Annotated in this window: 47 protein-coding genes and 2 pseudogenes (1 of these 49 only partly in view); 8 read left to right on the top strand and 41 right to left on the bottom strand. The window is 64.6% G+C overall.

The window, feature by feature from the left end:
- The 7 genes from AC1RQC_RS34980 to cyoA form a co-directional block, all read right to left on the bottom strand.
- A protein-coding gene (locus AC1RQC_RS34980) for a PDR/VanB family oxidoreductase (RefSeq protein WP_492886080.1) crosses the window boundary here: on the bottom strand, positions 1-740 show its 5' portion. The gene continues 205 nt to the left of window position 1, outside the view; only the first 740 of its 945 coding nucleotides appear in the window; it begins with the start codon at positions 738-740; its stop codon lies beyond the left edge, outside the window.
- On the bottom strand, positions 740-1,786 hold the full coding sequence (locus AC1RQC_RS34975) for a Rieske 2Fe-2S domain-containing protein (protein ID WP_492886078.1): 1,047 nt from the start codon (positions 1,784-1,786) through the stop codon (positions 740-742). The genes AC1RQC_RS34980 and AC1RQC_RS34975 overlap by 1 nt, the downstream gene beginning before the upstream one ends.
- A gap of 62 nt (positions 1,787-1,848) precedes the next feature.
- Positions 1,849-2,631, bottom strand: coding sequence for a GntR family transcriptional regulator (locus AC1RQC_RS34970; RefSeq protein WP_492886076.1), 783 nt, complete (start codon positions 2,629-2,631; stop codon positions 1,849-1,851).
- Between the two features lie 390 nt (positions 2,632-3,021).
- Positions 3,022-3,396, bottom strand: coding sequence for a cytochrome o ubiquinol oxidase subunit IV (locus AC1RQC_RS34965; protein ID WP_150987177.1), 375 nt, complete (start codon positions 3,394-3,396; stop codon positions 3,022-3,024).
- On the bottom strand, positions 3,396-4,046 hold the full coding sequence (cyoC, locus tag AC1RQC_RS34960; RefSeq protein WP_477133450.1) for a cytochrome o ubiquinol oxidase subunit III: 651 nt from the start codon (positions 4,044-4,046) through the stop codon (positions 3,396-3,398). The genes AC1RQC_RS34965 and cyoC overlap by 1 nt, the downstream gene beginning before the upstream one ends.
- Positions 4,047-4,049: 3 nt before the next feature.
- On the bottom strand, positions 4,050-6,026 hold the full coding sequence (gene cyoB / locus AC1RQC_RS34955; RefSeq protein WP_492375119.1) for a cytochrome o ubiquinol oxidase subunit I: 1,977 nt from the start codon (positions 6,024-6,026) through the stop codon (positions 4,050-4,052).
- Positions 6,027-6,034: 8 nt separating this feature from the next.
- The gene (gene cyoA / locus AC1RQC_RS34950; RefSeq protein ID WP_492886074.1) at positions 6,035-7,003 is read right to left on the bottom strand and encodes a ubiquinol oxidase subunit II; all 969 of its coding nucleotides are present in this window, start codon (positions 7,001-7,003) and stop codon (positions 6,035-6,037) included.
- A gap of 691 nt (positions 7,004-7,694) precedes the next feature.
- On the opposite strand from cyoA, the gene AC1RQC_RS34945 reads away from it, so the two are divergent.
- The 5 genes from AC1RQC_RS34945 to AC1RQC_RS34925 all read left to right on the top strand — a co-directional run bounded on the left by AC1RQC_RS34945 (position 7,695) and on the right by AC1RQC_RS34925 (position 14,746).
- Positions 7,695-8,663, top strand: a complete 969-nt coding sequence (locus AC1RQC_RS34945) for an aliphatic sulfonate ABC transporter substrate-binding protein (RefSeq protein WP_492375117.1) — start codon at positions 7,695-7,697, stop codon at positions 8,661-8,663.
- Between the two features lie 121 nt (positions 8,664-8,784).
- Entirely contained in the window at positions 8,785-10,059 is a 1,275-nt protein-coding gene (locus tag AC1RQC_RS34940) for an O-acetylhomoserine aminocarboxypropyltransferase/cysteine synthase family protein (protein ID WP_492812483.1), read from the top strand.
- A gap of 474 nt (positions 10,060-10,533) precedes the next feature.
- On the top strand, positions 10,534-11,346 hold the full coding sequence (locus AC1RQC_RS34935) for a MetQ/NlpA family ABC transporter substrate-binding protein (RefSeq protein WP_492375115.1): 813 nt from the start codon (positions 10,534-10,536) through the stop codon (positions 11,344-11,346).
- 210 nt (positions 11,347-11,556) lie between these two features.
- Entirely contained in the window at positions 11,557-12,540 is a 984-nt protein-coding gene (locus AC1RQC_RS34930) for an aliphatic sulfonate ABC transporter substrate-binding protein (RefSeq protein ID WP_492886072.1), read from the top strand.
- 397 nt (positions 12,541-12,937) lie between these two features.
- Entirely contained in the window at positions 12,938-14,746 is a 1,809-nt protein-coding gene (locus tag AC1RQC_RS34925; RefSeq protein ID WP_492828092.1) for a methyl-accepting chemotaxis protein, read from the top strand.
- Positions 14,747-14,810: 64 nt separating this feature from the next.
- Here the strand turns inward: AC1RQC_RS34925 and AC1RQC_RS34920 are convergent, their stop codons facing one another.
- The 7 genes from AC1RQC_RS34920 to AC1RQC_RS34890 all read right to left on the bottom strand — a co-directional run bounded on the left by AC1RQC_RS34920 (position 14,811) and on the right by AC1RQC_RS34890 (position 24,974).
- Positions 14,811-16,514, bottom strand: coding sequence for a putative bifunctional diguanylate cyclase/phosphodiesterase (locus tag AC1RQC_RS34920; protein WP_492886070.1), 1,704 nt, complete (start codon positions 16,512-16,514; stop codon positions 14,811-14,813).
- Positions 16,515-16,677: 163 nt separating this feature from the next.
- On the bottom strand, positions 16,678-18,027 hold the full coding sequence (locus AC1RQC_RS34915; RefSeq protein ID WP_492886068.1) for an MFS transporter: 1,350 nt from the start codon (positions 18,025-18,027) through the stop codon (positions 16,678-16,680).
- A 90-nt stretch (positions 18,028-18,117) separates the two neighbouring features.
- Positions 18,118-18,933, bottom strand: a complete 816-nt coding sequence (locus tag AC1RQC_RS34910; protein WP_316157643.1) for an enoyl-CoA hydratase/isomerase family protein — start codon at positions 18,931-18,933, stop codon at positions 18,118-18,120.
- A gap of 3 nt (positions 18,934-18,936) precedes the next feature.
- On the bottom strand, positions 18,937-20,547 hold the full coding sequence (locus AC1RQC_RS34905) for an AMP-binding protein (RefSeq protein ID WP_492886066.1): 1,611 nt from the start codon (positions 20,545-20,547) through the stop codon (positions 18,937-18,939).
- Positions 20,540-21,118 carry a (2Fe-2S)-binding protein gene (locus AC1RQC_RS34900; protein ID WP_492886064.1) on the bottom strand — a complete coding sequence of 193 codons (579 nt, stop codon included), beginning with the start codon at positions 21,116-21,118 and terminating at the stop codon, positions 20,540-20,542. Before AC1RQC_RS34900 ends, AC1RQC_RS34905 begins: the two co-directional genes overlap by 8 nt.
- A complete protein-coding gene (locus AC1RQC_RS34895; RefSeq protein ID WP_492886062.1) occupies positions 21,115-21,930 on the bottom strand; it encodes an FAD binding domain-containing protein in 816 nt (271 codons plus the stop codon). The genes AC1RQC_RS34900 and AC1RQC_RS34895 overlap by 4 nt, the downstream gene beginning before the upstream one ends.
- Positions 21,927-24,974, bottom strand: a complete 3,048-nt coding sequence (locus AC1RQC_RS34890) for a xanthine dehydrogenase family protein molybdopterin-binding subunit (RefSeq protein ID WP_492886060.1) — start codon at positions 24,972-24,974, stop codon at positions 21,927-21,929. Before AC1RQC_RS34890 ends, AC1RQC_RS34895 begins: the two co-directional genes overlap by 4 nt.
- Before the next feature lie 460 nt (positions 24,975-25,434).
- Here AC1RQC_RS34890 and AC1RQC_RS34885 point away from each other — a divergent pair, with 460 nt between their 5' ends.
- A complete protein-coding gene (locus AC1RQC_RS34885; protein ID WP_492375365.1) occupies positions 25,435-26,340 on the top strand; it encodes a LysR family transcriptional regulator in 906 nt (301 codons plus the stop codon).
- Positions 26,341-26,462: 122 nt separating this feature from the next.
- On the opposite strand, the gene AC1RQC_RS34880 is transcribed toward AC1RQC_RS34885, so the two are convergent.
- The 8 genes from AC1RQC_RS34880 to AC1RQC_RS34845 form a co-directional block, all read right to left on the bottom strand.
- Entirely contained in the window at positions 26,463-27,440 is a 978-nt protein-coding gene (locus AC1RQC_RS34880; protein ID WP_492886058.1) for a Bug family tripartite tricarboxylate transporter substrate binding protein, read from the bottom strand.
- Between the two features lie 40 nt (positions 27,441-27,480).
- Positions 27,481-28,320 carry an amidohydrolase family protein gene (locus AC1RQC_RS34875; protein ID WP_492886056.1) on the bottom strand — a complete coding sequence of 280 codons (840 nt, stop codon included), beginning with the start codon at positions 28,318-28,320 and terminating at the stop codon, positions 27,481-27,483.
- Between the two features lie 89 nt (positions 28,321-28,409).
- Positions 28,410-29,354, bottom strand: coding sequence for an SMP-30/gluconolactonase/LRE family protein (locus AC1RQC_RS34870; protein WP_492886054.1), 945 nt, complete (start codon positions 29,352-29,354; stop codon positions 28,410-28,412).
- A gap of 80 nt (positions 29,355-29,434) precedes the next feature.
- Positions 29,435-29,683 carry a hypothetical protein gene (locus tag AC1RQC_RS34865; RefSeq protein WP_492812509.1) on the bottom strand — a complete coding sequence of 83 codons (249 nt, stop codon included), beginning with the start codon at positions 29,681-29,683 and terminating at the stop codon, positions 29,435-29,437.
- Entirely contained in the window at positions 29,680-30,594 is a 915-nt protein-coding gene (locus tag AC1RQC_RS34860) for a Bug family tripartite tricarboxylate transporter substrate binding protein (RefSeq protein ID WP_253931491.1), read from the bottom strand. Before AC1RQC_RS34860 ends, AC1RQC_RS34865 begins: the two co-directional genes overlap by 4 nt.
- 256 nt (positions 30,595-30,850) lie before the next feature.
- Entirely contained in the window at positions 30,851-31,801 is a 951-nt protein-coding gene (locus AC1RQC_RS34855; RefSeq protein ID WP_492812511.1) for an NAD(P)-dependent oxidoreductase, read from the bottom strand.
- Positions 31,798-32,481 carry an RraA family protein gene (locus AC1RQC_RS34850; RefSeq protein WP_416053202.1) on the bottom strand — a complete coding sequence of 228 codons (684 nt, stop codon included), beginning with the start codon at positions 32,479-32,481 and terminating at the stop codon, positions 31,798-31,800. Before AC1RQC_RS34850 ends, AC1RQC_RS34855 begins: the two co-directional genes overlap by 4 nt.
- Before the next feature lie 79 nt (positions 32,482-32,560).
- Entirely contained in the window at positions 32,561-33,529 is a 969-nt protein-coding gene (locus AC1RQC_RS34845) for a Bug family tripartite tricarboxylate transporter substrate binding protein (RefSeq protein WP_492886052.1), read from the bottom strand.
- Positions 33,530-33,629: 100 nt separating this feature from the next.
- Between AC1RQC_RS34845 and AC1RQC_RS34840 the strand changes: the two genes are divergently transcribed.
- A complete protein-coding gene (locus tag AC1RQC_RS34840) occupies positions 33,630-34,403 on the top strand; it encodes an IclR family transcriptional regulator (protein ID WP_492886050.1) in 774 nt (257 codons plus the stop codon).
- 58 nt (positions 34,404-34,461) lie between these two features.
- Here the strand turns inward: AC1RQC_RS34840 and AC1RQC_RS34835 are convergent, their stop codons facing one another.
- The 5 genes and pseudogenes from AC1RQC_RS34835 to AC1RQC_RS34815 form a co-directional block, all read right to left on the bottom strand.
- Positions 34,462-37,164, bottom strand: a complete 2,703-nt coding sequence (locus AC1RQC_RS34835; RefSeq protein ID WP_492886048.1) for an excinuclease ABC subunit UvrA — start codon at positions 37,162-37,164, stop codon at positions 34,462-34,464.
- Positions 37,165-37,408: 244 nt separating this feature from the next.
- Positions 37,409-39,265 carry a diguanylate cyclase domain-containing protein gene (locus AC1RQC_RS34830; RefSeq protein WP_492375374.1) on the bottom strand — a complete coding sequence of 619 codons (1,857 nt, stop codon included), beginning with the start codon at positions 39,263-39,265 and terminating at the stop codon, positions 37,409-37,411.
- A 144-nt stretch (positions 39,266-39,409) separates the two neighbouring features.
- Positions 39,410-41,458, bottom strand: a complete 2,049-nt coding sequence (locus tag AC1RQC_RS34825; RefSeq protein ID WP_492886046.1) for an ATP-binding protein — start codon at positions 41,456-41,458, stop codon at positions 39,410-39,412.
- 98 nt (positions 41,459-41,556) lie between these two features.
- Positions 41,557-41,799 (bottom strand): annotated as a pseudogene (locus tag AC1RQC_RS34820) (hypothetical protein); the annotation flags it as partial.
- A gap of 1,183 nt (positions 41,800-42,982) precedes the next feature.
- On the bottom strand, positions 42,983-43,834 hold the full coding sequence (locus AC1RQC_RS34815; RefSeq protein WP_492828118.1) for an SDR family NAD(P)-dependent oxidoreductase: 852 nt from the start codon (positions 43,832-43,834) through the stop codon (positions 42,983-42,985).
- Between the two features lie 124 nt (positions 43,835-43,958).
- Between AC1RQC_RS34815 and AC1RQC_RS34810 the strand changes: the two genes are divergently transcribed.
- Positions 43,959-44,912 (top strand): GlxA family transcriptional regulator, encoded by a 954-nt coding sequence (locus AC1RQC_RS34810; RefSeq protein ID WP_492375377.1) that lies wholly within the window; start codon positions 43,959-43,961, stop codon positions 44,910-44,912.
- Between the two features lie 45 nt (positions 44,913-44,957).
- Here AC1RQC_RS34810 and dmpG read toward each other — a convergent pair whose 3' ends face one another.
- From dmpG to AC1RQC_RS34740, 14 genes and pseudogenes are all read right to left on the bottom strand, one after another.
- Positions 44,958-46,010, bottom strand: a complete 1,053-nt coding sequence (gene dmpG, locus AC1RQC_RS34805) for a 4-hydroxy-2-oxovalerate aldolase (protein ID WP_492375378.1) — start codon at positions 46,008-46,010, stop codon at positions 44,958-44,960.
- A 24-nt stretch (positions 46,011-46,034) separates the two neighbouring features.
- Positions 46,035-47,000 carry an acetaldehyde dehydrogenase (acetylating) gene (locus AC1RQC_RS34800; RefSeq protein ID WP_492828120.1) on the bottom strand — a complete coding sequence of 322 codons (966 nt, stop codon included), beginning with the start codon at positions 46,998-47,000 and terminating at the stop codon, positions 46,035-46,037.
- A 61-nt stretch (positions 47,001-47,061) separates the two neighbouring features.
- Positions 47,062-47,259, bottom strand: a pseudogene (thmT, locus tag AC1RQC_RS34795) (2-hydroxymuconate tautomerase); the annotation flags it as partial.
- A gap of 78 nt (positions 47,260-47,337) precedes the next feature.
- Positions 47,338-48,126, bottom strand: a complete 789-nt coding sequence (gene dmpH, locus AC1RQC_RS34790; RefSeq protein WP_416053213.1) for a 2-oxo-3-hexenedioate decarboxylase — start codon at positions 48,124-48,126, stop codon at positions 47,338-47,340.
- A 32-nt stretch (positions 48,127-48,158) separates the two neighbouring features.
- Positions 48,159-48,941, bottom strand: a complete 783-nt coding sequence (gene dmpE, locus AC1RQC_RS34785) for a 2-oxopent-4-enoate hydratase (RefSeq protein WP_492812521.1) — start codon at positions 48,939-48,941, stop codon at positions 48,159-48,161.
- Between the two features lie 8 nt (positions 48,942-48,949).
- Positions 48,950-50,404 carry a 2-hydroxymuconic semialdehyde dehydrogenase gene (locus AC1RQC_RS34780; RefSeq protein ID WP_492828124.1) on the bottom strand — a complete coding sequence of 485 codons (1,455 nt, stop codon included), beginning with the start codon at positions 50,402-50,404 and terminating at the stop codon, positions 48,950-48,952.
- A gap of 308 nt (positions 50,405-50,712) precedes the next feature.
- Positions 50,713-51,645, bottom strand: a complete 933-nt coding sequence (locus AC1RQC_RS34775) for a catechol 2,3-dioxygenase (RefSeq protein WP_174423991.1) — start codon at positions 51,643-51,645, stop codon at positions 50,713-50,715.
- 61 nt (positions 51,646-51,706) lie between these two features.
- Positions 51,707-52,054: a 2Fe-2S iron-sulfur cluster binding domain-containing protein gene (locus tag AC1RQC_RS34770; RefSeq protein WP_492375383.1), complete on the bottom strand. Its 348-nt coding sequence runs from the start codon at positions 52,052-52,054 to the stop codon at positions 51,707-51,709.
- Between the two features lie 13 nt (positions 52,055-52,067).
- Entirely contained in the window at positions 52,068-53,135 is a 1,068-nt protein-coding gene (locus AC1RQC_RS34765; protein ID WP_492886044.1) for an NADH:ubiquinone reductase (Na(+)-transporting) subunit F, read from the bottom strand.
- Positions 53,136-53,163: 28 nt separating this feature from the next.
- Positions 53,164-53,523, bottom strand: coding sequence for a phenol hydroxylase subunit P4 (locus tag AC1RQC_RS34760; protein ID WP_492886042.1), 360 nt, complete (start codon positions 53,521-53,523; stop codon positions 53,164-53,166).
- A 32-nt stretch (positions 53,524-53,555) separates the two neighbouring features.
- Entirely contained in the window at positions 53,556-55,070 is a 1,515-nt protein-coding gene (locus tag AC1RQC_RS34755; protein WP_492828128.1) for an aromatic/alkene/methane monooxygenase hydroxylase/oxygenase subunit alpha, read from the bottom strand.
- 39 nt (positions 55,071-55,109) lie between these two features.
- Positions 55,110-55,382 carry an MmoB/DmpM family protein gene (locus AC1RQC_RS34750; protein WP_492375385.1) on the bottom strand — a complete coding sequence of 91 codons (273 nt, stop codon included), beginning with the start codon at positions 55,380-55,382 and terminating at the stop codon, positions 55,110-55,112.
- 10 nt (positions 55,383-55,392) lie between these two features.
- Positions 55,393-56,388, bottom strand: coding sequence for an aromatic/alkene monooxygenase hydroxylase subunit beta (locus tag AC1RQC_RS34745; RefSeq protein ID WP_492828130.1), 996 nt, complete (start codon positions 56,386-56,388; stop codon positions 55,393-55,395).
- Positions 56,389-56,488: 100 nt separating this feature from the next.
- The gene (locus tag AC1RQC_RS34740; RefSeq protein ID WP_150987093.1) at positions 56,489-56,707 is read right to left on the bottom strand and encodes a phenol hydroxylase subunit; all 219 of its coding nucleotides are present in this window, start codon (positions 56,705-56,707) and stop codon (positions 56,489-56,491) included.
- Positions 56,708-57,150: the final 443 nt, after the last annotated feature.

The raw sequence follows: 57,150 nt of genomic DNA, 5'->3' as shown, positions 1-57,150 counted from the left end.
GTCTGGTCCGGCTCAACATCGATCACCAGCCCGCTGCTCTGGACCTTCACCTGGAACGCCCCGGCGACGGCGCCCGGCACCTCGGGCGCGGCAAAATACTCGCGGTGGAGATTCGCCTCCGGCCAGCCGGCCTCCTTCGCCTGGCGCAGCACCGCGTCCATGAAGCCGGCGGGGCCGCACACATAGAGATGCGTCCGTGCGCCGGGGGCGACGAGCAAGCGTGGCAGGTCAGCCCGATGGCCCGGCGGCTCGTCGAAATAGAAATGCGTGCGGTCCCGGAGATCCTCGTGCGCAAGGCGTTCGCGGAACGCCGTATGCGCCGCCGTGCGGGTGCAGTAGTGCAACTCGAACGAGGCGCCGGATTGCGCAAGGCGCTGCGCCATGGCGAGGATCGGCGTGACGCCGATGCCGCCGGCGAGCAGGATCGAATGCGCGGCGCCGGCGGCCAGGGGAAAGTGGTTCTTCGGCTCGCTGATTTCCAGCGTGGCGCCGACTGCCAGCGCGTGCATGGCCACCGACCCGCCCCGGGAGGCGGGGTCGCGCAGCACGCCGATCTGGTAGCGGTGGGTCTCGGCGGGGTCGTTGCACAGGGAGTACTGACGCACCAGTCCCGGCGCGATCCGTACGTCGATATGCGCGCCCGCGGTGAATGCCGGCAGGGTGCCGCCGTGCGGCGCGACCAGTTCGAACACGGCGATGCCCGACGCCGCGTCGGCCTTGCTTGCGATCCTGACCTGCATCACGCGCCCTCCGCCTGCCCGGCCTGTTCTTGCTGCAGCAGGCGATCGAGAATCCGCCGCGCCTGGACGCCGCCGGCGTCGATATTCAGCTTGAGCAGCTTGCGCTCGGGATTGGCCAGGATATTGCGCTGCTGCGCCTCCAGCATTTCCAGGTCTTCGGCGAAGATCTTGCCCTGCCCGTCGCGGATGGTTTCGGTCAGCTGCGCGTCGTCTGCCTTGAAGTTGCGCGCCATGCCCCAGAAGTACCAGATCGAGGTCTCGGTCTCCGGCGTGATGAAGTCCACCACGATGCTCGACGCCTTGTGCTGCGGCTCGGCGTGATAGCCGCCCTTGCCCGCGTGCGCCACGCCCACCTCGATCATGACGTGGCTTGGCGGCGTGAAGCGGCAGATCTGCCAGCGGTCGCAAGGCACATCGTGCGCAAGGCCATTGCCGCGCAACGCCGCGGCCCAGAACGGCGGCGGCATGATGCCCTCCATATGCCGGCCGGTCACGACCATGTCGCCTTCGACCTTGGTGGCCGGTGCCGACTCTTCGATCTCGGCCTGCCCGATGCTGGAGGCATGGACGTAGGTCTCATGGGTCAGGTCCATGAGGTTGTCGATCATCAGCCGGTAGTCGCAATGGATGTGATACAGCCCGCCGCCGTGGGCCCAGTCCGCGCTCACTGCCCACTCCAGATGCGGGATCGCACCCGCATCGGCCAGCGCGGCGTCGCCAGGCCAGACCCAGACAAAACCGTAACGCTCGACGGCCGGATAACTGCGGATCGACGGAAACCCGCCGACGCGCTGCCCGGCCATCCTGGCGCATTTGCCGTCGCGGCCCATGGTCATGCCATGGTAGCCACAGACCAGTTGCCCGTCGCGGACAAAGCCCAGCGAAAGCGGCGCGCCACGGTGCGGGCAAAAGTCCTCCAGCGCGGCGACGTTGCCGTCCTCGCCCCGGAACAGCACCATTTTTTCATTGCAGATCGTGCGGCCAAGCGGTTTTCCCGTGAGTTCGTCCGGCGTGCAGGCCACATACCAAGTGTTTTTCAGAAACATAGCGATCCCCTCCCTGGCGCCCGATCGCGCCAAGGTTCAGTGACTTACGAAAGTGGGTTAGGTCAGGCCGGGCGGCCCGCGCGGCGAATCAGGCTGCCGCCGAGCACCTGCGACATCGCCTGCTGGTTCTGCATGGCGATCTTGAGGTTACGGTTGGCGATGCGGCTGTGTTCGCGCATCAGCGCTTCGGCACGGGTGCCCTCGCGCAGCTCGATCGCCTCGACCACCGAGCGGTGCTGCGCCTGCGCGAGCAGCAGCATTTCGCGCGCGCTTTCATCGATGGACTGGACCATCACGAAGGCGCTGGCGGAGGCGAACGGGATATTCATCACTTTCTCGATCTGCCGTGCAACCAGGGGGCTGCCGGCCGCCTCAGCCAACAACTGGTGGAAGCGCGCGTTGAGATCGACGTAAGCAGAGAACTTGACCGCGGTCAGCTCGCCGGTGAGCGCCGTGTCGATTTGCGTGATGCAGTCGCGCAAGCCGCTCAGGATGGTCTGGCCGACGCCACGCTCCGCGGCAAGCCGTGCCGCCATGCCTTCCATCGTGCCCCGCAGTTCGATCGCATCGCTGATTTCACTTTCGGCGAAGGAACGGACCGCAAAGCCGCCGGATGGGATGGGCTCGACCAGGCCTTCTTCCTGCAACCGGATCAACGCGGCCCGGATCGGGGTGCGGGAGACGCCGAGGCGCTCAACCACCCACAGTTCGGAGATGCGAGCACCCGGCGCGAGGTCGCCGCCGAGGATCAGCTCCCGCAATCCGAGCAGGGCCCGGACCGCCTGGGAAGCGCTGGCGCCGGCTTTGCTGTCGCTGAGATTGTCGTTGTCGTTGTCGGTCTGCATGATGCGCTGTCTCTCATTGTGGGGGCGAGCGTGTCCGGTGATGCAAGATGGCCGCTGTTGAATACAGAGTGTATCCACAATAAACTGACCAGGCAATGTGAAAGCTGAAAACCGAGGGTAAACGTCGATAAAACGCGAAGAACCAGAGAGTAACGAGAAGACAGGCAGCGTATTTCGGGGGAATACTCGACCACATAGAACATGTTGTATACAACGAAGAATCAAGGCCTGGCGGGGCAAAAACCCACTGCCCGCGATGCCAGAAACACATGTTCCGCTGCCGCACAAACAAAAACGACCCGGGCGCTCACGCGACCGGGTCGTCTTGTCACATCGTTTGCGTGACGCGGTTCGACAGAAAGCCGAACCGCGCTTAGCCACCCTTCACGCTCAATGCACCATCATATTGGCGTTCATGTTGTGCATGATCCACAGCGAGCCCGCCACCACGATCAGCAGGATCAGCGCGGTGAAGGCCAGGGCCATCACGTTCCAGCGCTGCTCCGACGAGCTGTCCAGGTGCAGGAAATAGATCAGGTGCACGACGATCTGCACGACCGCCAGGCCCAGGATCACGGCCAGCGTGGTCGAGGCTTCCAGCGTGCCGCCCATCACCAGCTTGAACGGGATGACGGTCAGGATCACCGCCAGCACGAAGCCGATCACATACGACTTGACGCTGCCATGGCTGGCGCCTGCGGACGTGGTGCCGTGCCCGTCGTGGGCGCGGTGAGCGCCGGCGGCAGAGACGTTGCTATGTTCCATTACATCGCTCCCATCAGGTAGACCACGGTGAACACGCCGATCCAGACGATGTCCAGAAAGTGCCAGAACAAGGCGAAGCAGGCCAGGCGCTTGGTCATGGTCGGGGTCAGGCCCTTGCGGGAGATCTGCCACATCAGCACAGCCATCCACAGCAGGCCGCTCGCCACGTGCAGGCCGTGGGTGCCGACCAGCGTGAAGAACGACGACAGGAAGGCGCTGCGCTCGGGGCCGGCGCCCTCGGCGATCATGTGATGGAACTCGTTGATTTCCATGCCGATGAACGCCACGCCCAGCAAGAACGTGATGCCAAGCCAGAACTGCAGGCGGGCACGCTGGCCGTTATGCAGGGAGATCATTGCCATGCCCGAGGTCAAGCTGCTGAACAACAGCAGGAAGGTCTCGACCAGGACGTAGTTCAGCTCGAACAACTCCTTGCCCGACGGGCCGCCTGCCACTTCGCCACGCAGCACCGCGAACGCGGCGAACAACCCGGCGAAGATGATGCAGTCGCTCATCAGGTACACCCAGAAACCAAACACCGTGTTGGCGCTGGTGTCGTGATGGGCGTGATCGTGCGAATGATCGTGCGAGTGGGCATGCGCCTGGGCGGCGCCATGCGCGGGATAACGCTGTAGGACTTCAGTCGTCATGGTTCAGGCCTGTGACGCAATGCGCTGGAAATGGCTCGTTTCGACCGCCTTGACTTCGTGCGCGGGCACGTAGTAGTCGATGTGGTCGTCGTTGCTGCGGAAGATAAAGCTGACGATCATGCCAACCAGGCCTACCGCCGCCAGCCACCAGATATGCCAGGTCAGGGCAAAGCCCAGCGCCAGGCTGAAGGCACCGATGTAGAAGCCGGCGCCGGTGTTCTTCGGCATGTGGATCTGCTCGTAGTGCGCTTGTTGCTGCGGCACTTCACCACGCGCCTTCATGTCGGCGAACGCGTCCAGGTCACGCACCACCGGGGTATGCGCGAAGTTGTAGAACGGCGGCGGCGACGAAGTTGCCCACTCCAGCGTACGGCCACCCCAGGGGTCGCCCGTCACGTCGAGGAGTTCCTTGCGGCGGCGCACGCTGACCACGATCTGCAGGATCTGGAACAGGATGCCCAGGCCAACAAACGCGGCGCCGAGCACGGCCACGTACAGGTACGGGTTCCACGCCGGATTGTCGGTGTGGTTCAGGCGACGGGTCATGCCCATGAAGCCCAGCGCGTACAGCGGCATGAAGGCCAGGTAGAAACCGATGATCCAGCACCAGAACGCGTACTTGCCCAGGCGCTCGTCGAGCTTGAAGCCGAAGGCCTTCGGGAACCAGTAGGTAATGCCGGCGATGTAGCCGAACAGCACGCCACCGATGATCACGTTGTGGAAGTGGGCGATCAGGAACAGGCTGTTGTGCAGCACGAAGTCAGCCGCCGGCACTGCCATCAGCACGCCGGTCATGCCGCCGATCACGAAGGTGACCATGAAGCCCAGCGTCCACAGCACGGGCGTGGTCATCTGCACACGGCCGCGGTACATGGTGAACAGCCAGTTGAAGATCTTCACCCCGGTCGGGATGGAGATGATCATGGTGGTGATGCCGAAGAACGCATTCACGTTGGCGCCGGAGCCCATCGTGAAGAAGTGGTGCAGCCAGACCAGGAACGACAGCACCATGATGGCGCAGGTCGCGTAGACCATGCCCTTGTAGCCGAACAGCTTCTTGCCGGAGAACGTCGAGATGATTTCCGAGAAGATGCCGAATGCCGGCAGGATCAGGATGTACACCTCGGGGTGGCCCCAGATCCAGATCAGGTTCACGTACATCATGGCGTTGCCGCCCATTTCGTTCGTGAAGAAGTGCATGCCCAGGTAGCGGTCAAGGCCCAGCAGGCCCAGCGTGACGGTCAGCACCGGGAAAGCGGCGATGATCAGCACGTTGGTGCACAGCGCGGTCCAGGTGAACACCGGCATGCGCATCAGGGTCATGCCCGGGGCGCGCATCTTGAGGATGGTCACCAGGAAGTTGACGCCGGTCAGCAAGGTGCCCAGGCCCGAGATCTGCAAGCTCCAGAGGTAGTAGTCCACCCCCACGCCAGGGCTGTACGCAATGCCGGACAACGGCGGATAGGCCAGCCAGCCGGTGCGCGCGAACTCGCCAACGCCCAGCGAGACGTTGACCAGCATCGCGCCGGCAACGAACAGCCAGAAGCTCAGCGTGTTGAGGAACGGGAAGGCCACGTCGCGCGCGCCGATCTGCAGCGGCACGACCAGGTTCATCAGGCCCGTCATCAGCGGCATCGCCACGAAGAAGATCATGATCACGCCGTGGGCGGTGAAGATCTGGTCGTAGTGCTCAGGCGGCAGGATGCCCGGCGAGCCGTTGGTGGACAACGCCAGCTGGGTACGCATCATGATGGCGTCGGCAAAGCCGCGCAGCAGCATGATCAGCGCAACCACGGAATACATGATGCCGATCTTCTTGTGGTCGACCGAGGTGAACCAGTCGTTCCACAGCCATTTCCACTTGCCGAAATAGGTGATCAGCGCGCATAGCGCCACGCCACCCAGCGCCACCATCGTCAACGTGCCCATGATGATGGGCTCGTGGAACGGGATGGCATCCAAACTCAATTTGCCAAACATCTCTACTCCTAGGAATTCGAGCCCGGCGCCGGCGTAGCGGGCGCGGCCATGGACACCTGGCTCACGCCAAGGGTGTTGCGCGAGGTGCAGACGGGACCAAACGAGGTGCCGTTGCCGGCGATAGCGCCACCGGCGCCGTCCATGTACTTGTGCAGGATGCCGTGGTACAGCTGCGGATCGACCTTGGCGTACAGCGCCACGGGATTCGCCTCGCTGGGCTTGGCCAGCGCGCTGTAGTCAGCCAGGGTCAGCTGGCTCGACGAGGCGCGGACCTGCTTGACCCACGCCTCGAAGTCGAAGTTCGACACCGACTTGGCCTTGAACTTCATGCCCGAGAAGCCGCCGCCGCTGTAGTTGGCCGACATGCCGTCGAACGCGCCGGTCTCGCTGGCGATCAGGTGCAGCTTGGTCTCCATGCCCGCCATGGCGTACACCTGGCTGCCCAGTTGCGGAATGAAGAAGGAATTCATGATCGAATCCGACGTGATCTTGAAGTTCACGGGAGTGTTCACCGGGAACGCGATCTCGTTGACCGTGGCAATGCCCAGGTCCGGATAGATGAACAGCCATTTCCAGTTCAGCGCAACCGCCTCGATGGTGATCGGCTTGACGTTGGATTCGATGGGCTTATAGGGGTCCAGGTCGTGCGAGGACTTCCACGTGATGATGCCCAGCACCAGGATGATCAGGCAGGGAATCAGCCAGACCACGACTTCGATCCCGGTCGAGTGGGACCAGTCCGGCTCGTAGCGGGCCGACTTGTTGCTGGCGCGGTACTTCCAGGCGAAGGTGAAGACCAGCACGATCACCGGCACCACGACAAGCAGCATCAACCAGGTCGCGATCAGGATGATGTTTTTGACGTCGGCGCCAATCTGGCCCTTCGGATCTAGCACGGCCATGTTGCATCCGGCCAGCAAGAGCACGGCGGCGCTAGGCATTAGCCGCGTCCAACGCGGAAGTTTGGGTATCTTCATGTCACGACTGGTTGAGTTGGCCACGGCAGCGACGGCGCGGCGTGATTCTGCTGCCAGATGCGCGAGCAAGAGGCAGGCTTAAGGCTTGGGGGAAACTGGGTCAGATCCGGGTCAAGCGACCGGTGTGCCGGGGGACGCGCCGATCAGCGGCAGCCTGGCTTGGTCCTTGTGGGACGGATCAAAGTGGGACTGCGGCGGTCCACACAGGAGGACGTCGGCGTGGCGCGGCCCGGCGAGCTTGCCTGGTGGGCAAGCAGGGTGTTCGGGTGAGGTTCGCGGTACGTCAGACATCGTGGCCGCGAATCTACCGCATCGCAGCATTGAGGGTAAACCCGTGATCTAGAACACACTGTTCGGAAAATCGGACAATGCAGCTTCTTCTGCCATCTCACAGGCAACACCCAACTAAGCCGAGACATTTTTGACTGCGGCAAGGTGTCGCAGGGGTGCGCACCCTTGAAAGCAGCTGCACAAACCGCAACGCGCGTGCGGCGAGCATTTCGGTGGGCAATGCGGTGGAAAGCAGGATGCCATGGACCGCCAAAACCTGCTTGCCGGCGCGTTGCGCCCGCCGTGGTTCTATGCAAATGCAATAACCTTCGTTCCCCTCCTCGCGCGATTTCGCAACCATAGGGCCGCATCCCAACCTCAGACCCTTGCTACCGCATCGTCGACTTCGGAGAACATCGCAATGCATCCTTTCCGCCAATGGCTACCCGTTGTCGGCCGCGCCCTGGCCATCGCCGCGCTGTCCTGGTCCGCCGCCGGCCATGCCGCCGACGCGTCGGTCCGCGTGGGCTACCAGAAGGCCGGCCTGCTGGCCGTGCTCAAAGCGCAGGGCTCGCTGGAGAAAAAGCTCGCCCCGCTCGGCTTCAAGGTGGAGTGGAAGGAATTCCCCGCCGGCCCGCAGTTGCTGGAGGCGCTCAATGCCGGCGGCATCGACTTTGGCTACACGGGCGCGCCGCCGGCAGTGTTCGCCCAGGCGGCGCGTGCCAACTTTGTCTACGTGGGCGCAGAGCCAGGCGGCAAGACCAACGAGGCGCTGTTCGTGCTGGAGAAGTCGCCGATCCGCTCGGTGGCCGACCTGCGCGGCAAGCGCATCGCCTTGCAAAAAGGCTCCAGCTCCAACTACCTGCTGGTGCAGTTGCTGAACAAGCATGGGCTGGCCCTGCAGGACATCCAGCCGATCTACCTGCCGCCCGCCGATGCGCGCGCCGCCTTCGAGAGCGGCAACGTGGACGCCTGGGTGGTCTGGGACCCGTACTACGCGCTGGCGCAGAAGGCGCTGAAGGTGCGCACCATCGCCGACTATGAAGGCGTGCCCTCCCCCTTCAACTTCTATGAAGCGGCCAACGGCTTCGTCAAAGCGCAGCCGCAAGTGGTCAATGCCATCCTGGAGCAACTGCGCACGACCGGCCTGTGGGTGGTGAAGAACCCCGGCGAGACTGCCGCCCTGCTCGCGCCTGCCGTGGGCCTGGACACGCAGGTCGTGGAGACCTGGCTCAAGCGCGTGCCGTACGGCGCCACCCCGGTGACGCCGGAGGTGATCGCCGCCCAGCAGCGGGTGGCCGACCTGTTCCATGAGCAGAAACTGATCCCCACCGCCGTCAAGGTCAAGGACAACGTCTGGCAGGCGAGCTTCCCCCTGGCCAGCCAGTAAGGGGCCAAGGCCCGAATCCGGGGCGGGCCCGCGCGGTCCGCCCCGGATGGCACACGCGAACCACGGCTGCTACCATGCCCGTTCCTGAGCGTATTCATTCCAACAAAAAGACAACGACATCATGAAAATCGAGACAATTGCCGTTCACGGCGGCTACTCCCCGGACCCCACCACGCGTGCCGTGGCCGTGCCGATCTACCAGACCGTTGCGTATGCGTTCGACAACGCGCAGCACGGCGCCGACCTGTTCGACCTCAAGGTGCCCGGCAATATCTACAGCCGCATCATGAACCCCACCAACGACGTGCTGGAGCAGCGGCTGGCCGCGCTCGAGGGCGGCGTGGGCGCGCTGGCGCTGGCGTCCGGCATGGCGGCCATCACCTATGCCATCCAGACCATCGCCGAGGCCGGCGACAACATCATCTCGGCCAGCCAGCTCTACGGCGGCACCTACAACCTGTTCGCGCACACGCTACCCCTGTCCGGCATCGAGACCCGCTTTGCCGATGGCCGCAACCCGGCCGCCTTCGGCGACCTGGTGGATGCGCGCACCAAGGCGATCTTCGTGGAGTCGGTGGGCAACCCGCTGGGCAACATCGTCGATATCGCAGCCATTGCCAAGGTGGCGCATAGCCACGGCATCCCGCTGATCGTGGACAACACCGTGCCCTCGCCCTACCTGTGCCGTCCGTTCGAGCATGGCGCGGACATCGTCGTGCACTCGCTCACCAAATACCTGGGCGGCCACGGCAACAGCGTGGGCGGCGCCATCGTCGATAGCGGCAAGTTCCCGTGGGCCGAGCACAAGGCGCGCTTCAAGCGCCTGAACGAGCCGGATGTGTCGTACCACGGCGTGGTCTACACCGAAGCGCTCGGCGCGGCGGCCTATATCGGCCGCGCCCGCGTGGTGCCGCTGCGCAATACCGGCGCGGCGCTGTCGCCGTTCAATGCCTTCCTGATCCTGCAAGGCATCGAGACCCTGGCGCTGCGGCTGGACCGCATCACCGAGAACGCGCTGGCTGTCGCGCGCCACCTGAAGGCCAGCTCCAAGGTGGAGTGGGTCAACTTTGCCGGCCTGCCGGAGCACCCGGACCACGCGCTGGTGCAGCGCTACCTGGGCGGGCGCGGCCCCGGCATCCTGTCGTTCGGCCTGAAGAGCGGCGGCCGCGAAGCCGGCGCGCGCTTCCTGGACGCGCTGCAACTGTTCACCCGCCTGGTCAACATCGGCGACGCCAAGTCGCTGGCGACCCATCCGGCCTCCACCACGCACCGCCAGCTCGACGCAGCCGAGCTGAAGGCCGCTGGTGTCAGCGAAGACATGGTGCGCCTGTCGATCGGCATCGAGCATATCGACGACCTGCTGGAAGACCTGGAGCGCGCGCTGGCCGCGGCCTGAGGGGTGGCGGGGTAGCGCAGTAGCTGGCGTCGCAACGCGGCGCTCGCAACAAGAAGGGCCGGTGGCACATGGATGCCACCGGCCCTTCTTGTTTTCCGCCGCGCTGGCGATCGCTTAAGCCCGCCGCTTAAGCCCGCTTGGAAGCCCAAAAATGGGAAGCACAAACAAAAACGCCCACCAATGAGGCGGGCGCGAATCCAATTCCTTGGTGGGATTGGAGGAGACAGTTCAATCATAACCGCAATACGGGTTATCCCGCAACTACTACCCGATTGCGTATGCATATTCCGCAGCGCAACAGCCGTTGGCGTCACACGAACGCCTGCAAACCCACATACAGGCATATGCAAGTGCGTTATAAGACCATGCATTTTTACTCGTTCCTTGAACGTATGCACTTCCCTACAATGGGCATCCTTGCTTGCCGCCATCCCGGTAAGCCACGATGCACACAAACAATACGGGGAGCTTTAGATGAAACTGGGTTTCGGAATTCGACTGATTGCCGCGGTGCTCGCGCTCGGCGCGATCCAGACGGCCGGCGCGGCTGATCCGGACAAAAAGGAAATCCGCTTCGGCGCCACCGCTGGTCCCTACTCCGACCAGATCCGCTACGGCATCAAGCCCCTGCTGGAAAAAAAAGGCTACAAGGTCACTATCGTTGAGTTCAGCGACTACGTGCAGCCCAACCTGGCGCTGGCCGATGGCGCCATCGACGCCAATGCCTTCCAGCACGTGGCCTACCTGAAGAAGTTCTCCGGCGACCGCAAGCTGCAATTGTCGGAAGTCATCCAGGTCCCCACCGCCCCGATCGGCATCTACAGCCGCAAGCACAAGTCGCTGACGGAAGTGAAGCCGGGCGCGTCGGTGTCGCTGCCTAACGATCCGTCCAACCTGGCACGCGCCATCGCCATGCTCCAGCAGATCGGCTGGATCACGCTCAAGGCCGGCACCGACCCGATCCGCGCCAGTGAGCGCGACATCGAAGGCAACCCGAACAAGCTCAAGCTGATCCAGCTCGAAGCCGCGCAACTGCCGCGCTCGCTCGACGACGTGGACTTCGCCTTCGTCAACGGCAACTTCGCGCTGTCCTCCGGCCTCAAGCTAACCGAAGCGCTCAGCCTGGAAAAGATTCCCGACTACTACATGAACCTGGTTGCCGTGCGCACCGCCGACACCGGCAAGCCGTTCGTCAAGGACATCCGCGAGGCTTACCAGTCGCCGGAATTCAAGGCGACCACGCAGCAACGCTTTGCCGGCTTCCTGCCGCCGGCCTACCAGCGCTAAGCCAGGCCGCGCACCGATGGCGCGGCGCTGTCAGGAAGCCCCCATGCGGGGCTCTTTTTCTTTGACGCGCCATCATGCACATCGGCACGCACCGGCGCCGGCTTCTTCACACCTCCCCGCATAAGCAACTGCGGCATTCTTCGTTCCTTGCGGCATGGCTTTCGCCTACCCTCTTCCCCTTACAACTTGAAAGACACGCGGGGAGCGGCAATGACAAACGAACTCAACCAGCGGCGGCGGAGAATCGTTGTCAGCGGCATGCTGGCCGCCGGCACGGCCGGCGCGCTTGGCACGGCCTTGCCAGCACGCGCGCAGGCGCCAAAGCACACACTGCGCATCGGCTTCCAGAAATCGTCCACGCTGATGATCCTGCTGAAATCACGCGAGACGCTGGAGAAGGCGCTCGCGCCGCAGGGCGCATCGGTGCAATGGTATGAATTCACCTCGGGCCTGCCGCTGCTGGAATCCCTCAATATCGGCAACCTCGACCTGAGCGCGGACGTGGCCGACGCGGTGCCGCCCTTCGCGCTCGCGGCCGGCGCCAACCTGACCTACTATGCCATCGAGACGCCCTCGCCCGAAGCGCAGGCCATTGTGGTGCGGCAGGATTCGCCGATCAAGGAAATCGCCCACCTCAAAGGCCAGCGCATTGCCTTTGCCAAGGGCGCGGGCGCGCACTACCTGCTGCTCGAAGCGCTGGCCAGCGCCGGGCTGTCGATCCGCGATATCGAGCCCGCCTACCTGAGCCCGGCCGACGCGCGCGCCGCCTTCGAGCGCGGCAGCGTGGCCGCCTGGGTGATCTGGGACCCGTTCCTGGCGGCAGTGCAACGCCAGGCCAACGCGCGCATCCTGCGCGATGGCAAGGGGCTTTCGAGCTACCGGCGCTTCTACCTCGCCGCCACGCCGTACGCGCGAAAGCATGCGGACGTGCTGGCCGTGGTCTATGAAGAACTGCGCCGCGCCGGCGAATGGATCAAGCAAAACCCCGCGGCCGCCGCGCAGTGGCATGCGCCGCTGATCGGCCTGGACGCGCCCACGGTGGAAGCCGCCAACCGCCGCCGGACGTACCAGGTGCAGACGGTAGATGCGGCCTCGCTCGATGAGCAGCAGCGCATCGCCGATGCGTTCACCAGCCAGAAGATCCTGCCGCGCAAGGTCGTGGTGGCGGAGTCGCCGGTATGGCGGCGCGCTTGACCCTCGGGACCCTTCGCTTGCCGCCACGTTAGCAGTTGAAGGTCCGTGCGCACTGGCAGCGGAAAAGACACAGCGCTCTCACGCGCAGAACACGACCTCACAAAGACGAGAGGCCTCCACTTCGGAGGCCATTTTTTTTGCGCGAGGCAGGCTCCGTCCATGCCAACAGACGCACCACTTCGGTGCCAAACACCCGAAAAAACCGAGCATCCGGATATCCGAACAGCCAGATCGCGCTTCATCCGGATATCCGAATGGCGCTCTTCGCACTTTAAAAATAGGCTGCCCGATGGTCCTAAATTCGCCGGCAACAATGCCGTAAGAGCGAGCCAGGACCCTTCGCCCCCACCGCTCCAAAGGCTATCCGCCAGATGAGCCAAACATAAAAGATCCAACTATGCTGTCCTCCCTCCGCGCGCGCATCGTGGCCCTATCCGTGGCCATCGTCGTGGTGGCGCTCATCGCCAATGCCGTTATCAATCACGTGGTGGCCAGTTCGTACAACGACGACGCCATCGACAGCAACCTGGCCGCCGTGCAGAACGGCCACGTCGGCGCCATCGCCGACTGGGTGGCGAGCCACATGCAGATGATCGACTCGCTGCAGGACGCGGCAACGCAGCCCGACACCAACGCCGCCATCGCCGCGCTCAAGCAGGTAGGCAGCGCCGGCGGCTTCGTCATGACCTACATCGGTTTTCCCGACAAGTCCCACCGGTTTTCTGATACCGAAGGCCTGCGGCCCAATTACGATCCCACGTCCCGCCCCTGGTACAAGCAGGCCGTGGCCGCGGGCAAGCCGGTGGTCACGCCGCCCTACGTGGCCGCCAGCAGCGGCAAGCTGGTCGTGACCTTCGCCGTGCCCATCCTGCGCGACGGCGCGCTCAAGGGCGTGGTGGCCGGCGACGTGTCCATGGACAGCGTCATCGCCACCATCAAGGCCATCCACCCCACGCCTGCCAGCTTCGGCGTGCTGGTAACAAAGGACGGCAAGATCGTGGCCCACCAGGACGATAAGCTCACGCTCAAGCCCCTGACGGATCTGATGCCCGCGCTTGCCATCGACAAGCTCGCAGCGCTCGAAGGCGCCAAGGCCCCGTTGCAGGTCGATGTGGACAATGCGCCCAAGCTGCTGCGGGCGCGCGGCGTGCCCGGCACGGACTGGATTGCCGTGATCGCGCTGGACCAGGGCGAGGCGACCGCAGGCATGCGCTCCATGCTGATGGCATCGGTGTTCGTGCTGATCGTGATCGCTTGCGTGGCGGCCGCCATCGTCGCCGGGGTGACAGCGGTTTCATTCCGAAGGCTGTCGGTGATTCGCGACGCCATGCGGGATATCGGTAGCGGGGATGGCGACCTGACGCGCCGCCTGCCAGCCAATGGCTCCGATGAGGTGGCGCAGATTGCGCAGGCGTTCAACGCCTTCGCCGAGAAGCTGGTCAGCGTGATGCGCCAGATTCGGGATGCCAGTGCATCTGTACATGCGGCCGCTGACGAGATCGCGGCCGGAAACATCGACCTTTCGCGGCGAACTGAATCGGCTGCGGCGAGCCTGGAAGAGACGGCGGCGTCGATGGAACAGATCACCGCGACCGTGAGCCAGTCCGCCATGTCGGCCAAGCAGGCCGATGCGTCTGCGATCGCAGCCTCCCAGGTCGCTGGCAATGGTGGCGCCGCCATTGGCGAGGCCATTCAGACCATGAGCGAGATCGAGCGGGCTTCGGTCAAGGTGTCCGACATCATCGGCGTGATCGAAGGCATTGCATTCCAGACCAACATCCTTGCGCTGAATGCTGCGGTGGAAGCGGCGCGCGCCGGCGAGCAGGGCCGTGGATTTGCCGTGGTTGCCGGTGAGGTGCGCGGGCTGGCGCAGCGCAGTTCGCAGGCTGCGAAGGAGATCAAGACGCTGATCGAGACCACCGTCGACAGCGTGGTGTCCGGCTCCGGGCAGGTACGCCGCGCCGGAGACACGATGAATGCGATCGTCGGGAACGTGGACAAGGTGACCAGCATCATTTCCGAGATCACCAATGCGGCGCAGGAGCAGACCCGGGGCATCCAGGAGGTGAACCGGGCGGTCAGCCAGCTGGATCAGATGGTGCAGCAGAACGCGGCTCTGGTGGAGGAATCCACCGCGGCGGCCGAGGCGTTGCAGGGGCAGGCCGGCGCGTTGGCGGGGGTCGTGGGGCAGTTCAGGCTGGGGTGAGGTACTGGGAGCCCATGGCGGGCTCCCGCATCTCGGTGTTCTCCCCTCTGCCTGAATGGCGCAATCACACACGCAGCATGAATTCCGCAAAGGCCTCCGAGTCAAGCGGGCGGCTGACTAGATAGCCCTGAATGGCATCGCATCCGGCATCCTTCAGCTCCGCAGCCTGGCGTTGGCACTCGACGCCTTCCGCGATTGTTTTCATTCCCAGCGAACGAGCGAGAGAGACAATGCTGCGGATGATCGCAGACGCCTTCTCCGAATCGGCCAGCGCCCGAACGAACGATTTGTCGATCTTCAGGGTGTCGATGGGCAGTCGGACCAGATAGCCGAGACTGGAGTATCCAGAGCCGAAGTCGTCCAGCGATGTGGATATGCCGGCTAGCTTCAGCGCCGCGAGCACGGACGTTGCCTTCTCGATATCGCTCACCAGACTGTCCTCCGTGACTTCAATGTCGAGCATTGCGGGGGAGACGTCGTATGCCCTCGCGATACGGAGAATCATATCGGTAAGTTCCACACAGAGAAGTTGCCGAGCCGACAGATTGAGGCTGATCCGCGGTATGGATACACCCAGCCGTCGCCAGGCACCGATATGGCGGCAAACTGCATTGAGCAGCCATTCGACGAGGGCTGCTTCATATGGGGACTCAAGTAACACATCCAGGAATGCGTGCGGCATCAGCAATCCTCGTTCAGGATGACGCCAGCGAAGCAGCGCCTCAGCACCGATTGGTAAAGCATCCGCGAGTGCTATCTGAGGCTGGAAATGAAGCTCGAACTGGTTCGCGGCAAACGCCTCACGAAGATCCATGCGCAAGGCAAGGCGGTCACGCATGCCCCGATCGAGTGCGCCATCGTACGCGCGCACCTGAAATCGGCCAGATGACTTCGCTGCGTACATGGCCGTGTCGGCACGACTCAGCAATGCCTCGGCCGATTCCGGTGCTTCTCTCAGTAGCGCGATGCCAATGCTAGCCGACAGGCAGACGGATCTTCCGCATGCCTCGAATGGCATCGCGAGCTCACGGAGCACCGCATGCGCGAACGCTTCTGCCGCGTTCTCGGTCGTATTGCGTAACAGCAGGACAAACTCGTCGCCCCCTACGCGCGCGGCGAAACATTCAGGTTCGAGAATTGCGACTAGCCTTTTCGCAAAGCCGCGCAGCAGATCATCGCCGACAGCATGACCGAACGCATCGTTGACTTCCTTGAATTGGTCCAGGTCAATAAACAGCACAGCCAGGGAAGCACCCTGCGTAAAGCCTGGTGAAGCGGCCTCGGCGACCGCGCCTGATAGCGTTTCCATGCACTTGCGCCGGTTGGGCAAACCAGTCAGATAGTCGTGACTAGCTTCAAACTCCAACAGCGCCGCGTGCTCGTGTTCGCGCGTGACGTCGCGGAAGAGTACCGTAATGCCATCGTCGTGGGCAAATGAGCGAGCCTCAAACCAGGTGTCGAGCGGTGCGTAATAGTCAGTATGCCGACCGGGGAGTCCAGTTGCCGCCGTCTGCTGATAGACGCGGTAGTAGCCGGAGTCCACCAAGTCCGGGTAACACTGCCAGATGTCGCGCCCCAGCAGGTTTTGCCGCTCCTGCTGCAAGTATCGTTCGGCTGTATGGTTGAGATAGGTGAAGCGCCACGATCTGTCTATCGACATGAATCCGTCGCTCAGGCTATCAAGCAGGTCACCAAGGTGAGGCGGTGCGGGCTGTCGGGCGCCGGCATCTTTCGGGCGGGGAGGACAAAAGTCAGGCTGTCGTTCCATTTTGTTTGGGGCCATCTGTTCGCGTCGGACCCAAAGGCATCGCACGTGCGCAAACCGCGGGGTCATTGCATTCTAGCCGCGTTTGCCACCGCTACGAACATCGGGATGCGCTCGCGCCCCCCCGCCTTTCATGGGGAAGATGCAGCCCCCGCATGCTGGATCTCTACGCTCCATTGTCGCCAAGGCGCCCTGCCGTCTCCGGAACGATGAACGCACCCACCAGGTAGATGATGGTGACAACCGCCAGGAAGATGCCCAGCACCATGGGCAGTTCGGCCGGGGTGCTGGCGCACAGCGAAGCAAACGTCGGCATCATGCCACCGACGGCAAATCCGATATTCCATGACAGGCCGGTCCCCGTGGCACGGATGCTGGTGGGGAACCGTTCGTTCAGGAAAATGAGGATCGGGGCGAAGCCGCTGCAGCCCAGCATGGACAGCACCACGGCATACAGGCCGAGCGTGGTGGTGTCCGGCGCCGCCGGCATCCACTGGTAGAGCAACGGCAGCACCACCACGTTCAGCGCGCCGATCAACAGGAAGGCTCGCTTGCGGCCGATCATCGTACTGAGGTGGCCGGCAAGAATCGATGCCACGATCACACCCAAACTGCTGGCCATCAGGATGGCGGCAGACTCGCCAGCCGATGCCTTCACCACCACCTTGAGGAAGGTCGGCAGATAGCCGGAGGTCAGGTAGTAGGCGCTGCCACCGCCCACGGTGAGCAGGATGTTGACGAAGAGGACGCCACGGTACTGGCGGGAGAAGATCACGCGCAGCGGGTTCTCAACCGGCGCGGCATGCCCCTTGGCCGCCTGCAACTGCTTCCACAGCGGAGACTCCTCCAGCGAGTTGAAGATGAACAGGCCGAGCAACGAGCTGATGACGCCGGAGAAGAACATGCAGCGCCAACCCCAGGCATCGAACGCTTCCCCCGGAAACAGCGCGGTCATCGCCATGTAAGTAATGGAAGCCAGCAGTGCCCCGAGACCCGCGCCACCGCCACCGACCAGCCCGGAGACGGCGCCGCGCCAGGATGGGGGCACCGATTCGGTACCGATGGTGTGGGTGGATGCCACCACGCCACCAACGAAGATACCCTGCACCAGCCGCAGCAGGATAAACAAGGCTGGCGCAAGCAGCCCCACCTGACCCACCGTAGGCAGCAGGCCGAACGCCGCCGTGGACAAGCCAACACCAGTGACGGCAACAACCATCGCCCCCTTGCGGCCGTGGCGGTCGGCATAGGAGCCGAAGATCGCCGAGCCGAGCGGCCGCATCAGCAGCGTCACGGCAAACGACGCATACACCGCCGCCAGCGACAGCATCGCGTGCTCCGACGGGAAAAACAGCCTGCCGATCACGGGCGCCACGAACAGCAGGATGAACAGGTCGAACAGGTCCAGCGCCCATCCCATGCAGGACGCCGCCACGGCACCAAACACCTGGCGATTGCTCGCCGCTGGCAGCGCCTCGCTGATCGTCGCTGCACTCTTCTTTGCTACGGCTTCCATTGTTGTCTCCTTTGATTTGGATCTCTGCTTGGATCATTACGGCAGCTATGACGCGCGGGCGGTGCCTTGCCGGCGCGCCCGCGATTTCCATCAGCTGCCGCGGAACGCCGGCTTGCGCTTGCCGTGGAAGGCTTCCACGCCTTCGCGGAAATCGTCCGAGCTGCGCAGGCGGCTATAGCAATGCCCTTCCAGCTCGATGGCGATCGACAGCGGCGCGTCCTCGGTGTCGTTGAGCAGCTTCTTGGCGGTGCGCTGCGCCAGCGGCGAGAAGCCGCGCAGCTCGTCGACCAGCGCATCGGTGGCGGCTTCCAGCTCGGCGTCTGCCACGCATTCCACGGCGATGCCCCACTCATAAGCCTGCTTGCCCGAGATGCGGCGCGAGCGCATCACGATGTCCTTGGTGCGGCCGATGCCCACCATCTTCTGCAGGCGCGCCGAGCCGCCCGAGCCGGGGATCTGGCCGAGCTTCTGTTCCGGCAGCGCGTACTGCGTGGTCTCGGTGGCGATGCGGAAGTCGCACGCCAGCGACAGCTCGAAGCCCACGCCAAAGCAGTAGCCGCGGTTGGCGGCAATCACCGGCTTGCTGCAGCGCGCCGGTGCCGCCACGTTCCAGGCCAGTTGCGAGACATGCTCGGGCGACGCCTCCAGGAATCCCTTGATATCGCCGCCGCTGGAAAAATGCTCGCCTTGCGAACGCAGCACGATCACGCGCACGCGATCGTCGGCATCCAGCGCTTCAATGACGGCGCGCAACTGGTCGCGCGCTGCCATGGCGATCACGTTGTAGGGTGGACGGTGCAGGATGATGTCCGCACGCTCGCGCCCGGCATCGATCTCCACGGAGAAGCCGTCGAGTTGCTGGAGCCGCTGCTGGTCGGGATGGATCATCTCGATTGCCTGGGTCATGTCTTACTCCTTGATGGTATCGACAGGCGCGGCGTCCGCAGCCTGGTTGGGGTTGGGGTTGGGGTTGGTATTAGGGTCGGGGCTCATGGAATGCGGGGCCAGCGCGTATTCGCCGGCGGACAACTTGCGCCGCAGGATCTTGCCAACCGGCGACTTGGGAATCTCCTCCACGAAGACGTAGTCGCGCGGGCGCTTGAAATTGACCAGGTCAGAGCCGCGGCAGTAGGTATCCAGGGCTTGCGCGTCGATGTGGCCGCGCGGCTTGACGAAAGCCACCACCTTCTGGCCCCAGCGCGGATCCGGCACGCCGGCCACCGCCACCTCATCTACCGCCGGATGCAGCGACAGCACCGATTCGATATCGACCGGGGAGATGTTCTCGCCGCCGCTGATGATCATGTCGTCCACCCGGCCGCTGACGAAGAGATCGCCCTCGGCATCGAAGTAGCCGGTGTCGCCGGTGAAGTACCAGCCATCGCGCAGCGATTTGGCGTTGGCGTCGTCGCGGTTCCAGTAGCCCTCGAAGGCCTCGTCGCCGCGCAGGTCGGCGATGATCTGGCCTTCCTCGCCGGTAGCCGCCAGATCGTCGGGTGAGCGGGCATCCAGGCGCACCACGCGCAGGCGCGTATTGATGCCGGCGCGCCCGGCGCTGCCGGGCTTGCGGGTGGCACGCTGGTCCACGCTGAAGGTGTACACCTCCGACGAGCCGTAGTGGTTCACGAACAGCTCCGGCTCGAAGGCCTGCGCGAGGCGGCGCAGCAGGCCGTCGCTCATTGAGGCACCGGCAAAGCCGAGCTTGGTCACGGTGCGGATCGCCGGGGGATCGAATCCCGGATCGGCCAGCAGGTCGTGGTACAGCGTCGGCACCAGGTACAGGCAGGTGATCCGGTGAGTGGCGATCTCCTTGAGCGCCTGCCCGGCGTTCCAGCGCCGCACGCAGACGAACAGGCCATCCACCAGCGCCATTGCCAGCAGCGAGCGCACGCCCATGGTGTGGTAGAGCGGCATCACGCCAAGGGTGCGCTCACCATGGCGATACAGGTTCTGCGCCACGTGCGCCAGCGCCGCGGCGCGCTCCTGCTGGTGGCGGCGCGGCACGCCCTTGGGCTTGCCGGTGGTGCCCGAGGTGTAGAGCATCAGCGAGACATCACCCGCTTCGGCCACCGGGCCGCCATGCAGCGCAACGCTGTCCAGCAGCGAAGCGAAGGACATCGAGCCGCCAGCCGCGCAGTCCAGCGCAATGCAGGGCACGGCCTGGGCCGCGAGGCTGCCCAGCACCGCATCGGCGCTGACCGGCTCGAACACCAGCGCCCTGACGCCGGCATCCTGCACGCAGTAATCGAGCTCCTCCGGCTTGGCGCGCCAGTTCAGCGGCACCATCACGATGCCGGCGAACTGGCAGGCCCAGTGCAGCGTGGCCATTTCCCAGCGGTTTTGCAGCACGGCCAGCAGGCGATCGCCCGGCGCCAGGCCGATCTCGCGCAGGCCACACGCCACGCACCGGATGCGCTCGTACCATTGCGCATAGGTAAGCATCAGGTCGCCGTCGACAATGGCGGGCGCGTGCGGGCTGCGCTCCACGCTTTGCAAGAAGGTGCGGCCAAGATCAAGCATCGCAGGCCTCCTGGGTATCTACGCAGGCAGCAGCATGACGAGCCCGTGCACGGATCGCGGCTACGTCGAGCACGGCGGCCACGATGGGGGTGTAGCCCGTACAGCGGCACAGGTGGCCTGACAGCATGTCGCGCACCTGCGCTTCGCTGGGTTCCGGCACACGCTCCAGGTAGTCCGCGCACGACATCAGGATGCCGGCCGTGCAGAATCCGCACTGCAGTGCGTGGTGGCGGCGGAAAGCTTCTTGCAGATCGCCCAGTCCCTCGGCCGGCGCCAGCCCTTCGACGGTATCGATGGCGCGGTCCTCGGCCTGCACGGCCAGCATCAGGCACGAGCGCGCGGCAACGCCGTCGACGCGTACCGTGCATGCGCCGCAGACGCCATGCTCGCAACCCACATGGGTGCCAGTGGCGCCGAGCTCGTGGCGCAGGAAGTCCGACAGCAGCTCGCGCGGCTCGCAGTAGCCGCTGCGTTCGCGGCCGTTCAGGGTCAGGGTGATGCGGCGTTGCTCCTGGCGCTGCATCACCTGGGCGGGCTTGCCGGATTCGGCGCCCTTGGTGGTCTTGCTCATTTTGCCTCCTCGATCACACGCATGCCCAGTTGCCGCACCAGGTGCCGGCGGTACTGCGCGCTGATATGGGCGTCGTCCTGCGCGCCCAGTTTCCAACTGAAATCGTTGATGGCCTGCTCCAGGTCCTTGCCCTGCAGGCGCGGCCAGGTTTCCAGCACCGGCCGGTCCGCCACGCCGCCAACCGCCAGCGCGATGGCGTCATCGGTCACGGTGGCCGCGCAGGCCACCAGCGCAAAATCGCCATGGCGTGCGGAGAACTCGGCAAAGCCGTAGCGCGCGCCGGGGCGCCGCAGCGGAAAGCGCACCGCCTCCACCAGCTCGTCGGGCTCGCGCGCCGTCATCAACATGCCCTGGAAGAAGCTGGCCGCCGGCAGCACGCGGCGGCGGCGGGCTGAACGCAGCATCACCTCGCCGCCCAGCGCGGTCAGCACCAGGGGCAATTCCGCGCTCGGGTCGGCATGGGCGACCGAGCCGCACACGGTGCCGCGATTGCGGATCTGAAAATGCGAGATATGCGGAAAGGCCATGGCCAGCAGCGGCACCTCGTCGGCCAGCGAGCGGCGCCATTCGACGCTGCCCTGCGTGGCCGCGGCACCCACCACCATGTGAGCGTCTTCCACCCGCACCGTGTTCAGCTCGGCGGTGCGCGAGATATCGATCAGCAGTTGCGGCTGCGCCAGGCGCATATTGAGCACCGCCATCAGCGACTGGCCACCGGCCAGCACGCGCGCGCCCTCGCCGCCACGAGCCAGCGCATCGAGCGCGTGCTGCGTGGTTTCGGCGCGCAGGTAATCGAAAGCGGATGGTTTCATCGGCGTACTCCCAAGCGGGCCAGCAGGCGGGCAAGCCAGCCTTGCGGCCGTACCGGCTTGCCGGCGGCCTGGCGGCCGAGCGATTCAAACAACTGGCGCAGCACCACCTTGGCGGCGCCCTCCAGCATGCGGCCGCCCACGGCAGCGACCTTGCCGGATACCTCGGCCTCGTAGTCGTAACTCAGGCGCGTGCCGCTGCCATGCGGGACCAACTCCACCAGGCCGGCGCCGCGCGCACTGCCCAGCGAGGACATGCCTGCGCCTGCCAGCCGCAGCCGGCGCGGGGGATCGAGGTCCGACAGTGCGATCTCCGCCTCGAAGCGGGCCTTGATCATGCCAACCCCCACCGTCACGTCGGCGCGGTAGTGGTTCTCGGCGGTGCGCTCCAGCGCGTGGCAGCCGGGCACCACCTTGGCCAGCGCCTGCGGGTCCACCAGCACGGCGAAGATGGCTTCGGGCGTGGCATCCAGATCCACCGAGCCGCGCGCGGTGAGCGCCTTGCCGCTGCCCTTGCGGGCCGCTGGCGCGGCGGCCTCGCGCATCGCTTCGAGCAGCTCGGGGCGCGACGGTGGCGGATCGTCGAAGCCCACCATGGCCATCACCTTGGCCGGGGTCAGCGGCAGGCGGATGTCCTGCTCGCCTAGCGCGTCGGCCACCGCGTTGGCGATGCAGGGCGGCGTGCTCATGTTGTTGCCCTCGCCCAGGCCCTTGGCGCCGAGCGGCGTGAAGGGGCTGGGCGTCTCCAGGTGCACGATCACCGGGTCCGGCACCTCGCAGGTGGTCGGCATCAGGTAGTCGGCCAGCGTGCCGGACTGGAAGCTGCCGTCGGCGCCATAGCGGAACTCTTCCATCAGCGCCGCGCCCAGCCCTTGGGCGAAGGCACCACGGATCTGGCCATCGGCCAGCGCCGGGTTGAGCAGCGTGCCGGCGTCGTGCGCGGTCACGTAGCGGTCGATGCGCACGCGCCCCGTGGCGCGGTCGATCTCTACGCCGCACATATCGAAGGCGAAGCCGTAGGCGGCCGAGGTGTTGATGCGGTCGTTCTCATCCGGCGCTTCCAGGTTGGGCGGCGACCAGAACACCGTCTCGCGCAGGCCCGGCTCTTCTCCCGCCGGCAGCTGCTGCGGTGACCAGTGCGGCGCATTGCTGGCCACGCGCGTGAAGGGCAGGCCGGATTCGGGCGCGCCTTTACGGGCAATGCGGCCGTCGTCGAACACCACCTCGGCGGGCGTGCAGCCGAACTGCGGCGCCACGATGCGCGCCAACTTGTCGCGCACCCGCTCGGCGGCCAGGTGCACGGTGCCGGCCACGGCGCCGGCGAAACGGCTGGAGTAGTTGCCGGCGGCGACCGACCATGCATCCTTGTGCGTATCGAACTCGACGTTCACGACCACGTCGGCCGGATTCACGCCGAGCACATCGGCCACCACCTGCGCGCACACTGTCATATGGCCCTGCCCGGCCGGCGTCGAGGCAATGGTGACCACCACGCCGCCGAGCAGGTCGACGCTGACCGTGGCGCTGGCGATGGCGCCGTTCTTCGGCCCCGCTTTCTTGCGCGCCTCGGCGGGCATGGCGGTGGTGATATAGCCCATGTTCGACACCGACGGCTCGACGATGGCGGCAAAGCCGATGCCATAGAGCCGGCCCTCGGCGCGTGCGGCATCGCGGCGGCACTTCAGCTCGTAGTAGCCGCCTTCTTCCAGCGTGCGCGCCAGCGCCAGCTGGTAGTTGCCGGAGTCCAGCAACGCGCCCGCCGCGGCGCGATAGGGAAAGGCATCGGCGGCGACAAAGTTGCGCCGATACACATCGAGTGGATCGAGCCCGAGTTGTGTCGCGATGCGATGCACCAGCCGCTCCAGCGCAAAATACACCTGCGGGCCGCCAAAGCCCCGCACCAGGCCGGTGGGCGTCTTGTTGGTCATCACCACGCGGTTGCGCACCAGCAGGTTGGGGATGTCGTAGGCGCCAGTCAGGCAGCCGTGCATGCGGTAGAAGGTAGCGGGCTCCGGCGCGCGCAGATAGCCGCCGCAGTCTTCGATCTGGTCATAGGCCAGCGCTTTGATGCGGCCGTCTGACTCCACCGCGGCTTCCAGCGTGGACAGCCGCGCGGTGGCGGAGGTGGCCGCGCTGAGATGTTCGAGGCGGTCCTCCACCCACTTCACCGGCGCGCCGGCCTTGCGGGACGCCAGGCACATCAGCACCGCGTAAGGAAACACCGCCTGCTTGACGCCAAAGCTGCCGCCGGAATCGCGCGGGGCCTTGTGGCGCAGCCGGTTGGCCGGCACCTTGAGCGCCATCGCCATCACCGCATGCAGCGAGAACGGCCCCATGAAATTGGAGGTGACGTCGTAGCCTTCGTCACCGGGCAGGAACTCGGCAATCACCACGCCGCATTCAATCGGCGTGCAGGTGTTGCGCGGATAGTGCGCGGTCAGCGTGACCCGGTGCGGCGCAGCGGCAAAGGCGGCTTCAGGCTCGCCGTAGCGGAAGTGGCGGTCGCTCACCACATTGGCGCCTACGCCGGGATGCAGGATGGGCGCATCGTCGGCCAGCGCGGCCTCGATCGATACCACCGGCGGCAACACGCGGTAATTCACCCGCACCAGGTCAAGCGCGTCTTCGGCCAGGGCACGGCTCTCGGCCATTACCACGGCCACCGGCTCGCCCACATAGCGCACGCGGTCCATGGCCAGCGCCCATTGCTCCATTGGCGACTTCACGGCGACCACGAAGGGACGCGACCAGGCTGCCAGGTCGGCGCCGGTGAGCACGGCATGCACGCCCGGCGCGGCAAGCGCGGCGGTGGCATCGATGGTGCCGAGTTCGGCATGCGCATGCGGGGACCGCACGATCGCGGCGTGCAGGGTGCCCGGCTTCACGCCCAGGTCGTCGCCATAGCGGCCACGGCCGGTGAGGATCGCGGCGTCCTCGAGCCGCTCCATCGAGCGGCCGACGTGACGCTGGCGCGCGGCTGCGCCGGCCGCTGCGGATTCAAGGTGGATGGCCGCCGCTGCGGCGGGCAGACTGCGCTTGTCGCTCATGACCGGCCCTCCCGCGAGGCGGGACTGGCACGGTCCATCTGGTTAGCGGGGATTGCGGGGATTGCGGGCCGGCACGGGGAGATGCAACGCGACACGGGGCGAACGCCCGCTACCGCTGTCTCCAGTGTCGTGCCGGTCATGCCGCCAGCATCGTTCTGTCTCATTCCTGACTCCGTTCTGCGCGTCGGCCCCGACAGGCGAATCCGCCGGGGACATGCAACGTTGAACAGGAGCTTAGTGAGATTATGGTATTAGTTCTAATATTGTTTTTTGATTATGCTTATCAGTTCCAATGATGCCACTCCAGGTGGACTTTAGCGGGCACATCTGGGCTGCTGACGCACCGCTGATAAGGGTTTTCCCCCGATAGTGGCCAGTCGTTCCGGCAACGTGACAACATAAAATCTGATACGATCACTTCAAGCTAACAGATTTTTTGATACCTAATCGATCACTTGGCATGGACATCAAACAGATCCAGTACTTCATTGCGCTGTTCGAAGATGGCTCCGTCACGCGCGCGGCCAAGCGGCTGAATATCGTGCAACCGGCGCTCAGCATGCAGATCGCCAAGCTGGAAGAGGAGTTCGGACAGAAGCTGTTCGATCGCATCCCGCACGGGATGGTGCCGACAGCGGCCGGCCGCATGATGTACCGGCTGTGCCTGCCGATCACGCGGGACCTCGCCAACGCCCGGCAGCAACTGATGCAACGCGAGGAGCAGGTGGCCGGCAACATCTCCATCGGCATGGTGGCGTCGGAAACGGAAAGCGTGCTGGTGGGGTCGCTGGTGCGCTTCAACGCGCGCTACCCGAATGTGGAGGTATCGGTGGCGGACGGATTCAGCGCCACGCTGATCGACCTGGTCTCCGCCGGCCAGCTCGACGCGGCCGTGGTGCATAAGCCCCGTGGCAAGCTCTCGCTCCATGTGCAATCCCTGCACGACGAGGAAATGGTGCTGGTCACCAGCGCCGAGCATGGCCCGGAACTGCCGGCGGCGGTGGAACTCACCAAGCTGCCCGGGCTGGAACTGGTGCTGCCCACCAAGCGCCACGGCTTGCGCGGCGTGCTGGATGCGGCCACGCAACTGGAAGACGTGACCCTGCAGCCGAAGTTCGAGATCGACATCCTCGGCACCATCGTGCAGTTCGTCGAGGCCACCCGCTTTGGCACGGTGCTGCCGCGCATCGTGGTGCAACGCGCGGTGGACGAGGGCCGGCTGCGCGTGTACCCCATCCTGGCGCCGCGCATCGTGCGCCACCTGGTGTGCGTGAGCCATCCGCAGCGCCCGCTCAGCACGGCAGCCGATGCGCTGATCGCGATCGTGGCCGAGGAGATCCGCAGGGTGTCAGGCACCGCCGGCTGATCCGGGTGCCCGGCATCAGGAAGGGCACGATACGGTAGGCTACTCTCCGGATCGTGCCGGCTTCGAGCTAATGCGCCGGGAAGGCGTCAACAACAACACGCAAAACAAGTCGGGCACCCTGCCTACTCCAGCGTCACACCCGCGGCCTTGCCCACGCGCGCCCACTTGGCGATGTCGGCCTTCTGGAAGGCCGACAACTGCTGCGGGGTGCCACCGACCACCTTGACGCCCAGCTTGTCCAGGTGTGCCACCACTTCCGGATCCTTCAGGATACGGTTGATCTCGGTGTTCAGGCGTTGCACGATGGTCGCCGGCGTGCCGGCCGGAGCAAACACAGCCTGCCACTGCTCGGCCTCGAAATCGGGCACGCCCGCCTCGGCCATGGTCGGCACCGCCGGCAAGCTGGCCACGCGCGCCTTGGTAGCCACGCCGAGCGCGCGCAGCTTGCCACCCTGCACATGCGGCAAGATGGGCGCGGTGGGCGCAAACATAAAGTCCACGTGGCCGGCCATCACATCCTGGATGGCGGGGACGTCTCCCTTGTAGGGCACGTGGGTCATGTCAACCTTGCGCTCCTCTTTGAGCAGTTCGCCGGACATCTGCAGGATGGTGCCGCTGCCGCCCGAGGCAAAGGTGACGGCGCCGGGCTTTGCTTTGGCGGCAGCCAGCAGCGCCTGCACGTTGCGGTACGGGCTGTTGGGGCCGACGATCAGCACGCTGGGGATAGTGCCGATCATCACCACGGGCTCGAAGGACTTGATGGCGTCATAGGGCAACTTCGGATTGAGCGCCGGGTTGATCGCGTGCGACGCGGTGGACGCGCCCAGCAACGTGTAACCGTCGGCCGGCGCGCGTGCCACGAAGGCTGAGCCGATGGCGCCAGTGGCGCCGGGTCGGTTCTCCACCACCACGGTGGTGTGCAGCGCCTGGCCAAGCTTCTGCGCGATCAGGCGCGCCAGGATGTCGGTGGTGCCACCGGCCGGATAAGGCACGACATAAGTGATCACCCGACTGGGCCAGTCAGACTGCGCCGAGACACTCGCCGTGACGCACGCCAGCAGGGGAATGCAGAGCGTGATAAACAATTGCCTGATTTTCATTGGAACGGTCTCCTTGGATTGCTGTTATCTGACATCGGCATCAGGGGCCAAAGCCGTAGAGTCTTCGGGGGTTATCGGCAAGAACTTGCTTGGCCAGTGCATCGTCGCCACACCATTGCCGGAAGAGCGACATCAGCTCGCCGTCATCTGCTGGCGAGCGGCCCTTGGCAATGATTGTTGGGTGTGGCCAGTCCGATCCCCAGACCATCTGGCCGGGTGCGCATTCGAGATAGCGACGCGCAAGCGAAGCGACGTCGCCGTATAGTGGTGGTCCTTCCCTGGACTCAATGTAAGGACCAGACAGCTTCACCCAAGCCCTGCCCTCACCCAACAGGCTTGCAATGACCTCGAACGCAGGTTCGAACTCGGCCCCGCCGAATGGCAAGTGCCCGTAGTGGTCAAATACGATGCGAGCGGGCAAGGTCTTCAACAGTGGTTGCATGTGCGGCAACCACGCGGCAGGCGCATTGAGTTGAATGTGCCAGCCCAGAGGCGCGACACGCGCAGCAAGCGGTGCAAGCATCTCCATGTCTACTGGACCGGGCATCGTGAGGTTGAACCTGATGCCTCGAATGCCGGATGCATGCAGGCTTTCGAGCTCACTCTCGGTAATGGAGGTGTCCACCACCGCGACGCCACGGGCCTCCACGCCCAACTCTCGCAGGGCAGCCAATGTGGGCCTGTTGTCCGTGCCATAGGTGGACGGCGTGACCACTACGGCTCGGGTGGTTCCCATCGCCCCCTGCACCGCCCGGTAGTCCGGGACGAGCGCATCTGGTAGTCGCAGCGTTGCAGTCCCTGCAGCCGGATAGCGGCTATCGTAGACGTGCATATGGCAATCGCAAGCATTCGCAATGAAGGGATGGCCAAGGGCTCTCATCTAATGTTCTCCGAACCAAGCTCGCGTGAAACACCGCGGTGCCTGGACGATTTTTCCGATCGCGATGCCCAGCATCTTGCCAGCACGGCTCATCCAGCGTTGTGTCGCGTCGGCTCTCCGTCCCGCCGCCACAGCGGCATGCCCGCCACATCCATCTCTATGCGCAGGATGTCTCCCGCCGTGGAGTCTGTCGCAAATAACGTCTTGCCGGCGGGGCCGCCAAAGGCGAGATTGGTCAGCGAATGCCCGGCGGGGCCGCGCAGCACCTGCACCGGCTCAGCGCGATGGCTGAGCACCCACACGTAGGCCAGTCCGGGGTTCGCCACCAGCAGCCGGCCCGATACATCCATGGCCAACCCGTCAGGGCCACTCGGTCCATAGGAGGTGAAGAACTGCCCGGTCTTGGACACGCCGCCATCGGCGAGGATGGGCATGCGCCAGACGCAATTTCCCCGCGTCACCGCGACGAACAGGAATTTCTCATCGGGTGACAGCACGATACCGTTCGGGCTGGGCACATTGGAGAGCAGCAGTTCCAGCCGCCCGTCCACGCTCAGCCGGTAGACGCGTCCGGTCGGGTCGTGCAGTCCGGTCTGCCCCTGGTCGGTGAAATAGATGTTGCCCTGCGAATCCAGCGTAAGGTCGTTGACTCCCTTGAAGCTCTCCGTGTTGCGGCGGTCCAGGTACGGCTTTGCACTGCCGACGCGTACATCGACAAGCATCAGGCCACGGCGGTAGTCCGTTACCAGCAGTTCGTTCGCGTTGAGGAACTTCATGCCGTTGGGCTCGCCGTCCCACTGCGCCACCACGTTCCACTCGCCTGCCGGGTCGATGCGCAAGACGCGCCCGTTGGGTATATCGCCGACATAGAGGTTACCCTCCTGGTCGAATACAGGCCCCTCCAGAAAGCAGTCGATTTCGCGTCCGCCCTGGTTGGCATCCGCCCAGGCCGTTCGCCTGCGTTGGCGATAACGCGCCGGCATGCTGGTAAACACGTCGAACTCTCGGACTTCCGGGGTATTCAGCAGGAACATGGCAATTTGGCTGTGCGCAGTGAATGGATAAGGATTGTCAGTATTTGCCGCTGGCTAGCGGTGCAGCCGCCCGCACTGCGTCAATCAGCCGTGAAACCCAACGCCTGGGCGATCTGGCTATATCCTGCCACCTCGCGGTCGATCCGCGCGGCAAACCCCTCGCCACACAGAGCCGCGGGCTCTAGCCCCAGCGAGCGCAGCCGTTGCGTCGTGCCTGACGCAGCCAGGTAGGCCTGCACCTCGCGCTGGACCAGGCGCACATGCGCTGGCACGACTTGCATGTCGGACTTGTGTTGCCGGTACTTGCCGGTGCTCATTGCGGTGCTCATTGCTTTTCAAACGCCGTGTTGGCAGCGATCTTGCCCCAGAACGCCGTGCGTTCTGAAAGCTGCCGGGCGAACGCCGCGGCATCCCAATAGCCTGGGTCCGCGCCAATGCCTTCGGCAAAGGTCTTCATGTCCTGCGACGCCATGGCAGTGGCCACTTCCTTTTGCAGGCGATCCGTCACCGCCGCCGGCGTGCCGCGGGGCGCCCAGAGGCCTGTGAAGTTGACCACGCCATAGCCCTTGACGCCCGCCTCGGCAAATGTAGGCACGTTGGGCAAGGCGGGCAGACGCTTGTCGCCGCTTACTGCCAGCAGCCGCAGGCTGCCGCCCTTGACCTGCCCGATGACCCCGGGCGTAGAAGCGATCTGGTAGTCAATGGTGCCGCCGAGCAGCGCCAGCGTGGCCTCGCCCGCACCCTTGAATGGCACGTGCATGAAGTGAGCGCCCGTCGCCATGCCCAGTGCCTCGCTGGCGAAGTGCGGCGTGGTGCCAGCGCCGCCGGAACCATAGCTGACCTTGCCGTCGCCCGCGCGAGCGGCCGCCACCAGATCGCCCATGGTCTTGAACTTGCTGTCCGCTTTGACCGCAACCGCCATCGGAGCAAACACGAAGGCCGCCACCGGTTGCAGGTCCGTCGCATAGTCGAACGGCAGCTTCTTGAAGATATGCGGCAGCAGCGAGAACGTGGTGTCGTTGGCAAGCAGCGTATAACCATCGGCCGGGGCGTGCACCACTTGCGAGATACCGATGGTACCGGTGGCGCCCGCCTTGTTCTCGACGAAGAAACTCCGGCCTGTCTGCTCCGTAAGCCGCTGCGCCATCTTGCGGGTGACAGCATCCACGGCGCCGCCCGGGGGATAGGGCACGATGATCCTCACTGGCTTGGCGGGCCATGTCTGTGCGTGCACGGACATGGCGATCCACGCAAGCGCGCCCAGTGCGCCGCGGCAAAGGGCCAAGACTAAGGGTGATCTGGTTGTCATTGTTTGTCTCCAACTATTTTCTTGGGGTAATCGCGCGTTCGTGTGCGTGTGCACGCCACGCGTCGCCCTACGATGGCTAGCACCCCTCTCCCCGGTGGGGAGAGGGGGCGAAAGACCTCAGGCACTTCAAACGATTTGGGCGCATCCGGTCAGCTTCGGGCTGCGCTGCAGGCAGTTTCGTTGCGCCTTAGCCGGCTTTGGCCAGCACCGGGGCCTCAGCACGCGCCAGCACACCCAGCGTGTTCCGCGCCGCCGCCACGCCCATGTTCACGTACGCGGTGCTGGTCACGCCGCCAATGTGCGGACTGAGAAGAAAGCCAGGCTGGCCGTGAAAGATATGCGGTACCGTCATCGGTTCGACCGCGAAGCTGTCCAGCCCCGCCATGGCAACCTGGCCCGAGCGCACGGCTGCCAGCAATGCTGGTTCATCGACCAAGCCGCCCCGCGCCGTATTGACCAGGATTACGCCCTTCCTGCAGCGCGCCAGCGTTTGCGCGTTGATCAGTTGCCGGTTCTCGGCGGTCAGCGGGCAGTGCAGTGAAATCACGTCCGACGCTTTCCAGATCGTTTCCAGGTTCACGGGCTCGATATAGTCCGGCAGTTCCTTGGCAAACGGATCGAAGCCGATCACGCGCATGCCCATGGCATCGCACATCCTGGCAAAGCGCTGGCCGATGGCGCCCAGGCCAATCAGGCCGATAGTGGCACCTGCCAGCTCAACGCTCTTGTGCGTGGCCTTGTCCCAGTGCCCGGCATGCATACGCGCATTGAGCAGCACCACAGATTTGGCGCAGCCCAGCAGCAGTGCCAGGGCCTGCTCGGCCACCGCGGCGGCATTCGCACCGACGGCGGCTGTCACCTCGATGCCGCGTTGTGCCGCGGCGGCCTTGTCGATGGTGTCGGTGCCGCTCCCGTGCTTGGAGATGACCTTCAGCGCAGGCGCCGCGTCCATGATTTCCGGCGTCACCGCGCCGTAGCGCACGATGATGCCGACCGGGTTGTGGCGCTGAGCCAACGCCACAAGGTCGGCGGCCTGGGGCGTCTTGCCGGCGTAGACGATCTCAAAATCGCCGAGCAATGCCTCGGCTTGTGGCGCGAGGTCGGCTGCGGTGACGAGGATGGCTGGCTTGTTGCTCACAGCGTCTCCCCTTCTTTCAACACGCCTGCGGTGATGAGCGAGGCAACCAGCCACGGCGCGTTGGTCTTGCCTTCCTTGATCTGCGCGATGCGCCGGGCTTCCGCGGCTTCCTTGTGCTCGGCGAGCGGCAGCAGCGACGCGATCTTTTCACGCTCGACCACCACCAGGCCGTCGGCGTCGCCGCAGATGAAGTCGCCAGGGTTTACCGTGACGCCACCGACCGAGACCGGGTGGCCGATGCGCCCGCCCACTTCCTTGGTCGGGCCGTTGGGGTTGGTGCCCACCGAGAACACCGGGTAATCCATCTCGTCGATTTCCAGGCTGTCGCGCACCGCGCCGTCGATCACCACGCCGGCGATGCCGCGCTGGCGGCATGCATTCATCATGATGGTGCCCATCAGCGCGCTGCTCTGGTCACCCTTGCCGTCGATCACCAGCACGTCGCCGGGCTGGGCCAGCGCCATCGCGGCGTGGATCATCAGGTTGTCGCCGGGGCGTACTTCCACAGTAAAAGCGGTGCCCGCCAGCTTCATGTGCGGCCGCAGGGCGCGGATGCGGCCATGCAGCGCGCCACGGCGGCCTGCCACGTCGGCCAGGATGGCCGGTTGGAATTTAGCGGCCTGGGCGACGATGTCGGCGGGCACGCGGTCGAAGGATTTGATAATGTTGGGCAAGCTCATGGCATGACTCCTGGGACGTTGGGGACGAGAGATTCGTTGAGGCGGCGAGCGATGGCGGCGATGCGTGGGACAGCGAGGATCAATCCACCTGCGCGCCAGATGCCTTGACGGCGGTCGACCAGCGGATCGTGTCTTTCTTCATCAGCGCGCCGAACTGCTCGGGCGTACCGCCCAATACATCGGCCCCCTGATCGCTCAGCTTCTTCTTCAGGTCAGGCACCTGCAATGCCTTGTTGAACTCGGTATTCAGGCGCACCACGATGTCCTTGGGCGTAGCGGCGGGCGCCACAAATCCAAACCAGGTCACGGCCTCGAAGCCGCTGTAGCCGGATTCGGCAATGGTGGGCACATTGGGCAAGTCGGGCATGCGCTTGGCCGACGTCACGGCCAGGGGGCGCATCTTGCCGTTGCGGATGTGGCCGATCAGCGTCGGCACTGACGACAGGTAGAGCTGAACCTGGCCGCCGATCAGGTCGTTGACGGCCTGGGCCGCACCCTTGTATGGCACGTGGGTGAGCTTGATCCCCGCCGTTTTCTGGAACAACTCGCTGGTCAGGTGCGCCACCGTGCCGTTGCCGGGGGAAGCCACATTGATGTTGCCGGGCTTGGCCTTGCTGGCCGCCACCACATCCGCCAGCGTCTTGTAAGGCGACTCCATCGTGGTCACCAGCACCAGCGGTGCGCTGGCCACCAGGCTCACGGGAGTCAGGTCCTTCGCCACGTCGTAGGGCAGCTTGCGGTAGAGCGTGGGGTTGATCGCCAAGTTGCTGGTCTGGCCCAACACGATGGTGTAGCCATCGCCGCTGGCCTTGGCAGCGGCGTCCACGCCGAGGTTACCGCCCGAGCCCGGCTTGTTGTCCACCACGAAGCGCCAGCCCATGGCCATCGCCACCTTGTTGGTCACCTCGCGGGCAATGATGTCCGTGCCGCCACCGGCCGGGAACGGCACGATCACGCGAATGGGCTTGGTGGGATAGGTATCGGCCAGGGCCGGGAAAGCGAGGGCGCAAAGGATGGCGGTCATCAGACCGCGGTACGGCAGTTTCATTGCATGTCTCCGAAGAATCTCGTTATTTGTTGGAACGGATTCTGGTCGCTTGTTGCGACAGGTACAATATCGTTTCGTCTAATGCAACCCATTCCATACCATGGACTCACCGACTCCCCTGGCCGCCGGCGACGTGGCTGAAGATGCTGGCGGCGGCGTGATCGCGGTACGCCGGGCGCTGCGCGTCCTGGAAGCCTTTGGCGTAAGTGACGCACAACTCACCCTGGCCGAACTCAGCCGCCGCACGGGTTTCCACAAGACGACGGTCCTGCGCCTAGCGCGTACGCTGGCGACAGACAACTACCTTGTGCAAAAGGAAGATGGCAGTTGGCGCCTGGGACGCGCCGCCGGCTGGCTGGGCGCGTGCTACCAGGCCACTTTCAACGTGTATGAGGTGGTGGAGCCGGTGCTGCGGGAGCTGACGATCAGGACGGGCGAAAGCGCCTCTTTCTATGTGCGCGAAGGCGAACAGCGCACGTGCCTGGTGCGCGTGGAAGGCCCGCAAGCCATCCGGCACCACGTGCGCATCGGAGCCGCGCTACCGCTGGACAGTGGCGCACCGGGGCGGGTCATCCTGGCGTTCTCCGGGGAGCCCGGGGAGCCTTACGAATCGATCCGGCGGCGCGGCTACCACCTCTCCATGGGCGAGCGCGAACCGGAAGTCTCCAGCGTGGCGGCCCCGGTATTCGGCTTACATTGGAAGTTGCTCGGGTCTGCCTGCATCTCCGGCCCTACCTCGCGCCTGACCGAGGAAAAACTACTCGCGCTGGCACAGACCGTCATGGACGCGGCCAACCAGCTTTCCTACGAGATGGCGGGGAGCCGCCGACCTGCGGCTGCTTTGCCGGTCAGTCCTTCGACCTGGCATCCTTGACAGGCGCGCCATCGAGCAAGCGCAAAGCGTTCTCGGCGTGCCCCGCCGACCCGCCAGATCAACGAAATATCACGGCCTGCAGATAGCTCGCGGTACGACTGTCCACGGCGAGCGCCACCGTCTGCGGAACGCCACTCACAACGATCCTTCCGCCGCCTTCCCCCGCACCCGGGCCGATGTCGAGGATCCAGTCGCTTTGCGCCGCGACACGCATGTCGTGCTCGACCAGCACCACGGTATTGCCGGCATCGACGAGCCCATGCAGATGCACCATCAGGCGATCGGTGTCGGCTGGATGCAGACCGGTCGTCGGCTCGTCGAGGATGTAGAGCGTATCGCCGCGTTGCGCACGCTGTAGCTCGGTCGCAAGTTTGATGCGTTGCGCTTCGCCTCCGGAGAGCTCGGTGGCCGGCTGACCAAGCCGTAGATAGCCGAGGCCGATATCACGGAGCACAGTCAGTGAGCGCATCACCTGCGCCTCGTCGGCGAAGAAGTCGCATGCGGTGTCCACGGTCATCGCCAGCACCTCGGCAATATTGCGCTCGCGCCAGCGAATCTCGAGCGTCTGCGGGTTGTAGCGGCTGCCCTGACAGGTCGAGCAGGGCGCGTAGACGCTGGGCAAAAACAGCAGCTCGACCATCACGAAGCCTTCGCCCTCGCACGTCGGACATCGCCCCTGCGCGACGTTGAACGAGAACCGGCCGGCGCTGTAGCGATGCTTGCGTGCAGCGGGAGTCGCCGCGAACAGCTTGCGCACAGCGTCGAACAAACCGCAATAGGTCGCAAGATTCGAGCGCGGCGTACGGCCAATCGGCTTCTGGTCGACGCGCACGAGACGTTTGATCTTGTCCATGCCGGCTGTGATCCGCCCGTCGGTCGTGACGGGCGGGGCGGCAAAGAGCGGGTCGACTTCGTCGTCTTCGGCAAGATCGGCTGCGCGCCCGAGATGTTCCGCCACAAGCTCCGTCAGCGCCTGGCTCACGAGGCTGGACTTGCCCGATCCCGAGATGCCCGTTACCGTGGTCAGGCAACCCAGTGGAAAATCCGCAGCAAGATTGTGCAGATTGTTGCGCGTCACGTCTTTGAGCCGCAGCCAGCCGCGGGGCTCGCGGCGCGCACGGGTCGCAACCTCGCTCGCCTGCGTCTCTAGCTCGCCCTGCGCAAACAGGTAGCGGCGTGTGCGCGAGCTTTCGACATCTGCAAGGCCAGCGGGCGGTCCGCTGTAGATCACACGTCCGCCCGCCTCGCCGGCATCCGGGCCCACGTCGACGAGCCAGTCGGCGCGCCGCATCACGCCAATGTCGTGCTCGACCACGAACAGCGAATTGCCCGCAGCCTTCAGGCGCTGTAAAGCTTCGAGCAACGCATCGCCGTCCGCGGGATGCAGTCCGGCAGACGGCTCGTCGAGCACGTAAATAACGCCGAATAGCTGTGACGACAACTGCGTCGCGAGCCGCAGCCGTTGCAGTTCTCCGGAGGACAGCGTTGGTGTCGCACGGTCCAGCGCAAGATAGCCAAGACCGAGGTCGATCAAGGTGTTCAGACGTTCGAGCAGCTCGATAGCGAGCCGCTGCGCTGCCACACGTTTCTCGTCGGACAGGTTAGGCGTACGGCGCACGTCAGGCGCCCCCTGGTGAGCCTGTCCGCCGGCCGCGACACGTCCGGCGGTCGCCTTGCGCCGACTGTTCCTGTCGAGAATCGCGCCGTCGGGAGATGTGCTGGAAGACGGCCACTGGCCGCGCGAGACGGGTTCGAGCAACGCGGCGAGCCGAGCGATGGGGAGTTGTGACAGCTCGCCGATATCCATACCGGCGAATGTCACCGAGAGAGCTTCCGCCTTCAGACGCTTACCATGACACGACGGACATTCGCCGCCGATCATGAACTGCGACACGCGTTTCTTCATCAACGCGCTCTGCGTATTTGCGAAGGTGTGCAACACGTACCGGCGCGCGCCGGTGAACGTGCCCTGGTAGCTGGGCTCTGCCTTGCGCCTGAGGGCGGCGCGCGTCTCCTTCGGCGTCAAGCCGGCATAGACCGGCACCGTTGGCTGTTCGTCGGTAAACAGAATCCAGTCGCGGTCTTTCTTAGGCAGATCGCGCCACGGCGTGTCGACGTCGTAACCGAGCGTGACGAGTATGTCGCGCAGATTCTGGCCGTGCCAAGCGGGCGGCCATGCCGCGATCGCGCGCTGGCGAATCGTGAGCGAGTCGTCGGGCACCAGCGAGCGTTCGGTCACGCTATATACGCGGCCGAGCCCGTGGCAGGTCGGGCAGGCGCCCTGTACCGTATTCGGCGAGAAGTCCTCCGCATACAGCATTGGCTGCTTCGGCGGGTAGCTGCCGGTTCGCGAGTACATCATCCGCACGAGGCTCGACAGCGTCGTCACGCTGCCCACTGACGAACGCGCGCTCGGCGTGCCGCGCTGCTGCTGCAAGGCGACCGCCGGCGGCAGGCCTTCGATCGCATCGACGTCGGGCGCGCCGACCTGCTCGATCAGCCGCCGCGCGTAGGGCGCGACCGACTCGAAATAACGCCGCTGCGCTTCCGCGTAAAGCGTGCCGAACGCGAGCGACGACTTGCCGGAACCGGACACGCCGGTAAACACCACCAACGCATCGCGGGGAATGTCGACGTCGACATTCTTCAGGTTGTGCTCCCGTGCGCCGCGAACCTGGACGAAGCCGCGTGGCGCGAGCGTGGGCGACTCAGGGTGATCAACAGGATGCTTGACAGTCGAGGACCGTGGGGGCTTGGTCATGGCAGCAGGGATAGGGGCGAGGGTGACGGTCTTGAACGTGGTCGCAAGCCGCGCGCCGCCGGATCCCACCGTACGGGGGCGAGCTTGCGATCCGACTACTTACTCTACTGGATTTTCAGGCGCAAGCGCTTGGGTCAGCGAAATGGCTCGCTGGTGATTTCGACCGCGCTACCGTGAAGCTACTTATTCGTGCATTGCCTACGCAACGAGCATCATGTTCCGGAATCCGCGACGTTCTTCGTTCTCAACCGTGCATCCCGGCCGGTGAATCGTTAAGCTCGTGCACGACAATACGCGCCTTGCCTGCGACTTTCGCACGATACATTGCGGCGTCCGCGGCGCGTAACAGGGCTTCGCCGCTCAATGACGCTGCCTGGTTGTGCGGTAGCACGCCGATACTCGCCGATAACTGGACGACGTTTGCCCCGAACCTGATGGGCTGGCTCAGTGTCCGCAGGATTGCGCTTGCAATTTTCTCCAGTGCAACACGATCGATCGCAGGGCCGGTCAGCAGCAACGTGAACTCATCCCCTGCATGCCGCGCAACCAGGTCCCCGCCACGTACGCAGCGGCTGATCCGGCGCGCGGCTTCAACAAGGACTTCGTCGCCGCACTGATGCCCGTATGTATCGTTGACAGCCTTGAAGCCATCCAGGTCGATAAACATGATGGCAGCCACACCGTCGCCGCTTGCTGCGCATGCCTCATCCAGCCTCTCGAGGAACGAGCGTCTGTTAGGCAGGCCGGTCAGCGCGTCGTGGAACGCCTGGTGCCGCAGGCGATCGAGCAATGCCGTTCGCTCAGTCACATCCTGCACCAGCAGGTAGTATCCATCAGCCGCCTGATCGTGGACCCGACGCGGCACCAGCACACCACGCAGGACACGTCGACTCCCGTTAAGCGTCGCTCCAACCTCGTACTCGACCCTTTCGCCGCTGAGCACGCGTTGGACGTACGGCTCGATGGCAGCAGCATAGTCAGCGTCGAGAACCTCATGGGTGAGCCGCCCCACGATCTCCTCCGGGTCCAACCCCAGCCACTCGCGATAGGTTGAGTTGGCGAACCGAAAACGTCGCTCACTGTCGACGTAAGCGACCAGCACCGGCAGATTGTCAGCAATGGCGCGCAAATCTACCCGCGTGTCTCCCAATTGCCGCTCGGCGGTCGTCAGTTGCTCGCGCGCCCTGCGCAGAACCTCCGAGGCCTCATGCGCTCCCCGATGCAACGCAGCCTCCCGCGCATCGCGCACGGCTTTTTCCCGTTGCTCCGCCTGGGTATCGTGAATGACAAACAGCCAGCCTCCGTCGTGGGTTGACGTCGTCTGCTTCAGTGCCACCTGCACTCGCGCTGGCTTACTTTGCTTGTTGCGCAACCGGAACGTTACGTCGAGCGTCCGGACTTCGACCCCGCGGCCACGATTGAGTGCCTGCACGGCCTGTTCAAGGTTGGTCCGGTCGCTCGCATCCAGCAGATCGAGGATGTTCGTTTTCGTCAGCGGAGCGCGCGAGTGCGCGAAGAATTTCACGCAGGCATCATTCATGTGCCGCCACTCCCAGTCCCTTCCGATATGCGCGATAGCGACCGGCGTTCGATGGAACGTCTCGACGTAAAGCGCATGCTGGGCTTGAAGTCGGTCGATCGCGTGAAGCACCTCCAAACGATCAGAGCTGTCCAGCTTGCGCAGGCCAACTTCGTGCTCGATCATTTGCCCCAAGTCTACTAGCATCTGACGTTGCTGGCGCCTGAAGCGCCGCGGCAACGCGTGCATCACACATAGCATACCGATGGGTCTGCCGCACGGCAGACGCAGCGCAATGCCTGCGAAAAAGCGGAACCGCAATTCGCTGGTTGCCAGTGGTCCTTGCGCAAGCTCCGCATCGGACAGCGCATCCCTGACGACGAACGGTTCCTCGCATTGGAGCGTCCGGCTATAGTACGTCTGCACATGGAATACGACGTCCCGTTCGCACCCGCTTGCGCCTATGACTTCTGGCTGGCCCAGTCTGTCGAGACATACGACGGATATTGGTAAATTCAGCGCGCGCGCGGCGACCCGGGTCACGCGCTCATAGTACCGATCATAATTGCTTTCTGGTGGCATGGTGGCGCTGGCTGGTTATCGTTGTTGTTGCTGCTGCTGCTGCTGCGCATCCATGATGCTTTCGTCATTCACGCTCCATGCTCCGTTCCGGTCAGATTGTGTAGCGCACTTATCGACGTCCTCGCCGATCACGTCACACTAAAGCTATTCCACCGCCGGAAGGTGCAGCGTAACGGTCGTGCCCTTGCCTGCTTCGCTCTCAAGAGAAATATGGCCGCGATGTAGCAGCACAATCTCACGCACGAGGGCAAGGCCCAGACCATCGCCGGCCGACCCGTGCTGCAGCTTGCGTCGGAAAAATTTGTCGAACACCAGCCTGAGTTCATCAGCTTTGATCCCCATGCCTCGATCGGTCACTTTCAGCACGGCGTTGCGGCGTTCGACCAACGCGCTAGCAACCGAGATGTTGACCTCTCTCCCAAGCCCGTACTTCACGGCATTCTCCAGCAAATGGCGTATCACGCTGGCGAGGGAGGCGGCGTCACCCATCACGAAGACAGGCTCTCTCGCTGACTCCAGCGTCACCCGGCTATCGTCCGCGAACCCTGCCTCAGCCACGTCTCGCACGAGCCTTGCGAGATCCACCCGATGAAACGTCATCTCGGATGCGCCTAGTGTTTCCAGGCGCATCAGTTGAAGGTGATTCGAAACGAACTGGCTGATGCGCTGGGCTTGTGAACGAATCGTGCGATAGATGCCAAGGCGTTCTTCCGGGGGGATCAGATCGGCGGCGAGGAGGTCGGCATATCCGACGACGTTTGCGATGGGTATCTTGATTTCAGCTTCTGCGGTAGCAATGAAATGCGATTTGGCCCGTTCCTCGCGCCGCATTTCGCTTACGTCCCAGACAGCCACCACACAGCCAGCGCCGTCGCTGGTATGCACAACACGTATGGCGTAGCTGGATGAATCCGCTATATCGAACTCGATAACACCGCTAAATTCGTGCGAGACTGCGGCACAGTCGATCTTTGCAAGTAGTTCGGACGGGGTGACTGAGTCCCGCGTGGGACGTCGACCTCGATACAGAAGGTCAACGAACCGTTGTGGCGTGGCGCCGCGCAAGTCCCCGGGCGAAACGCCCAGGGCGTCGCACAGCCCGCCGTTGGCGTCTTCCACGTGGCGATCCTTATCGAATATGGCAACGCCGTCCGGCGAGGCAAAGAACAGCGCATGCAGGTGCTGGTTCCTTTCTCGTAGCCGGCGACTGACCACCGCCGCGCGATCCGCCAGCTTCGCCATCCTCTCGATTGACTTGGCCTGGCGCATCTGGACGAAGATGATCAGCGCAGATAGGAAGCTTGCAATGCAAGCGACGAGGAGCAGCCTGGCGCGGTACATTGATAGTGCTTCATGGAGGTCGTAGCCGATCACGACCGCCAAGTTTCCTCTCGACAGCCGATGTACGCCATAAATGCGCTCGACATCGTCCAGTGGGCTCTTCTCCACCACTTCGGCGTGGGCCGCGGCAGCTACGGCTCGCCGGGCCGCAGAGCTCGCCGGCAGCGGTTGCCCAGGGTCGGAAGCCGCCCCGCTCCAACGCACCCGGTAGATGAAATCATTGGTGCCCAGCAGACCGATTGCACCCCGGCTGCCCAAATAGATGCTCTTGTAGATGCTCGTCAGGGAGAGTGGGTCAAGCGACACCACGACGACCCCCATGAAACGGCCGGTCGGCCCCACGATTCCCTTGGAAAGCTGAACTACCCAGCGACCTGAACTGCGCCCCCGCAGCGGCTTGCTGACCAACAATGTTGGCCCGGGATTGTCGGCGTGTATGCGCAAAAGCTCGCTATCGCCTAGGTCAAGCGCTTCGAATGTCGGATTGGTCGATGCCCTGAGGACGCCACTTTCATCCAGAATCGCGGTTAGAAGGAAGGGTTCGGCACCGAGATGACCGTTGCGGGTCCATTCGGCAAGCGGCAAGTCCGGCCCCCGTTCGATGACGGCGCCGCCTAGCAGGGAGGTCAGTTGGTCCGCCTCCATCAATGTGCGCTCGACGTGCTGGCCGAGGGTATAGGCAAGCCGGTCGGCATCAGCCTGGATCTTGCGTAGTTCGCTGCCTCTGTCCCATCCGGCCCAGAGCGCGAACCCCAGCCAGACCGACAGTACGAGCAGGAATGCCGAAATGCCCGGGGTGATGGTGCGCGCCGTGTCTTCGGCCGCTAGCGGCCTATATATCTCCAGACCCATGAATCCTAGCCACCCCAAAAAGATGAAATAAACGCGCCAGGAAACGGCGAGCGCCGTCCCCTGCCTCCGAACCCGGTGTGCGGTTTTCCCGCGACGGGCGCTCGAGTCCGTTGTTTGCACATCGGGATTGGCTCACCCACATAGCGCACGCGGTCCATGGCCAGCGCCCATTGCACCATCGGCGCCTTCACCCCCACCACGAAGGAGCGCGACCAGGCTGCCAGGTCGGCGCCATAGCGGCCACGGCCGGTGAGGATCGCGGCATCCTCGAGCCGCTGCATCGAGCGGCCGACGTGACGCTGGCGCGCGGCCGCGCCGGCCGCTGCGGATTCAAGGTGGATGGCCGCCGCTGCGGGCCGGCACGGGGAGATGCCACGCGGCACACGGCGAACACCCGCTACCGCTGTCTCCAGTGTCGCGCCGGTCATGCCGCCGGCATCGTTCTGCCTCATTCCTGACTCCGTTCTGCGCGTCGGCCCCGACAGGCGAATCCGCCGGGGACATGCAACGTCGAACAGGAGCTTAGTGAGATTACGGTATTAGTTCTAATATAGTTTTTTGATTACATTCATCACTTTTAATGATTGTATGCGGGCGGTCCTTAGTGGGCACATTCTGCCGCACGGCAAGCCAAATAAAAGGTTTTCCTCCGATATTGGCCGGGTCTTCCTGGAAATTTTTCGACAAAAAATCTGATATGAGCACCAAAATCTCACAAATTTTCTGATACCTAATCGATCACTTGAATGGTCTTGAGTGGCGCGTCGCAGTCGTCGAGCGACGAAATGCCGCGCACTAGCCCTGCTGGTGGCGTGCCGCGCACTCCCTCAAGGCACCTAGCAGATCCCACGCAGATCCCGCATCACCCACGCCTGCTAGCCGTCCTTGTCGCCCCCCGGTGCCGCCATTCACGCTGCTGCGTGCAACTGTCAGTTTTTGTCAGCTTTGGCGCCATGGTTTCCTCTACGCTGAGCGTTCCGATCGGCGGGCCGCCGTCCCCAACCTTGCTCTTAGCCGTCAGTTGCTACCCACAGGCTCTGTCTATCATCGGATGCACAACCCTGCTTCAGGCAACATGAACACCGAGACTAAAAAAGCACATTTCTATTGGTAATTTCAAAATGCGGAGCGGTGAAATCCTACGAGAAATGGCGCGTGGCGCCCGTCTACAGATCGTCAGGAACCCTTGGGGTTCCATTACGTCCGTGGTCTTCCTTCTCAGTGCAGATTCAATTGAAAAAGACATAATTCACTGGTGGCAAATTAACAGACTGATAGACAAGAGGCTGCTTGCCTACAATGCAAATGAACCAGCAGCGTCCACTGAACTAGTTTTGACAAACTCAGTGCGCAAGCTAGCCCAAATGACCAACTCAGCCAGAGCCGGAGAGCGGTAAAAATTTCACCGACAACACCTTCCGACCGGCGGCCACACCAGATGGATCAAGCCTTTGCCGAGCGCCGGCCAGCTTCTGGCCGGGCTCCCGAGAGCTTATCTATCGTGCATTCTGAAGCGATCGCCTTTCAGGCGGCCCTGAAGCGCGCCGCCGGCACGCTGCGCGACAGGTTCGGCCCCAGCGCCGCGCGGGCGGTCTCGAAGGCGTGCCAGTCCGCTGCGTCCGGCAGCGACGGCAGCGTCACCACCTCGCCCTGGTCCAGCCCGGACAGGGCCGCGTCAACCAGGTCGTCCGCGCTCATCACCCAGTCCTGCGGCAGGCTCTCCACCGGCTGGCCGGCCACATCCCAGAACTCCGTACGGATCGCACCAGGCAGCACGGCCTGCACGCGCACGCCCTTGTCCGCCAGTTCATGCTGCAGCGATTGCGTAAAGGCCAGCACGAAGGCCTTCGACCCGCCGTAGACGCCGTTGAGCAATTCCGGGGCGACCGCCACGATCGAGGCGATGTTGATGATCGTCCCCTTGCCGCGCGCCACCAGGCCGTGCGCGGCGGCGTAGGTCAGCCGGGTCAGCGCGGTGACGTTGAGCGCGATCATCGCCGCCATCTTGTCGGCATCGGACTGGAGCAGCGGCCCCGCCGCGCCGATGCCCGCGTTGTTGACCAGCATGGTGATGCTGGCGTCGGTGCGCAGCAGTGTCTCCAGGCGGCGGACATCGGCATCGGCGCCAAGATCCGCGGTCACGATCTCCACGGAACGTCCCGTCTCGCTGGTCAGGCGTTCTGCCAGCGTGGCCAGCCTGTCGCGGTTGCGGGCGACCACGATCAGGTCGTAGCCGCGCCGGGCGAGCCGGTCCGCGTAGACGGCGCCGATCCCTGAAGACGCGCCGGTAATCACGGCGGTGCCTTGATGCGAATGGATTCCCGAGGTTGCCGAGGTAACCGAGGTTGCTGTCGAGGTTGCTGTCGATGCGGTCATGTCCGTTCTCCGATTTCGGTGCTGCCGGCCCGTTGCCGGCCACCACGGAACGAAGATTAGGTGCATAATCCGATGGCAACAATGTCATAGATGCCACCTTTTATGCCATCTGTGGGAGTTCGCCATGCTGCGTATCGGAATCGTCCTTTATCCCGGCTTCCAGGTCATGAACCTGGGCGTCACCACAGTCCTTGAGTTCGCCAATCTCAACTCGGCCAAACCGCTCTACGCGGTCCACCTGCTGTCCGAGCAAGGCGGGCCGGTGCCAACCTCGGCAGGCTTCTGCGTTACCACGGAGGCATTCGACGACCGCGCGTTCGACACGCTGCTGGTGGTGGGCGACAACGATATCCAGCCGGCGTCACCCGGCCTGGTCGCCTTCCTGCAAAAGGCGGCGCGCGCCACACGACGCATCGGCGCCACCTGCACGGGCGCCTTCAACCTCGCCGAGGCTGGGCTGCTGGACGGCCGCCGGGCCACCACCCACTGGTTTTACGCCGCCCGGTTCCGGCGCACGTATCCCGCGGTCAGCGTCGAGGAGGACCGCATCTTCATCATCGACGGACCGGTCTGGACCTCTGCCGGCATGACCGCCTGCATCGACCTGGCCTTGGCGCTGGTCGAGAAAGACGCCGGCGCCGAAGCCGCGCGCACTGTCGCGCGCAAGCTCGTTGTCTATCACCGCCGTGCCGGCGGGCAATCGCAGTTCTCGGCGCTGCTCGAGCTTGAGCCCAAGTCCGATCGCATCCAGTCCGCGCTCGCCTTTGCCCGTCAGAACCTGCACGCCGAATTGTCCGTCGATCAACTGGCGCAAGCGGCACACCTTAGCCCGCGCCAGTTCAGCCGCTCCTTCCGCGAAGAAACGGGACAGACCCCGGCCAAGGCCGTGGAGCACCTGCGCATCGAGGCCGCACGGCTGATGATGGAGTCCGGGCGGCATCCGATCGATGTGGTGGCCAAGGAGACCGGCTTTGGCGACCGCGAGCGCATGCGGCGCGCGTTCCTGCGGGCGTTCGGGCAACCGCCGCAGGCGATCCGGCGCATGGCGCGCGGGGAAGAGGAGCCGATGGAGGCTTGAGTGCTGGTGCCCCGATCGGACGGCCGCCCTTCGGCTGGGCGGGGCTTACGCCGTGATCCGCGCCTGTCCCGCCTCGCGCCGCGCCACCAGGTCCAGCGCCACGTCGACGATCATGTCTTCCTGCCCGCCCACCATGCGGCGCTGGCCTAGCTCCACCAGGATATCCACGGTCTTGAGCGCATAGCGCCCGGCGGCTGCCTCCGCGTGGCGCAGGAAGCTGGAATAGACGCCCGCATAGCCCAGCGCGAGGGTCTCGCGGTCCACGCGCACCGGGCGGTCCTGCAGCGGCCGCACGATCTCGTCGGCGGCGTCCATCAGCGTGTAGAGATCGCAGCCGTGGTTCCACCCGAGCCGGCTGGCGGCGGCGATAAACACCTCCAGCGGCGCGTTCCCTGCGCCCGCGCCCATGCCGGCCAGGCTCGCGTCCACACGGTCGCAGCCTTCTTCCACCGCGACGATGGAGTTGGCCACGCCCAGGCTCAGGTTGTGGTGTGCGTGCATGCCGGTCTGGGTCTGCGGCTTCAGCACGTCCTTGAAGGCGCGGAAGCGGTCGCGCACGTCGTTCATATTGAGCGCGCCACCGGAATCCACCACGTAGACGGTCTCGGCGCCGTAGCTTTCCATCAGCTTGGCCTGCTGCGCCAGCGCGGCGGGCGTGGTCATGTGGCTCATCATCAGGAAGCCCACCGTGTCCATGCCGAGCTCGCGCGCGTACTCGATATGCTGGCGCGACACATCCGCCTCGGTGCAGTGCGTGGCAACCCGCACCACGCGCGCGCCGGCATCGTACGCGGCGCGCAGGTCGTGCACGGTGCCCACGCCGGGCAGCAGCAAGGTGGCGACCTTGGCATGGCGGACGGTCTCTGCCGCCGCCGCGATCCACTCAAGGTCCGTATGCGCGCCGAAGCCGTAATTGAAGCTGGAGCCGGCGAGCCCGTCGCCATGCGCGACTTCGATCGAGTCCACCTTGGCGCCGTCCAGCGCTGCGGCGATGCGGCGCACGTCGGCCAGGCTGTATTGATGGCGGATGGCGTGGCTGCCGTCGCGCAGCGTGACATCCGAGATATAGAGTTTCTTCTGCGTGGCTTGCTGGGTCATGTCTTGTCTCCGTGAGCGCGCCGCTTACGCAGCCAGCCGGGTTTGCGCCAGACGCTCGGCGCAGGCGAGCGCGGCGCTGGTCATGATGTCGAGGTTGCCGGCATAAGCCGGCAGGTAATGGGCGGCGCCTTCCACTTCGAGGAAGATCGATGTCTTCAGCCCGCTCATCCGCCCCAGCCCCGGGATATTCAACGGCGCAGCCGGATCGATGCGCTCGAACTGCACCCGCTGCTTGAGCCGGTAGCCAGGCACATAGGCCTGCACCGCCTTCGCCATGGCTTCCACGCTGGCTTCTATCGCCGCCTCGTCGGCGTCCTCGGACAGCGTGAACACCGTGTCGCGCATCATCAGCGGCGGCTCGGCCGGATTCAGCACGATGATGGCCTTGCCGCGCGCCGCGCCGCCCACCGAGCAGATCGCCCGGCTGGTGGTCTCGGTAAATTCGTCGATATTGGCGCGCGTGCCCGGCCCGGCGGACTTGCTGGAGATCGAGGCCACGATCTCCGCGTAGTGCACCTTGGCCACGCGAGACACCGCCGCCACCATCGGGATGGTGGCCTGGCCGCCGCAGGTGACCATATTGATATTGCTGGCACCGAGCTGCTGGTCCAGGTTGACCACCGGCACCACGTATGGCCCGAGCGCGGCCGGGGTCAGGTCGATCACCTGGATGCCGTGCTGCTGCAGGATCTGGTTGTGATGCGCGTGGGCGCCAGCCGAGGTGGCGTCGAAGGCGATGCGGATATCGCCAAAGCCGGCCATCCTCACCAGGCCTTCGATGCCCTCGGCCGTGGTGGGCACGCCCAGCCGCGCGGCCCGTGCCAGGCCGTCGGAGGCGGCGTCGATGCCGACCATCGCGCCCATCTCCAGATGCCGGCCGTGGCGCATGACCTTGATCATCAGGTCGGTGCCGATATTGCCCGAGCCGATAATGGCTACCTTGTGCTTGCCGGGCGGATGGCTGCCGCCGGCGCCTGCTTTCATGTCCATGTTGTCTCCGTGCCCGGGCGGTCCAGGTCGGGTGCCGCCAGGCATTCCGTATGCCGCTCCCTCAGCGGCCGAGTTCCTTCGCTGTCTTGCCCGCGATGCCGAACTGCGTCTTGGGCACCTCGGTAATCATCACGCGCACGCTCTCGATCGGCGCGCCGATCGATTCCACGGCGGCGTCCGTCAGCGCGCTGATCAGGCGAGCCTTTTGTTCCTCGGTCCGGCCTTCGATCAGAAACACTTGCATGATGGGCATGGCTTTACTCCTGCGGGATGGGTTGAGTGGGTGGCATCGTACCGCGCCACCAGCACGCTCGCCGGGCGCATCAAACGAAGCGCATCAAACGAAACGCATCGATACGGTGCCGAGATGCTGGTAGCGCACCGTGATGTTATCGCCGGCCGCCACCGCGATGGCCTCGGTCACGCCGCCGGTCATGATGAAGGTGCCCGCCGGCAGCTCGCGCCCACGCGCGCCAAGCATGTTCGCCAGCATGGCCACGCTGCTGGCCGGGTGGCCGAGCACGGCTGCGCCGGCAGCGGTGGCGACCACTTCACCGTTCTTCTCCAGCACCACGCCGAGGTTCTTCAGATCGATCCCCTCGGCGCTGCGATGCGTGCCGCCGACGACAAAGCGCGCCGACGACGTGTTGTCGGCAATCACGCTCTTGAGATCGAAGCGGAAGTTCTCATAGCGCGAGTCGATCACCTCCACCGCCGGCAGCACGAAATCGGTGGCGGCCAGCACGTCGCCGATATGGCAGCCCGGCCCCTTGAGCGGATGCTTGAGCACGAAGGCGATCTCGGCCTCCACCTTGGGATGGATCAACGATGCGGTATCGATGGCGCCACCGTCCATGCAGGCGCCGTAGTCGGTCAGGAAGCCATAGACCGGATCGGTCACGCCCATCTGGCGCATCTTGGCAAACGAGGTCAGCCCCATCTTCAGGCCCGCAATGCGGGTGCCGCGCGCTTGCTTGCGCGCCCGGATCGCGTCCTGGATGGCGTAGGCGTCATCCCAGTCCATATCGGGATGGGTGTCGGTAATCTTGCGCACCGGCTCGCGGTTGCGCTCGGCGTTTTCCAGGTGCTCGGCGAGCTGCTGGATGGTGTCCTGGGTGAGGTGCATGGCGTTGTCCTGGGCTGCTATATGAAATCCGATCAAACGAAGCGCACGCCGGCGGAGCCGATGCCGCCCAGGCTGATGCGAAGCTGGTCGCCGGCCTGGACGGGCACCATCGCGGCCAGCGAGCCTGACAGGATCACCTCGCCCTTCTTCAGCCCCATGCCAAGACGCCCCAGCGTATTGGCCAGCCACGCCACGGCGTTGGCCGGGTGGCCGAGGGCGGCAGCGCCCGCGCCAGTGGCGACGATCTCGCCGTTTTTCTCCAGCGTCATGCCAACGGTGCCAAGGTCAAGGCCGCGCGGGTCCACGGCGGCGTCGCCCAGCACGAACACACCAGACGATGCGTTGTCCGCCACGGTGTCCTGGATCCGGATCTTCCAGTCGCGGATGCGCGAGTCGACGATCTCGAAGCACGGCAGCACATAGGCGGTGGCGCGCAGCACATCGGCGTTGGTCACGCCGGGACCTTCCAGGTCTTCCTTGAGCACGAAGGCGATCTCGCCCTCCGCCTTGGGCGCGATCAGCGTATCGGCGGCAATGGCGGCGCCGTCTCCGTAGACCATGCCGGACAGCAGGTGGCCAAAATCCGGCTGGCGCACGTCGAGCATGTCCATCACCACCCGGCTGGTCACGCCGATCTTCTTGCCGATCACGCGCTCGCCGGCGTCCAGGCGGTGCTGCACCATAGCCAGCTGGATGCGGTAGGCGTCGTCGATGGACAGTTCGGGATAGCGCTCGGTCAGCGGGGCGATGGCTTGCCGTTTATCCAGCGCCTGATGCAAGCTCGTGCCGATCTCAACAATGTCTTCTGGTCTCATGGCCTGCCTCAAAGTTTCACGCACACATTGCGCAGCTCGGTATAGAACTCCAGCGAGTGCACCCCGCCCTCGCGGCCGATGCCGGATTGCTTGGCGCCGCCGAAGGCGGTGCGCAGGTCGCGCAGGAACCACGCGTTGATCCAGCAGATGCCCACCTCCAGCGCGCTGCCCATGCGGTGCGCGGTGCCCAGGTCGGACGTCCACACGGTGGCGGCCAGCCCGTAAGGCGTGTCGTTGGCGAGGCGGATGGCCTCTTGCTCGGTATCGAACGGCGCGATATGGCAGCAAGGGCCGAAGATCTCCTCGCGGATCACCGCCGAGTCCTCCGGCAGGCCGGTCCAGATGGTGGGCTGCACCCAGGCGCCCTCGGCCAGCGCGCCGGGCATATCAGGCACCCCCCCGCCGGTGACCACGGTAGCGCCCGCATCCACCGCCTTGCGGTAGTAGGACAGCACCTTGTCGCGGTGCTCCAGCGACACCAGCGGGCCCATGTTGACGCCCTCGTCATTCGGCCTGCCAATGCGCAAGGCCTCGGCCCTGGCCTTGAGCGCCGCGACGAAGCGCGCGAAGATGGGCCGCTGCACGTAGACGCGCTCGGTGCCCAGGCAGACCTGGCCGCTGTTCTCGAAGGCCGAGCGGGTGATGCCGGCCACAGCCTTGTCGAAATCCGCGTCGGCGAACACGATGCCGGCATTCTTGCCGCCCAGCTCGAACGAAACCGGGCGCACGCCATTGGCAGCCGCCTTCATGATGGCCTCGCCAGTACGCGTCTCGCCGGTGAAGGTGATGCCGTTCACATCCGGATGCGCGGTCAGGAAGGCGCCAGCGGAATCCGGGCCGAAACCATGGATCACGTTGTAGACGCCTGGCGGCACGCCGGCCTCGTTCATGACCTCCCCGAGCAGCGTGGCGGTCGCCGGCGTTTCCTCGGATGGCTTGACCACCACCGTGTTGCCGCACGCCAGCGCCGGGCCTACCTTCCAGGTCATCAGCAGCAGCGGCAGGTTCCACGGGCACACCACGCCGATCACGCCGCGCGGCGAGCGCACCGCATAGTTGATGGCCTCACCGCCATCCGGCGTGGCCATGGCAAAGCTCTCTGCCGGCACGTTCTTGATCAGGTCGGCGAACACCTTGAAGTTGGCGGCGCCGCGCGGGATATCGATGTGGCTAGCGAGGGAGTGCGGCTTGCCGGTATCGGCGATCTCGGCTTGCAGGAAGTCGTCGAAGCGGCGGTTGATGCCGTCGGCCACCGCGTGCAATATCTCGACGCGCCGCGCCACGCTCATCTTGCCCCACGGGCCCCTCAGCGCTTGCTTTGCCGCTGCGACGGCGGCATCGACCTCGGCCTGCCCGGCTTCGTGCACACGGGCGATCAGACTGTTGTCGACCGGGTTGCGGTCGTCGAACTGGCGATTGGTGGCCACCCATTCGCCGTTGATGAAGTTCTTGAACTCTTTCATGTTGTCTCGCTTGGTGCGGCAGGGTGCGCCGCTTTGCCTTGCTGTCTTTCGCCTTTCGCCTTGCTCCCCTCTCCCACGCAGTGGGAGAGGGACCGGGGAGAGGGTGGGCGTTAGCTCGGAGTGAGCGCCTTCACTATTGCCACCGCCCGCCCTCTCCCCCGCCCCTCTCCCGCAAGCGGGAGAGGGGAGCAAACATTTGGTTCCTGACGTCTCGTCTCACTACGCCTCTACCCTGCTTTGCTCCCCTCTCCCACACGGTGGGAGAGGGGAGCGAACATTTGGCATCGGAGAAGTCGTCGCGCCGGGAATCAGGTCAGTACATTCAGGAACGCGTCGTTCAGCTTGCGGTCGTGATAGAAGATCGCCCTGCCCAGTTCGTTGTCGGTCCATGTGATGGTCGGCTTGTCCGGATAGTGGATATAGCCGCCGGAAAAGACCTCGTTCCGGTTGCCCGAGGGATCGAAGAAATAGATCGTCGCGCCGCGTGTAATGCCATGGCGCGTCGGCCCGATATCGAGCGACACGTCCTTCTTGGAGATAATGTCGGCGGCCTTCAGCACTTCGCCCCAGTTGTCCAGGTTGAACGAGGCGTGATGGAACTTGTTCTTCTCCGCATGCCGGATGAAGGCGATGTCATGCGCCTTGTTGGAGCACGTCAGGAAGGCGCCGATCATCATCTTGTCGGGGCCGGCGACCACCTCCTCGGCCAGCGTGAAGCCAAGCACGTCGCGGAACAGCTTGACCGTGCCATCCAGGTCATCGCCGTACAGCAGGCAATGATCGAAGCGGCTGGGCGCCATGCCGCGCAGGTCGTCCGGCCACGGGTCGGGGTTGCTGTCGCCGGTCAGGCAGCCCAGCTTGTCCTTGTCGGCAAAGAGCTCGATGGCATGTCCCGTGGGAATGGTGAAGCGAAAGCGCACGCCGGTGCGCGGATGCTCGCCGGCGGGAATCCACTGGAAGTCCGAAGCGAGTCCGGACTGCTCCACCTCCTGCGCCAGCCGCTCCAGCGTGCGGCCGCTATCCACGCGAAAGCCCATGTAGTCCATGCCCGGGCTGTCGGCCTCGCGCAGGACCACACTGTGGTGATCGTGCTCGTCCCAGGCCTTCAGGTAGACGCGGCCCTTGTCGTCGCGCGCGGTTTCGATCAGCCCGAGAACCTCGGTGTAGTGCTTGAGCGCCGGTTCGAGTTCCAGCACGCGCAGTGCCACGTGCCCCGGGCGCAATACGCCTGTCAATGCCATGACTGTCTCCTTGATGATGGGGTTATTGGTCCATCTTTTATTGCTGCTTTTTTTGCTGCATTTATTGCTGCTTGTTCAACTGCGCTTGCGCTGCCTCCTGCCGCGCCCGCTGCTTGTCCAGGCAGCGCTGCAGCAACGCCACCGGCTGCAGGCGGATATCGCTGTCGGGGAAGGCCTTGCAGGCGAGCACAACCCCACTCACCTCCTCCGCCTCCGACAGGCAGGCGCGGCTCATCTTGCCGGTGTGGTAGCGGCCAACCTCGATGCGCACCTTGCACACCCCGCAGCCACCGCCCCGGCAGCCCGCGGGAATGCCACGCTTGCCCAGGGCTTCCATGGCGCGCAGCAGGTTCTGCTCCGGCGCGCAGGGGTAGCACTGGCCGCTTCCCGCGATCTCGACGGTATGCATGCCGCGCCCTCCATCAGATCTTGAACAGCGGGCTGCGCGCGCTGTTCTGTGCGTCGCCGGCCGAGATGAACTTCTCGGTGTGGATGTCCTCCTCGAACAGCCGGCCCTGCATCAACGTGCGGATGCAGGCTTCGATCATCGGCGGCGGGCCGCACAGATAGGCCTTGTGGCCACGGAAGTCGGCGGTAGCGCCATTGGCATAAAGGCCGTGCAGGACGTCATGCACATAGCCGCGCGCGCCATCCCAGCCACTGTCCGCCGGTTCGTCGGAGAGCGCGGGCACATAGCGGAAGTTGGGATGCGCGCCGGCCAGTGCACGGAACGCCTCGTCGTAGTACAGCTCCGTGCGGTTGCGCGCGCCCTGCACCAGCGTGATCGGCAGGGTCTCGCCGGCGGCGAGCATGTCCAGGATCATGGCGCGCGGGCTGGACAAGCCTGAGCCGCCCGCCAGGAACAGCATCGGCTTTTGCGCTGACTTGCGCACGAAGAAGCGGCCGTAAGGCGCGGAGAAACCGAGTTCGTCACCCACCGACAACCGATCGTGCAGGTAGCCGGTGGCCTGCCCGCCTTCCACCCGCCGCACATGCAACTCCACCACGTCGTCGCCCGGACGGTTGGCCAGCGAGAACGCGCGCGGCTGGTCGCAGCCCGGCACGCGCAGGTTGAGGTACTGGCCGGCCTGGAAGGCCGCCGCAGCGCCCCCCTTCACGCGCAGCCAGATGCCGCGGATAGTGGGGGTCAGCGCGCGGGCCTCCACCACCTCGGCACAATAGTCAGCCAGCGGCAGTGCGAGCGAGTCGGCGTCTTCCTCGATATCGGCCTCGATCACCATGTCGGACTGCGCGGTGGCGCAGCAGGCCAGGCACTGCCCGCTGTCGCGCTCGAAGTCCATCAGCGCGAAGCTGGAGGCCTCTCCATGCTCGAACTCGCCCTCCACCACCTGCACCTTGCAGGTGGCGCACAGCCCGTGGCAGCAGGCGTGCGGCAGCCACACGCCGTTGCGCAGGCAAGCATCCAGCACGGTCTGGCCCGGCGCGATGGGGATGGTCTGCCCGATCGGTTCAATGGTCAGGGAATACATCTTGTGTCTCCTACCTTAGCTGCCACTGTTAGCTGCCACTGCCGCCAATGCCATCCAGCCCCGGTGTGCGGAACCGGATCACCGCCTTGTGGCCCAGGCCGTTCTCTTCCAGCGTGCGGTCAAGGTCTGGCTGCCAGGGCTCGCCGCCGCGCAGCCACTCCACGCGGCTCCAGTCGATGCGGGCAAAGTCGGGGTGATAGCCGTAGACGCCCGGCAGCACGTTCTCCACGACATCGCGCAGGCGCATCGACGGCGGCAAGGGAAGGCAATGCGGCGCACAGAACAGCAGGTGGCGGTCCCAGCCGATATAGAGCAGGCGGTTGCCGTGGAACACCGCTTCGCGGTCGGCGGGCTCGAACGCGTAGGGGCCAATGGATACGACGGACATGGTGGTCTCCTTATCTCTTGTCTGCCGGCTGCTCAGGCAGCCGTGCCCGGCACGCCCTTCCAGGCGTTCCAGTTCTTCTGATCCTGCGAACCTTCGAAATCCAGGTTGTCCGCGCCAGGGTTGATGCGGTACCACTTGAGCACGTCGTCCAGCGCTCCACCGCCGCAGTTGCCCTGGTAGATCTGGTGCACGGGCAACCAGGCCTGCGCGTACTTCTGCGGCTCGCCGTCGAAGATGTCCTTGCAGCCGTCCGAGCAGAAGTGGAACCGCATGCCGTGGTAGCTGCTCTCCCGGTAGCAGGTCTGGGTGGGGTCGTCCGGCTCCGAAAACACCATCGGGATCTGGCAGGTCTGGCACAGCATCGGCAGCGTGGCGTTGTAGAAGCGCTCCCCTTGCTGCTGGCGCTCCTGCCAGTAATCGAGGCGCGGCTTGTAGTAGCGCGCGAAGGTGTCGGGATATTTCTCCGTCAGCCAGGCCATTTCGTCCTGCTTGGGCACCCAGGTATGGAAGCCGGCCGCGGCAGCGTAGTTGTAGAAGGTGCCCCAGGCCTCGTGGGTGATGCGGTCCTTGGTCTTGGTGGCCACCTCGTGGTACTTGGGCATGCGCAGGCCGTAGCGCTCCAGGTCCTTGAACAGCGCGCCGCCGGCCTGCTCGAAGTACATCTCCCAGGCTTCCGCCCACGACATCACGCGCTTGGGCAGCATGTAGTCCATCATCATGCCGACCAGCGTAAGCAGGCGAAAGCCGCGCCAGAACCATTTGTCCAGCCACTTCTGCAGGATGGGGATATTGTCCGGGTCCTGCTGGCACAGGAACTTCACCACTTCCAGGCCCAGCGTCATATGGCGCGATTCGTCGGACTGCGCCGAGAAGCCGAAGGTCACCGTGGCCATGTCGCCGTTGTAGGCCGCACCCGACATGAAGGGCATAAACAGCAGGTTGGTCAGCACATATTCGAAGGAGAACGAGATCGCGGTGATGAACTCGAACGGGCCCGCGCTCATGGCGTCTTCGAAATAGGACTTGGGCACGGACAGGTACCAGACCCGGTCATGCATGTGCTGCCATTCGCCGAAGCCGTTGAAGTACTTGTTGTAGACCGACAGCGTGTGCATCTGGGTCTGGGCGTGGCGCAGCTCGTCGATCGACTGCATCTGCGCCGCCACCCGCGCGCCGGCGCCGCGAAAGTGCCGCCCGAGGTGGGCATAGCCGCGGTGCGCCGCGTACTCCAGCGGCGTCACGCCGGTCAGGAACAGGCGCAGCGCGTTCAGGTAGCGCGGGTCCGAGACGTTGAGGTGGCCGTTGTTCTGCACGAACGAATCGATGATCGCGTACAGCTTGCGCTCCTTTTCCGACTGGTATTTCCAGTAGGCGTCCATGGTCATGCGGAACGGGTCTTCCCATTTATCCCAGTCGTGGATCTTGATGCCTTCGTACTTGTCGTAGGGAAAAACCTTGTCCATCGGCTCGTAGGTGGTTTCCCAGCCGAGGTCGCGCGTCATCGTCGCGTACTTCTCGCGCAGGTTGAGCTTCTTGCGTGCGTCCATGTTGTCTGTCTCCGTTGTTTTTGCTGTGGGCGGGCCGATTCAGGCGTTCCAGTGCAGGGTGAAGGCGTCGTCGTCTTCGTCGATGTTTCCCGACAGCGAAATCAGGTTCAGGTGGATCTCCTGCAGGTTCCAGTCGCGCCCGAGCTTGTCGGAGACCAGTTCGCGCAGGATGGTCAGGTGTCCCGGCGCGTCGATCTTCACCATGGCGGGAAACTGCGACACCACCGCGTGTGGGTTGGCCTCGGTGATGGCCTCGATGATGGGACGGGTGTCGTCGTTGCTCTGCAGCGCGATATAGACGTTGGCGGTCATGGCGGTTTCCTCAGGCGGCAAGGCCAAGCTTGTTAAGACGCGCGTCGAACTGCTCCACGCACAGCGCCACCACCTGCTCGCCGCCCTCGCCCAGCAAGGTGTCGGCCACCGGCACCAGCGCCTCGGCCACCTGCGCGCGTGCGGCGCGAGCCCAGCCGGACAGCAGCAACCGATTGGCATCGGACTCTGCCGCGGCGGTCTGGATCACGGCGTCGACCCAGCGTGCGTGCTCCTCGCGCCAGTCGTTCATGAACTCGGTCAGCACCGCCAGCCCGGTGCCGCAGGCGCGCACGATGGCCGCGTCGGCGTGCTGGTACACCAGCGGATACAGCAGCCCGTCGAGCACGAGGTTCTGGGTAACGAAGGTCTCGAACCAGTCCTCGATCACAAAGCTGCGCTCGACCAGCCGGCGCATCGGCTGCCACGCGGCGCTCTCCATCCAGGCTACCTTGGCGCGCTCCAGCGCCACACCGGTGTTGCCGTCGAGCAGCATGCCGATGCGCGACAGGTACTGGGCAATGCCCAGGCGATCCATCGCGCAGTAGGTGCAGGCCTGGGTGATGGCCGTGCCCCAGCCGTAGTCGGCGCAATAGAAGTTGTTCATGTTGGCGCCCCACTCCACATGGCGCAGCGGCAGCAGGCCGTCGGCCAGGCGGTCCTGCCATTCGGCGGGCAACGCCTGCAGCAGCCCGCGCTTTTCCACGAAGGCAAAGCTCTTCTCGGTGGCGTCCTGCTGGCGGCCGCGCGCCGTCACGTAGGCGCCGTAGAAGTACTGGCGCGGGTCCTTGAGCGCGTACCAGTCCGCCATCACGATCGCGGTGCGGCGCTTGTCGTAGATCTCGTGTTGCGAGTCCCAGGTCGGGCGGTAGTGAAAATTCACTTCCGACTGCACATCGTAGGTGGCCTCCTGGTAGCGCGAGGCGGGCTTGTCGCCAAAGCGGCGCGCCACATGGCCGTAGGTCTGGCGCAGCGGCTGGATCTGCTGGGTCTTGATATCGACTTGCATCGCTTGGTCTCCTGGGTCTTGCTGTTTTTATGTGGGTGGTTCTGTGCGTGGTTCTGTGCGTGGTTCGGTGGGTGGTCCGGTGCGTGGGGGCTGGCCGTGCTCAGTCGTCCTGATCGGGCGCGGGGATCTCCGGCGGCAGGAAGCGCACGTGGTTGACGCTGCAGAAGGCCTCGAACATCGGCTCGGGCATGATCAGCTCGACATTGAGCTCGGGGTCCGCCACGCTGAACGCGAACTGCACAAAGCCCTCGGGCGTGCGGCCATCAACGCGGACGAACCGGGGCGAGGCTTCAAACAAGGGGACCGACTGGTTGATCATGACGCTGCTCCTTCGCGTGGGCTGTATGGCCTCTATTGCGAAGAGCGTGCCAGCTGGCGCAAACGACGGCGCCACAAGGCGCGTCGGGATTCGGGCCGCGCTGGGTTTCGCGTTTACCCGGAACTGCGCGTGCGCCGCGGCTCAATCAATTGATGAAGTGGATGGTGGAATTTGATCAAATGATCAAAGGCCGCGCCGGGTGGCGGTTTGCGGGGAGCCAGGTGTGACTTCGCAAGGCTGCGGCGTTGCAACAAGGAAGGGGGTTAGAAGTAGGAGGGGGAAGGGATTGCGGGCGCATGCGGCGCAATAAGCGGGGTGGTTACTTGATTGGGGTGGGGATTGGTGGATGGATCAAATGATTAAATGGGTCATTGGATAGTGGGTGGTGGGTGGCGCCGTTTGTTTGAACGGTGTTGGCGCTTGCACCCAAGAGCCATACGACA

This window comes from Cupriavidus sp. GW822-FHT03E04 (assembly GCF_058801495.1).
This window is presented reverse-complemented; position numbering and strand designations above follow the sequence as displayed.

Coding starts and splice junctions, on each gene's coding strand:
- AC1RQC_RS34975 (WP_492886078.1), bottom strand. CDS start 1,786: ATGTTTCTGAAAAACACTTGGTATGTGGCCTGCACGCCGGACGAACTC.
- AC1RQC_RS34970 (WP_492886076.1), bottom strand. CDS start 2,631: ATGCAGACCGACAACGACAACGACAATCTCAGCGACAGCAAAGCCGGC.
- AC1RQC_RS34965 (WP_150987177.1), bottom strand. CDS start 3,396: ATGGAACATAGCAACGTCTCTGCCGCCGGCGCTCACCGCGCCCACGAC.
- cyoC (WP_477133450.1), bottom strand. CDS start 4,046: ATGACGACTGAAGTCCTACAGCGTTATCCCGCGCATGGCGCCGCCCAG.
- cyoB (WP_492375119.1), bottom strand. CDS start 6,026: ATGTTTGGCAAATTGAGTTTGGATGCCATCCCGTTCCACGAGCCCATC.
- cyoA (WP_492886074.1), bottom strand. CDS start 7,003: ATGAAGATACCCAAACTTCCGCGTTGGACGCGGCTAATGCCTAGCGCC.
- AC1RQC_RS34945 (WP_492375117.1), top strand. CDS start 7,695: ATGCATCCTTTCCGCCAATGGCTACCCGTTGTCGGCCGCGCCCTGGCC.
- AC1RQC_RS34940 (WP_492812483.1), top strand. CDS start 8,785: ATGAAAATCGAGACAATTGCCGTTCACGGCGGCTACTCCCCGGACCCC.
- AC1RQC_RS34935 (WP_492375115.1), top strand. CDS start 10,534: ATGAAACTGGGTTTCGGAATTCGACTGATTGCCGCGGTGCTCGCGCTC.
- AC1RQC_RS34930 (WP_492886072.1), top strand. CDS start 11,557: ATGACAAACGAACTCAACCAGCGGCGGCGGAGAATCGTTGTCAGCGGC.
- AC1RQC_RS34925 (WP_492828092.1), top strand. CDS start 12,938: ATGCTGTCCTCCCTCCGCGCGCGCATCGTGGCCCTATCCGTGGCCATC.
- AC1RQC_RS34920 (WP_492886070.1), bottom strand. CDS start 16,514: ATGGAACGACAGCCTGACTTTTGTCCTCCCCGCCCGAAAGATGCCGGC.
- AC1RQC_RS34915 (WP_492886068.1), bottom strand. CDS start 18,027: ATGGAAGCCGTAGCAAAGAAGAGTGCAGCGACGATCAGCGAGGCGCTG.
- AC1RQC_RS34910 (WP_316157643.1), bottom strand. CDS start 18,933: ATGACCCAGGCAATCGAGATGATCCATCCCGACCAGCAGCGGCTCCAG.
- AC1RQC_RS34905 (WP_492886066.1), bottom strand. CDS start 20,547: ATGCTTGATCTTGGCCGCACCTTCTTGCAAAGCGTGGAGCGCAGCCCG.
- AC1RQC_RS34900 (WP_492886064.1), bottom strand. CDS start 21,118: ATGAGCAAGACCACCAAGGGCGCCGAATCCGGCAAGCCCGCCCAGGTG.
- AC1RQC_RS34895 (WP_492886062.1), bottom strand. CDS start 21,930: ATGAAACCATCCGCTTTCGATTACCTGCGCGCCGAAACCACGCAGCAC.
- AC1RQC_RS34890 (WP_492886060.1), bottom strand. CDS start 24,974: ATGAGCGACAAGCGCAGTCTGCCCGCCGCAGCGGCGGCCATCCACCTT.
- AC1RQC_RS34885 (WP_492375365.1), top strand. CDS start 25,435: ATGGACATCAAACAGATCCAGTACTTCATTGCGCTGTTCGAAGATGGC.
- AC1RQC_RS34880 (WP_492886058.1), bottom strand. CDS start 27,440: ATGAAAATCAGGCAATTGTTTATCACGCTCTGCATTCCCCTGCTGGCG.
- AC1RQC_RS34875 (WP_492886056.1), bottom strand. CDS start 28,320: ATGAGAGCCCTTGGCCATCCCTTCATTGCGAATGCTTGCGATTGCCAT.
- AC1RQC_RS34870 (WP_492886054.1), bottom strand. CDS start 29,354: ATGTTCCTGCTGAATACCCCGGAAGTCCGAGAGTTCGACGTGTTTACC.
- AC1RQC_RS34865 (WP_492812509.1), bottom strand. CDS start 29,683: ATGAGCACCGCAATGAGCACCGGCAAGTACCGGCAACACAAGTCCGAC.
- AC1RQC_RS34860 (WP_253931491.1), bottom strand. CDS start 30,594: ATGTCCGTGCACGCACAGACATGGCCCGCCAAGCCAGTGAGGATCATC.
- AC1RQC_RS34850 (WP_416053202.1), bottom strand. CDS start 32,481: ATGAGCTTGCCCAACATTATCAAATCCTTCGACCGCGTGCCCGCCGAC.
- AC1RQC_RS34845 (WP_492886052.1), bottom strand. CDS start 33,529: ATGAAACTGCCGTACCGCGGTCTGATGACCGCCATCCTTTGCGCCCTC.
- AC1RQC_RS34840 (WP_492886050.1), top strand. CDS start 33,630: ATGGACTCACCGACTCCCCTGGCCGCCGGCGACGTGGCTGAAGATGCT.
- AC1RQC_RS34835 (WP_492886048.1), bottom strand. CDS start 37,164: ATGACCAAGCCCCCACGGTCCTCGACTGTCAAGCATCCTGTTGATCAC.
- AC1RQC_RS34830 (WP_492375374.1), bottom strand. CDS start 39,265: ATGCCACCAGAAAGCAATTATGATCGGTACTATGAGCGCGTGACCCGG.
- AC1RQC_RS34825 (WP_492886046.1), bottom strand. CDS start 41,458: ATGGGTCTGGAGATATATAGGCCGCTAGCGGCCGAAGACACGGCGCGC.
- AC1RQC_RS34815 (WP_492828118.1), bottom strand. CDS start 43,834: ATGACCGCATCGACAGCAACCTCGACAGCAACCTCGGTTACCTCGGCA.
- AC1RQC_RS34810 (WP_492375377.1), top strand. CDS start 43,959: ATGCTGCGTATCGGAATCGTCCTTTATCCCGGCTTCCAGGTCATGAAC.
- dmpG (WP_492375378.1), bottom strand. CDS start 46,010: ATGACCCAGCAAGCCACGCAGAAGAAACTCTATATCTCGGATGTCACG.
- AC1RQC_RS34800 (WP_492828120.1), bottom strand. CDS start 47,000: ATGGACATGAAAGCAGGCGCCGGCGGCAGCCATCCGCCCGGCAAGCAC.
- dmpH (WP_416053213.1), bottom strand. CDS start 48,126: ATGCACCTCACCCAGGACACCATCCAGCAGCTCGCCGAGCACCTGGAA.
- dmpE (WP_492812521.1), bottom strand. CDS start 48,941: ATGAGACCAGAAGACATTGTTGAGATCGGCACGAGCTTGCATCAGGCG.
- AC1RQC_RS34780 (WP_492828124.1), bottom strand. CDS start 50,404: ATGAAAGAGTTCAAGAACTTCATCAACGGCGAATGGGTGGCCACCAAT.
- AC1RQC_RS34775 (WP_174423991.1), bottom strand. CDS start 51,645: ATGGCATTGACAGGCGTATTGCGCCCGGGGCACGTGGCACTGCGCGTG.
- AC1RQC_RS34770 (WP_492375383.1), bottom strand. CDS start 52,054: ATGCATACCGTCGAGATCGCGGGAAGCGGCCAGTGCTACCCCTGCGCG.
- AC1RQC_RS34765 (WP_492886044.1), bottom strand. CDS start 53,135: ATGTATTCCCTGACCATTGAACCGATCGGGCAGACCATCCCCATCGCG.
- AC1RQC_RS34760 (WP_492886042.1), bottom strand. CDS start 53,523: ATGTCCGTCGTATCCATTGGCCCCTACGCGTTCGAGCCCGCCGACCGC.
- AC1RQC_RS34755 (WP_492828128.1), bottom strand. CDS start 55,070: ATGGACGCACGCAAGAAGCTCAACCTGCGCGAGAAGTACGCGACGATG.
- AC1RQC_RS34750 (WP_492375385.1), bottom strand. CDS start 55,382: ATGACCGCCAACGTCTATATCGCGCTGCAGAGCAACGACGACACCCGT.
- AC1RQC_RS34745 (WP_492828130.1), bottom strand. CDS start 56,388: ATGCAAGTCGATATCAAGACCCAGCAGATCCAGCCGCTGCGCCAGACC.
- AC1RQC_RS34740 (WP_150987093.1), bottom strand. CDS start 56,707: ATGATCAACCAGTCGGTCCCCTTGTTTGAAGCCTCGCCCCGGTTCGTC.